The following is a 57,671-nucleotide window of genomic DNA, read 5'->3' on the forward strand; positions in this document are numbered from 1 at the left end:
GTGCTCGTATCACCGGCTCCACTCTGGTCGGGCATAATCCGGATCAGCTGCCGACCAAACCCATCAATATAGACTCCCTCATCAAGTTTTATCATCAGTGGTATACGCCAGATGTGATGACATTATTCGTTGTCGGTAACGTGGATGGCCGCGGGCTCAGCGAACAAATTAACCGGACCTTCTCACCGCTCAAAGGCAGCCGCCAGACGCCGCAAACGTTGCCGACGCTGTCTGAAGTGACCATGAAATCCATGACATTGATGGACGACAATCTGACGCAAGATCGTTTGTCATTAATGTGGGACAGCGCGTGGCAGCCGATTCAGGATTCTCAGGCGCTGGCGTCTTACTGGCGCAGTGATTTGGCGCGTGAAGCCTTGTTCTGGCATTTACAGGAAGCGCTGAAATCCTCTTTCGAGAATAAGAAAGACGCAGCCACACCGGGGCCGGGCTTAGGCTTTGACTGTAACGTGCAGTTCCAGCGTGCGCAGTGCGCCATTCGTATTGAAGCACCGCAGGCCAAACTTGCGGAGTTGTTTAAACGTCTTTCCGATGAGTTGCTGGTGGTGCGTGATAAAGGCATCTCACAATCTGAATTCGATGCGCTGATTGCCCAGAAAAAAGATCAGCTGAGCAAGCTGTTCGCCACCTATGCCCGCACGGACACCGACGTACTGATGAGTCAGCGCCTGCGTTCACAGCAAAACGGTGTTGTAGACATCGCGCCGGAGCAATATCAGCAATTGCGTCAGGAATTCCTCTCAACGCTGACCTTACCGGTAATGAATCAGGAGCTTAAACAGCAACTGTCGCGTGAGCCGGCATTAGTCTTGGCACAGCCGAAAGGTGAACCGGAGGTCAATGCCGGGGAACTGAGGGCGATTTATGACAAGATTATGGCGCCAGCAGAAGCCAGCCCGGCGGGTGAGGCTGCCGTCGCTGAGACACCGGTAGCAGCGGCGCAATAAGGGTTGTCCCTTATTGATCTTTTTACACATGATCGAGAATATTTCGGTTTCTCGCGTGCGGTGATGGTTTAACGCCCCGCGCCGAAACCCACCAAAGGAGGGAAGCGCTTTCCCTCCTTTGGATCCCTCCTCGCGTTATCGGTTTTGCCGCGACATGTTAAGTGAGCACAGCACTTAAATAACCGACGCTTTCACAGTCTTGCCGCCCGGTCCTCATTGCAGGTGAAAAACTGCCCTTATGCCCGCTCAGGCATAAACTCCATCGGAATGATCGCCCCGCGATGCTGAATCACGGTGCTTGCTGTTTCATGCCCGCGTACGGCGGCTTCCACTGCGCTTCCGCCGGTCAGGCGCACAGCCAGGTAGCCCGCGCTGAAGGAGTCACCGGCTGCCGTAGTATCCACCACTTTCTCTTTCGGTAATTTCACGGCGGGCACATCGTGCAACTCGCCTTCCGCGCTGGACACGATGCAGCTGTCTGCGCCGCGTTTCACCACCACTTCGCTGACGCCCAGTGCGTGCGTGCGGGCAATAACGTCTTCATAAGGTTTTTCACCCCACAACATGTCTTCATCATCGAGCGTCAGGAAGGCGATATCGGTGCAGGAAAGCATGGCGTTGTAGGCGGACTGCGTCTGTTCTTTGCTGGCCCACAGACGCGGACGGTAGTTGTTGTCGAAAATGACCTTACCGCCGCGTGCACGGCAGGCTTTCAGCAGGGTCATCAGGCGGTCGCGGCTTGGGTCATTGAGGATCGCCAGGCTGATGCCGCTCAGGTAGAGATAATCGAATTTCGCCAGTGCCTGACAAATCTCTTCAGACTGCGGGCTGTCCAGCCAGTAACGCGCTGCGGCGTCGTTGCGCCAGTAGTAGAAAGTGCGCTCGCCGGTGTCATCCGTCTCAATCACGTACAGGCCAGGCAGTTTGTTTTCCAGACGCTGGGTCAGATCGGTATGAACCCCTTCCTGTTGCCACGCCTGCAGCATCTCATTACTGAAACTGTCATTGCCCAGCGCCGTCACGTAATGCACGTTCAGCGCATCAGGAGACACCTGGCGGGCGATATACACAGACGTATTCAGCGTATCGCCACCAAAACCACGATGAAGGGCATCGCCTTTTTGTGACAATTCGATCATGCATTCGCCGATAACGGCAATGTTTTTACGAGTCATTTTACCTGGCCTATGTCTGAAGCATTAAAACGAAAGAGAAGAAAAGTCCGTCATTATTGCGCTCTAGTCTCTTCATAAGAATGCGGTCAGTCAATTAAATTAAAACGAGGTTTTATTTTTTACGAGGAAGATCGAAAAAAGGGATGCAAGCGATATGAAAGTGGAAGCCGCGGGGCTTCCATCTGATGTCAGGGTAAAGACGTGTTATTTAGCTTCGTTACGCAGTTCGGTCACCGGACGCCCTCCCAGCCCCCAGTTATCCGTATCGATTTCATCGATGATCACCGTCGTTGTCGCCGGATTTTTCCCCAGCGTATCGACCAGCAACTGCGTCACGCCTGCGATCAGCGCTTTTTTCTGTTCGGCGGTCGCGCCATCGCGGGTGATTTTGATGTTTACGTAAGGCATTTTTTCTCTCCGTCTCGGGAAGGTGGGATTAATGACGTGTTAAACGACCTCCAATGTAGAGCCTGTACAAAAGAACTTCCAGCGCGCATTGAGGTATTTACAGGCAAGAAGAGGAAGGGAAATACGGAGTGATTAAAGTTTCTGCGCGCTGCGCCGATAGATATCTCTACAAAAGAAAGCCAGGAAATCGAACTACCTTGTCGGCACGTCATACATCGTAGTCGCGGAAGACATGTTGCCGCATGTCCCTGATTATCTGACTCTTATTCATGACGGCAGAAAAATATGATAACTAAGATGATGTTAGGGCTGATTACGCCTTCTTTTACCGCGCTTGAGCGCGTAAAAGCACAGTCATACTGGCGTCAATGTCAGAGAGTGTACCGTTTTCAGCCCATTTACCGTACAACTGGAAAATTACTGGGTATTGAATTGCTGACCGGCATTTTCCACCCGGCCGAGCCGCAGAAATTTATTTCGCCTGAGCATTATTTCGTCGCGATCGCCGTAGGCAAACGCCTGCAAATCGTGCAGGAGCAGCTAGATCTTTTGCAGCGCTGGCAGCGCTTGTTCATTGATAACGGCCTGCTGGCGTCCATTAACGTCGATGGTCAGGTGCTGGAGATGCTGCAATCGGAGTCCTCTTTGCGCGCGCAAATCAGTGCGATGCCGTACGTCCGGTTTGAGCTGGTCGAAAGTGCTGAAAATGCGCTGAGTATTCCGCTGTCGCAAATCGAACAGTCCGATCGTCTGTGGCTGGATGATTTCGGTCAGGGTATCGCAAACTTCTCGTCTTTCACGACCTGGCATTACGAGTACATTAAAATCGCCCGTGACCTGTTTATTCTGCTGTGTCAGAGCGAAGAGGGCTCGCGACTCTTCTATACGCTGGTGACGCTGATGAACCGCTACAGCAAGGGCGTGATTATTGAAGGCGTGGAAACTGCCGCCGAATGGGCGATGGTGCGCCAGTCTGATGCGCTGGCGGCGCAGGGGTACTACCTGGCGCGTCCGGCCACTTTCGACGGGCTGGATAATCTGCCAATACATTTCGAAGAATAATGAATCACACCAAACTTTGTACAGGCAAGTCTCAAAATGCCGGACGGGTTGCAGTGGTGTGATACATTGTTATCGCCCTGATTTTATTTGATTTATGCCTTTCTCTTCCTTCCGCACCTCTCCGTTTCTTCTGCACCGTTTCAGGCAAGCTGAGGCGAATTCAACTATGTTTAAACTCTGGAATTCGTTAACTGTCTGAAAGGAACCCGTTTATGACGCGCACAGGTAAGGTGATCTCGTGGATTGCCGGTGTGATTATTATTCTGCTGATCGCCATCGTTATTTTCATCGCGATGTTTGACTGGAATCGCCTCAAACCTACGATCAATCAAAAAGTCAGCGCTGAGCTGAACCGTACGTTCGCGATCCGTGGCGATTTGGGTGTGGATTGGTCACGCCAGAAAGACGAGGCGGGCTGGCGTGCGTGGGTTCCGTGGCCGCACATCCATGCCGAAGACATTGTGCTGGGGAATCCGGCAGATGTGCAGGGCGGTGAGAAAGATGCGCAGATGGTGAAACTTGCCCGCGTAGATGCCAGCATCGCGCCGCTGGCGTTACTGCATAAAGAAGTGCTGATCCCGAGGATTTGGCTGAAACAGCCGGATGCCTCGCTGCTGCGTTTAGCCAACGGCAAAAATAACTGGACGTTCAATCTTGCCAACAGTGATCAGAAAGACCCGGCACAGCCACCGTCAGCCTGGTCGTTTACCCTCAACGACATCGTCTTTGATCGCGGGCAGATTGATTACAAAGATGCCGTGATGAAAGCCGATTTCCGCGCAGTGATTGATCCGCTGGGCAAACCATTGCCGTTCACCGAAGTTACCGGCGATAAAAAAGACGCACCGAAAAGCAAAACGCCGCCGTTCGTGTTTGGCTGGAAAGTGGACGGCAAATACAACGGTGAATCGCTCTCCGGCAGCGGGAAAATCGGCGGGATGCTGGCGCTGAAAGACGCAGATGCGTTGTTCCCGTTACAGGCAGACGTCCGCTCCGGGAATACCCGCGTGGCCGTCGCCGGGACATTGCAGGATCCGATGAACCTCGGCGGTCTGGATTTACGCCTGAAGTTCTCCGGCCAGACGCTGTCTGATTTGTATGGCCTGACCGGCGTGCTCTTACCGCAAACGCCGCCGTATTCCACTGATGGTCATTTATCGGCGACGTTGCACGATAAAAACGGCGCAATTTATCGTTATCAAAACTTTAACGGTGAAATTGGCGACAGCGATATCCACGGTTCCCTGACTTATCAGGCGAGTAAGCCGCGTCCGAAACTGACCGGCGAAGTGGTGTCTAAACAGCTGCGCTTTGCCGATCTGGCACCGCTCATCGGGGCCGATTCCAATAAAGAGAAAGCGAAACGCGGTGAGACGACGCGTCAGCCTTCTGACAAAGTGCTGCCGGTCGAGAAGTTCGATACCAAATCCTGGGGCGCGATGGATGCTGACGTGAAGTTCAGCGCAAAACGCATTGAACATGGCGAATCTCTGCCGCTCAGCGATTTGAGTACCCATCTGAAACTTAACAACAGCGTTATCCTGCTCGACCCTCTGCGCTTCGGTGTGGCGGGCGGTAATCTCAATTCCACCATCAGGCTGGAAGGAGATAAATCGCCGATGCGGGCGCGTGCGGATCTGCATGCCCGCCATCTGAAACTGAAACAGCTGCTGCCAAAAATGGAATCCATGGAACGCAGTCTGGGGGATCTGAACGGTGATGCGACGCTCACCGGTACCGGTAATTCCGTCGCCGCGCTGCTGGGCACCAGCAACGGTGATATGAAAATCCTGATAAATGACGGCGTAGTCAGCCGCAGCCTGATGGAACTGGCGGGGCTGAACGTGGGGAATTATCTGGTCGGGAAACTGTTCGGCGATGACGAAGTGGCTATTAACTGCGCTGCGGCCAACGTCAACATCAAAAACGGGCTGGTGACGCCACGTCTGTTCGTGTTCGACACTGAGAATGCGGTGATCACCATCACCGGCAGCACCAATATGGCAACCGAACGTCTGGATCTGACCATCGACCCGGAAAGTAAGGGCCTGCGCGTGCTGACCTTGCGTTCACCGCTGTATGTGCGCGGGACCTATAAAAATCCGGATGCGGGCGTCAAACCGGGGCCGCTGATTGCCCGTGGCGCCGCCGCCGTCGCTCTCGGGGCCGTCGTTGCCCCGGCCGCTGCCCTGCTGGCGCTGATTTCCCCAAGCGACAGCGCAGAAAACCAGTGCGGCCCGATATTGCAGCAAATGAAAGAGAAGTGATGTTAATAAAGGGGCGATATCAGCAACCCTGGCGCAGCCTGTTACGCTGCTGCCAGGTTGCCAGCGCAGGGGAATTATCGCGTTTCGGCATGTCTCCCGCGCTGTTTATCTGAATCACTGAGGCACGGGATCCAGTACCTTGCAGTCATGGTCCTGGATCTCCTCGGTGGAGGCGTTATTGAGTTTCAGTAAGTCACGTTCGCTTGCCAGCAGCAGGTAATCGCCGCCTTGCAGGCTGACCATCGCCATACCGAAATGCCCCATCTTTTTGTCGGCGCCCGGCACGCCAGCGGCCAGAATGCGGAAAGCCCCTCGCTGATTGAGCTCAGAGGGGGTGACTTTGCGTGCCAGATAGGTGTGGCCGAGCAGTTGATCAGGCAGTGTCTGCCAGTCGTATCCGAGCTGCGCGCTGTCTTTAATCAGCGTGGCTTTGACCTGTGGCAGCAGACAGGAAATATGGATGTGCAGCTGGTTCTGCGACCGTCCGTATTGTGAGTTGATCGCCAGTGAGACATTACTGTCGTCGATCGGTTTTCCGTATTTCTCCGCCATAAAATGCCGCGCACTCCAGGCCTGACTGAAGAAATTCGGCGTGGCCGGTTCCAGCAGTGCCGGGCTTTCCATGCCAGTGATCCGCGCACTGGGCATCAGTAAATACTGCAACGGGCCGTTCAAATCTTTCAGTACTACAAATCCCTGCTGTTCATCGACCTGCGCACAAGGCGCGGGTTTTCCGCTGCTGCGCTGATTAGGCACGCATTTCTGACTGATGATATTCCACAGGGCATTGGGATTTGAGGTGTGAGGCCAGAAGAACCAGAAAGCGGCGGCAATCACGATAAGCAGAAGCAGGGCCGGCAGGATCAATCGTCGTAAGCGCATAAGAAACCTTCGCAGAAGGCACCGTGCCGGGCGCATACCGGGCACGGTGTCCAGGTCAGTTACAGTGACTGATGGGCGGTTTCTTTGGACAGCAGCAGCGCAATTAACGTCAGCGTTGCCATAAAGGCCAGATAAACGCCCACATAGAACAACCCGTAATGGGTTGCCAGCCAGGTGGCGATGTACGGCGCAACGGACGCACCCAGTATCGAAGACACATTATAGGAGAAGGATGCGCCGGTATAGCGAACTTCCGTCGGGAACAGTTCCGGCAGCAAAGCCCCCATCGGGCCGAAAGTCAGGCCCATCACCATGAATCCGCACAGCAGGAACACCATCACCAGTGCCTGCGAGCCGGAACCCAGAATCGTCGGGAAGCTCAGCGCGAAAACGATCATCAGCAGCGTAATGCAAATCATGGTTTTGCGACGGCCAAATTTGTCAGCCAGTTGGCCGGCAATCGGCACCATCACGCCGAATCCGATCACGCCAAGCATCAGCATCAGCAGGAACTCATTACGCGGAATGCCCAATCCGACAGGTTTTGCGGCAGTGCCGTAACCGAGTGAATACACGGTCATGATGTAGAACAGCGTGTAAGTTGCCACCATGATGAAAGTGCCGAGGATCGTCGCTTTTTTGTATTGAGTGAACAGCGTGCCGATAGGCACTTTCACCTGTTTACCGGCTTTGGCAATTTTCGCGAACACCGGCGTTTCATGCAGCGAAACGCGAACGTACAGACCGACCAGTACCAGCACGGCGGAGAGCAGGAACGGCACGCGCCAGCCCCAGGAAATGAACTGTTCGTCAGTCAGCAGCCACGACAGCAGCAGGAACATGCCGTTAGCAAAGAAGAAGCCGATCGGCGCGCCGAGTTGCGGGAAAGAGCCGTAGAGCGCGCGTTTTTTCGGTGGCGCATTCTCGGTGGCGAGTAATGCCGCACCGCCCCATTCACCGCCCAGACCCAGACCCTGACCAAAGCGCGCCAGTGCCAGCAGCATCGGTGCGAACACGCCAATGGTGGCGTAAGTCGGCAACAGGCCGATGACCACCGTGGACACGCCCATGGTCAGCAATGAGGCCACCAGCGTGACCTTACGGCCAACGCGGTCGCCGAAGTGACCAAACAGCGCAGAGCCGATCGGACGTGCAATAAAGGCGATGGCAAAAGTAGCGAGTGACTGTAGCGTGGCGGCCGTCGGGTCGCCCTGCGGGAAGAAGATATGCGGGAACACAATGACGGCGGCGGTCGCGTAGATGTAAAAGTCGAAAAATTCGATGGCCGTACCGATTAGCGATGCCACGATGACTTTGCCGCGGGAGTTCTGACTCACCAGGTGCGCGTCAGCTTCTAATTCTGGAGTGATAGTGGCTTGCATAAGTGTTTCTTATTTGTAATGAGTGAGAGGGAACTAATGTAAATAAATGTATAGCTAAAAGGCATCTTAAGCAGAGCGCGACGGCATTTCAACGCGGCAGGGCGCAGGGAAAAGGGCATTTCAGGCGGGATCGGGCGATTGTTTTATTAACATCCTGTTTCACCCTTCATAAGTTCGGGGAACAGATGAAATGCAGAGTAACTGACTGGAAAACGGCAAAATAAAAGTGCACGCCTCAGTCAGTTATTCTGGTTTTCAGGGTAACGCAGAGACTATTTCAGTGCTAATCACTGCTTTTGTACTTTGGTGTCAGTATTAACGTCTGCGATATGTATTTCGTCTGGCACGATGACATGGTCAGGCGAGTATTCACTGTCGTTTACCGTTGTCCCTTTTGCTTTCTGCGCGGCCTTATCTTTGCGGTCTGGCATGCGCGGATCGTCTTTGTACTGCGCGGTGGCAATCCATGCGGCGACAAACAGCGTCAGACGGGCGAAGAAATAGAAGAACGCCATCAGGCCGATCACCGAACCAAAGGCGGCACCGGACGGCGAGGTCGCCAGGCGCGGCAGCGTCATGGTCATCACAAATTTGATCACCTCAAAACCGATCGCCGCCAGCAGCGTTCCGCGCAGCAGGGCTTTTTTTCGCGGTTTATGACGCGGCAGCATCCAGAATATCCACAGGAACAACAGATAGTTGGCCGCAATGGAAATCACCAGCGCGATGCTGGTCATCACCGGCCTGAGCCACTCGATCCCGCCCAGCCCCAGCGCATCCACAATGGATTTTTGCGCCGAACCGGCAATGGAGGTCAGCGACAGGGTAATGATCAACGCCAGCACCAGACCGGTCAGCGAGACGAAGTCACGGAAATAGCGGCGGTAGATTTTCTCCTGATCCTGCGGGTTACGCTCCCAGACATCGCGCGACTGTGCGCGGATCGCTTCACGCAAATTCCCCATCCAGCTGATGCCGGAATACAACGCAATCAGCAGCCCGGATAATCCCACCGCGGTACGTTGCTGGATCGCCGTGTTCACCGTACTTTTCAGCGTGGCCGCCAGATTAGGATCGCTGATGCTGTTGACGATCTTATTGATAAGCTCCGCCAGCAAATCCGGATTCGAGGCCAAAACAAAACCGACGGCGGCGAACGACACCATCAAAATCGGGATCAGTGACAGGAACGAGAAATAAGTGATCGCCGCACCAAACTGGCTGCCGAGGCGATCATTAAACCGCTCGGTGGTGCGCAGCAGATGCGCCACCCATCCCCAGGATTTGACGTGTTCCACCAGGTGCGAAAATCTGCCGATGTTTTTATCCACCGTGTGATTGCCGGTTTTGATGTTAATCAGCGGCGTCGCTTCTTCCTGCTCAGCCGCGGCGTTTTTTGAAAGGTCTTCTTTTGAAATGAGGGGCATTGATCCATGTTGTCCTTAAAAGTGCATCCAGCCCTAAGTATAGACACCTGAGCGGCTCAGGCGACGGGGCAGCGGTTTAACCGCTCAGGCAATGAACGTTTGGGATATTTCTGTCAGCCAGTCCATGAACACTTTCACCCGCCGCGACAGGTTAAGGCGGTGCGGATAGACCAGCGTGACCGGCATCGGCGGCGCGCAGTATTGCGGCAGGACACTGACCAGCTGGCCGTTTGCAAGCGGGTCGCGTACGCCCATCAGCGGCACCTGAATGATGCCCAGACCCGCAAGACAGGCGGCTACGTAGGTTTCCGTGCTGTTGACCGTCACCGCGCCACCGCTCCTGACGGTTTTCAGCTGTTTGCCGTCCAGATACTCAAAGACATCACTGTGGCTGCCGAGCGTTTGCTGGTAATGCACCATCGCGTGATGGGCCAGCTGTTCGGGGTGCTCAGGCGTGCCGTAGCGTTGCAGATAGCCGGGGCTGGCGCAGTTGATCATGCTGAGAGCGCCGAGCGGGCGGGCAATCAGCCCGGAATCTTTCAGCGTGCCGGAGCGGATCACACAGTCAAACCCCTCGCGCACCACATCCACGCGGTGATCGGTGCTGCTCAGTTCGATTTCCAGCGCCGGGTAGCGGTTGAGAAACTCCGCCAGCCGTGGCAACACCAGATGGGTAGCCATGCCGACCGACATATCCACCCGCAGCCGCCCGCTGACGCTGGCCGGATTCGACTGAAACATCGATTCCAGCTCTTCCATATTGGCCAGCAGCTCTTTGCAGCGCTGATAAAACACCTGGCCGTCTTGTGTCAGTTGTACGCGGCGCGTCGAGCGGTGCAGCAAGCGGGCAGACATCCGGGTTTCCAGTTGCTGCACCAGACGCGAGACACTGCCCTTCGGCAAGCCCAGACTTTCGGCAGCGCGGGTAAAATTGCTCAGTTCGGCGACACGCACGAAAACCTGCATCGATTGTATTTTATCCACATTTTGCCCAATTGTTGTTTGAAGTGAGACAGTGAAACTCATTATGGGGCATTTATCACGCGCGCGTAATCCAATAGGCTGGATTTCATCCAATGCAGCAGTGACATAAACATGATGAGGTCTGGAATGAACCGTAAAATCGCGATAGTGACCGGTGCAAGCCGTGGTTTAGGCAAGAATGCTGTTGAAAAGCTGGCAAGAAAGGGCGTGGACATCATTTTGACTTACCACAGCCAGCAGGACGCCGCGCAGGCGGTGGTGAAATCGGTCGAGGCGCTGGGCGGCAAGGCTGTGGCACTTAAACTCGATGCCGGAGACAGCAGCAGCTTTGATGCGTTTGTTACCAGCGTCAGCCACCAGCTTCAGCAGATCTGGCAGCGCGATACCTTTGATTTTCTGGTGAACAATGCGGGCGTCGGGCTGCACGAGTCTTTCGCGAAAACCACCGAAGCGCAGTTCGATTTGATGATGAACATCCACCTGAAAGGGCCGTTCTTCCTGACACAAAAACTGTTGCCTCTGATGGCTGACGGGGGCCGTATTCTGAACGTATCCAGCGGGCTGGCGCGTTTTGCGCTGCCGGGCTCTTCCGCTTACGCCATCATGAAAGGCGCGGTGGAAGTGCTGACCCGCTATCAGGCAAAAGAACTTGGCGCACGCGGTATTACCGTCAACGTGCTGGCACCCGGCGCTATTGAAACGGATTTCAGCGGCGGAATGGTTCGCGACAATCCTGAGGTCAATAAAATGGTGGCCGGTAACACTGCGCTGGGCCGCGCCGGATTGCCGGATGATATCGGGGATATGGTGGCGCTCATGCTCAGTGATGAGGCGGGCTGGATGACCGCCCAGCGGGTCGAAGCTTCAGGCGGTATGTTTATCTGATCCGACGTTTCTGGCCGGTATTTAATCGTGCTGGAAACGCTTCGCTTTTATATGCTGTTGTTTTTCCAGCTCGAAAATAGCCCGTTGCAGGTCGCGTTCCTGCGCGGGTGACAAACGCGGAAACTTAAAGCTCAGCCGCTGGGTGCTGACCGTCTCGCCTTTATTGCTCACCGATTTACGCGGCATCGAACCGATATACTGCAAATCCAGTTTAAAGGTGCCGAGTTCCGCCAGCTGGATCAGCGAATCTTTCAGCACTTCGCCCGAGGCAATTTCCGGCAGGGTGGTGCCATCAATCTCCAGCCCCAGACCGCCGAGGGAAATATCCCTGACCCGGTAAGCAAAGTCACTGGCATCGGCTAATTTACCGCTGCAACGGTAATCCGGCAGCCAGGGTACGCTCACGCGGAAATATTCACGGCGTTGAATGAAATAGAGAACCGGCGGAATATCACAGATAAACGTAGGCAGGCCGTCGTAGGTGACCTGACGCACTTTTCCGCAGGCGAATTCCACTTTGGCACCCGCAGGCTCAGCGACAAAACTCAGCGTGTCTGCGGCCATCGCCAGACCGTTTTCATAATCAGAACTGCCCAGATCGAATAAGAACTGATGACCGTCGGCATTCACGTCCAGAATTTTACTGATAAATTGCCCACGGGAATGGGTGACCATCACCAGCGTCTGGTTTTTTTTCAGATCCCGTAAAACGGACAATATTGCCAGCGTGTTACGCTTAGCAAACGACTCTTTGGGTACTTCGCTCACCTGCCACACCTCATAATTCATTAATCATAAATTGCTGGCGCAGCCTTTGACGTATAAAGCGCCCGTTACGGTTATCGGCTACCCGGAATAAATCTTTATTGTACTGACCCTGATATTTTGCGCGGTTCAATGTGAAATTTCGGCGTCAGGTCAGGGAAGATCTGCCGCCCTGAATCTATATATAGGCGATTTTTCACCCACGTGAGTATCATTTTTTCCCGCTTCGGAATTTTATTACGCTGACTGTGGGCGGTCACGCCGGTCGCTCAGTTTCCACTCATTTGAAAATTTTTCTCTTTTCATCGAATAAAAAACCGTGCTCAGGTGTTTACCTTCATATCGAACACTGACGGGTACCGTTCTTATGCAAAATTCTTCTTCTGTTCTTCGCAGCCGTTACGACGGGCTGACCATCCTTCTGCACTGGCTGACGGCGCTGGCCGTGGTCTTTCTGTTTGCCAGCGCGCACATCTGGGAAGTGCTGGAGCGCGGTACGCCACTGCGTAAAGGGCTGCAATCCGTGCATATCTCGGTGGGCATTCTGCTGGCGGCGATCATTGTCGGGCGTCTGCTGTGGCGGCTGTTCACCGTCAGCACGGGGCGTAGCAAACAGAAACCGATTGCCATGCCCACGCTGCTGAAAGCCGCTTCGCACCTGACCCATCTGGCGCTCTATTTACTGCTGGTGGCGCAGATCACCCTGGGCTTTTTATTCCGCTGGTCGCAGGCCGAGCCTTTCTATTTCTTTGGTTTATTTCCGATCCCGGATGTTTTCAATTTCGACAGCGTGATGACCAAAACTTTTGGCTCATTGCATAACAACGTGGCGTGGGCGCTGATTATTCTGGCTGGCGTGCATGCCCTGGCGGCACTTTTCCATCATTACGTTCTGCGCGACGGCATTCTGCGCCGCATGTTACCGGGCAGTGAAAGCCGCCCGTAAATCATCAATGTGTACCCTACAGGACATCATCATGAAGACGAAAAAAACGGTTAACGCGCTGTCAGTGGCTTGCCTGGCGGCTAATTTGCTGCTGTTCGCGGGCGTTGCCCACGCGATGGGCGACGATTCCGACGCGAAAAAAACGCCGGACTGCCCGAAGGGGCAAATCTACGACAGCAAAACCAAAAGCTGTATGGTGGATAAAGGCAGCATGATTTCCGATCAGGATAAAACGCAGTACGCCTATCATCTGGCGAAAACAGGCCGTTATCAGGAAGCGCTGACCGTGCTGAATACGCTCAAAGATCAGAACACCAAAGAGGCGTGGAACTATCGCGGCTATGCCACCCGTAAACTCGGGCGCACCGATGAAGGCATCAGCTATTATCAGAAGTCGATCGCCATTGACGCTAATTACGCCAAAGTCCGGGAATATCTCGGCGAGGCTTATATGATTAAAGGGCGTCCCGATCTTGCCAAAGCCCAGCTGGCCACCATCAAAGGCTTATGCGGCACCGGTTGCGAAGAGTATCGTGATCTCAGCGCCGCCATTGACGGGCATCCTGAATCCTGAAAACGGGGAAACGATAAATCTCACCCACAGACTTACGTCACGAACTGAGCCAGTGTCTGGCCCGCCTCTGGCGCTATGCGATGGTGTTATCGCATAAGCGCGATGTGGCCGACGATCTGGTGCAGTCCACCTGCGTGCGTGCGCTGGAACGCAGCGCGCACGTGGTGGACAGCGCCGGAGTCGATCGCTGGCTGTTTTCGATTCTGCATTCCATATGGGTCAATGAACTCAGGGCGCAGCACGTGCGTCAGGGGCAGGGATTTGTCGATGCCAGTGAGCTGGATACGCCGGCCGATGCGTTTTCATTCGAAGATAAGCACTGGCACACGCAGGTGATGCAGCGGGTGAAACGCCTGCCGGAAGCCCAGCGGAACGCGGTTTTTCTGGTGTATGTCGAAGGTTTTACCTATCAGGAGGCGGCGATGACGCTGTCCGTACCTGTCGGCACCATTATGAGCCGTCTGGCATCCGCCCGGCTGACGCTGGCACAACATGCCGGTAAGTCGTCACGACAGGGAGAGAAAAAATGAACGGTGAAACCTTATCTTCGCCATTTTCCGATGAAGTGTTAGTCGCGTATCTCGATAACCGTCTGAGTGAAAAACAGCGCGCGCAGTTTGATCAGCAACTGGCGCGTGATGACGTGCTCGGCGAGCGTCTGGCGCAGATGGCGCGCAGTAATTTGCCTTTCCACGATGCCTTTGGCCTGATGTTGCAGGATGCGCCGGTCGGCAGGCTTCAGGCCGCGCTGGATGCCATCCCCGATGCGCCGGTTTCCCGCCCGGGCGGCGTCAGCCGTCGTGCCCTGATCGCCGCGTCAGTGAGTTTTCTGGCGGTCGGCCTGCTTGCCGGGCGCTATTCCACCACCTTGCCCGCCGAAAGCACCTGGCGCGATCGCGTGGCCGATTACATGTCTTTGTATTCCGCGCAGACGCTGGCGGACGTCAGTGATTCCGTGGAGCAGCAGCAAATCCAGCTCTCGCGGGTGCAGAAAACGCTGGGCATTGCGTTAACCCCGGCGGGGCTGGTGGTGCAGGGCGCGGAGCTTAAAAATGCCCGCCTGTTGCATTACGACGAATATGATATCGCGCAAATCACCTATCTGGATGCGCGTTCCGGCCCGATGGCGTTGTGTATCACGCGCAGCGAACACCCTGGCAATACGGCGCCGCAGAGCGAAGTGCGGCAAAAAATGAACGTCATTTACTGGCGTGATTCGGGCTATAACTTCATGCTGATCGGCCACAGTCCGGCAGCCATTCTGGCGCAGCACGCCGCCACGTTGCAGGCACGCATCGCATGAGTTACGTGCTGATAGTTTCGTTACGGAACTAACTTATGTAATTATTTAAAGTATTAAACTATTTTTAATGCACGTAACGGCAATGTTAAAATGTTTACGAAATCTCGATAATATGAGTAATCGGTAACATTTGTGTGGTTGAATTGTCGTTCTGCACCGCAGTTTTCGTTACTCCCCATTATTGTCCTTTCATACTCTGTGGAAATAATCGCTTGTTTCCCACCGCATCGGGTTGTTGATTTCGTTTATCCAGGGGAAATCTGGATAGCTTTCACCTGCAAAACTAAAACTAAACATTCAGAGAAACAGACGTCATGAGAAAGTTACTTGCCATGATCCTCTGCCTTAACGTGGTTGCCTTCAGTCAGTCAGCGTTCGCAGAAGATGAAAAGCCCGTGGATGTGTTACTGATCGGCGGCGGCATTATGAGCGCGACGCTGGGGACATACCTTCAGGAATTAGAGCCAGACTGGTCCATCGACATGGTCGAGCGCCTGGACGGCGTGGCACTGGAAAGCTCCAACGGCTGGAACAACGCCGGTACCGGTCACTCTGCGCTGGCAGAAATGAACTACACGCCGGAAAAAACCGACGGCAGTATCGATATCTCCAAAGCGGTCGAAATCAACGAATCCTTCCAGATTTCCCGTCAGTTCTGGACCTATCAGGTTGAGAACGGCGTACTGCACAACCCGCGCTCTTTCATCAACAGCACGCCGCACATGAGTTTTGTGTGGGGTGATGACAACATCAATTTCCTGCGTAAACGTTTTGCGGCGCTGCAACAAAGCACGCTGTTCCGTGGCATGGAATATTCAGAAGACCCGGCGCAAATCAAACAGTGGATCCCGCTGGTGATGGAAGGGCGTGACCCGGCGCAAAAAGTCGCTGCGACCCGCATTCCGATCGGTACCGACGTGAACTTCGGCGAAATCACCCGCCAGCTGGTGGCCTCGTTGCAGAAGAAACCTAACTTCTCCCTGAGCCTCGGCCATGAAGTGCGTGACATCAAACGTAACCCGGATAACACCTGGGACGTCACCGTGGCTGACCTGAAAAACGACGGCAAAGAAAGCGTCATCAAAGCCAAATTCGTGTTTATCGGCGCAGGCGGCGCGTCCCTGACGTTACTGCAAAAATCCGGTATTCCTGAAGCGGATAACTACGGCGGCTTCCCGGTCGGCGGCGAATTCCTGGTGACTGAAAACCCGGACGTGGTGAAACGTCATCTGGCAAAAGTGTACGGTAAAGCGTCTGTCGGCTCGCCGCCGATGTCCGTTCCGCACCTCGACACCCGTATTCTGGATGGCAAACAGGTTCTGCTGTTCGGGCCGTTCGCTACCTTCTCCAGCAAATTCCTGAAAAACGGTTCCCTGTGGGATCTGTTCGGCAGCGTGAATTTCTCCAACATCATGCCGATGACCCACGTGGGCATCGACAACTTCGATCTGGTGAAATATCTGGTCAGCCAGGTGATGCTGTCCGACGACGACCGTTTCGATGCATTGCGTGAATACTTCCCGGATGCGAAGAAAGAAGACTGGCGTTTGTGGGAAGCCGGTCAGCGTGTGCAGATCATCAAAAAAGATGAGAAAGAAGGCGGCGTTCTGCGCCTTGGCACCGAAGTGGTCAGCTCGAAAGATGGCAGCATTACCGCGCTGCTGGGCGCTTCTCCTGGCGCATCCACCGCCGCACCGATCATGCTGCATCTGATGGAAAAAGTGTTCAAAGACAAAGTCGCGACGCCAGAATGGCAGGCCAAACTGAAGGAAATCATCCCTTCTTACGGCACCGAACTGAACGGCAACGTGGCGGCAACCGAGAAAGAACTGGGCGACACCAGCCGCGTTCTGATGCTCGACAACCCGCAGCCGAAAGCGGCAGAACCGGCTCCGGCGGCTGACAACTCTTCTGCTCCGAAAAAGGGTGAAGAGCAGAAGCAGGTGGCTGACGTCGCGCTCTGATCTGATTTGTTAACAAAACCATCGTAAAGGCGCGGGCAACCGCGCCTTTTTAACATTTGCTCTGCGCACGCTGTCCCTCCCCAACCCGATTTAGCACGAATTGCGCGTTCTTTGTACGCTAAAAATCCGCGCTGAACAGGGGCTGAAATCTCCGAAAAACCAGACAGGCTGCGGCCTGCATGATGATCTGCCTGGCGCATCTCCTCTTTTTTTGAAAGGTTAAATCCTTTTTTAAATTATGTAGTGATAATGTTATATTCGTTGCTGTCATTTGAAAAAATGAAGTTTCAGTAACGATCCCGCGTGTTTTTTTGCTAATTTCTTGTTCGAAGCCATAACAATATTCTTAAACGAATCGCCAAAAACAGAACTGAACATTTAGAGAAACAGACGTCATGAGAAAGATACTTGGTATGCTTCTCAACCGTGACTCACTGGGTGCCAGCGAGCCTGCGGCCGCAGAAGACGAAAAATCCGTTGATGTATTGCTGGTCGGCGGCGGAATTATGAGTGCCACCCTGGGGACCTACCTTCAGGAGCTGGAGCCAGACTGGTCGATCCATATGATCGAACGTATGGACGGCGTGGCGCAGGAAAGCTCAAACGGCTGGAATAATGCCGGTACCGGCCATTCCGCGCTGGCAGAAATGAATTACACCCCGGTGAAGCAGGACGGATCTGTCGATATCACCAAAGCGGTGGCGATCAACGAAGCGTTTCAGGTTTCCCGCCAGTTCATGGCGTATCAGGTGCAGAAAGGCGTGCTGAATAATCCGCGCTCCTTCATCAACAGCGTGCCGCACATGAGCTTTGTCTGGGGCGATGAAAACATCGATTTTCTGCGCAAACGTTTCACCGCGTTGCAGGAAAGTACGTTGTTCCGTGGGATGGAATATTCAGAAGACCCGGAACAAATCAAACAGTGGATCCCGGCAGTCATGGAAGGCCGTGATCCGGCGCAAAAAGTGGCAGCCACCCGCACCACCGCAGGCACCGACGTCAACTTCGGCGAGGTAACCCGCCAGCTGGTCGAGGCGTTGCAGAAAAAATCCAATTTCACGCTGGCGAACGGTCAGGAAGTGCGCGATATCCAGCGCAATCCGGACAGAAGCTGGCGCGTCACCATCACCGATCTCCGCCACAGCCACAAACACCACGTCGTGAACGCGAAATTTGTGTTCATCGGTGCGGGCGGGGCGTCGCTGACGTTGCTGCAAAAATCCGGTATTCCGGAAGCGCGTGACTACGGCGGTTTCCCGGTGGGCGGCGAGTTCCTGGTAACAGAAAATCAGGACGTGGTGAAACGTCATCTGGCGAAGGTTTACGGCAAAGCCGCCGTTGGCGCACCGCCGATGTCCGTGCCGCATCTGGATACCCGTATTATCGATGGCAAACAGGTTCTGTTGTTCGGGCCGTTCGCCACCTTCTCCAGTAAATTCCTGAAAAACGGTTCCCTGTGGGATCTGTTTGGCAGCGTGAACAGCTCCAACCTGCTGCCGATGACTCACGTCGGTATGGGTAACTTCGATCTGGTGAAATATCTGGTCGGGCAGGTGATGCTCAGCGATAACGATCGTCATGCGGCATTGAAGGAGTTCTTCCCGCAGGCCGAGCAGAAAGACTGGAAACGCTGGGTTGCCGGGCAGCGCGTGCAGGTCATCAAAAAAGATGGCAAGCATGGCGGGGTTCTGCGTCTGGGTACCGAAGTGGTCAGCGCACAAGATGGCAGCATCGCCGCGTTGCTGGGCGCATCGCCGGGAGCATCAACGGCGGCTCCGATCATGATGAAGTTGCTGGAAACGGTCTTCAAAGAGAAAGCGGCCAGCCCGGCGTGGCAGGCTAAATTCCGCGAAATCATTCCGTCTTATGGCACCAAACTGAACGGAAACGTAGAAGCCACCGAGAAAGAGCTGCTCGATACCAGCCGTATTTTGCAACTCGATATCCCGTCGATGAAAACGACGCCGGTCGCCGACGTGGTGCAACTGCGCCCGCTCGACGCCCATGCGCAGGAAGAAACCAATCTGCCCGCAGATATCGCGCTGTAAGGTCGGGTTCGGAAAAAAACAAAACCGCCTTCTCAGGCGGTTTTTTTATGTCTCTCTTTTTTCCCGTTACGCCCCTGACAGCGATTTGGCAACCGTCGCTTCTTTCAGACGTGCGGTTTCATTTTGCGATTCCAGCACAATTCTCGCCAGCGGCGTATCCTCGTGGTAACGGGTATTCTCATCCAGCCCTTTGGAATATTTATTGTATTTCCACCAGGCATAGCCGAGGAATAACACCAGTCCGCCGACGTTATAAAACACAATGGTAATAATGCTGGCACCGGTCGGGAAGGTCGAGGCGATAAAGCCGACGGTGAAAATCACAATCAGCGTACTGACGATGGCGATCCCCTGCATTCTCGATCCCATTTTAAAATCGCGTTCAACGCAGTCGTATTTCAGCCGCAGATTCAGATAGGCCAGCATAATAAACAGCGGTGGCAGCATCGATGCCGCGGCGGTCATGTTGATCAGTGTGTTCATTAATTCCTGTACGCTGTTGGAGCCGAGCGTCGGAATGAGCATCAGCGGAATGACGATAAGAAACTGGATCCACGCCGCACGCGTCGGGACACCGTGTTTATTCAGACGAATCGTTTTCTCGCCAAAAATCCCCTTAGGAATTTCAGTAAAGAATATTTTGACCGGCGCGGCCGTCCACATCAGCAATGAGCCAAACATCGCGGTGAAAGATACCACGCCGACGAAGCGGTTCATCATCACCGCCGGTAAACCAAAGTGCGCCGATAACCCTTCGAATACCTGCACGGTGCCGCCGGTGAAATGCAGCGCAGACTGTGCCACAAACACGTTAATTAACAAGGAGGCGATGGAATACAGCACGCCGATCACCAGCCCGGAAATAATGATGACTTTCACGAACGCGCGGCTGCCACCTTTGACGTCATTCACGTACACCGCGACCGATTCCGCGCCGCCGGCGGCCTGAAATATCCACGCAATAATGCCTAAAAATGCCCAGTTAACATGCGGCGTCATGGCCTCGACGTTAATCGGATTGGCCGGTTCAGCGCCGCCGATCAGTGCTGCGCCTGCCAGCACAATATAAGAGAACGTCAGCAGCAACATTAATGTCGAGGTCACCGACGTCATCGGCCCGAGTAATTTCGCGCCGCTGTTGGAAATCAGCGTGGAAAAGGCAAACAGGCAGATGCTGATAATAGCCGTGGTGACTGGCGTGAAAATATAGTCATGGCCTAAAAAGGCGTACGAGGCGTAGGCAATCACGCGCGGCAGCAGCGCGGTGAAGAAAAATAAATTCACGAACCAGTAGGTATAGGCGGTCATAAATGCCCAGCGTCCGCCGAGCGCGCTTTTTACCCAGGCGTAAACTCCGGCTTCCGAGTTTTTATTCAGCGAAACAAACTCGGCGATGATCAGACAAAACGGGATGAAATAGAGGATTGTCGCCACCAGAAAAACGGGCGCAGACGCGATGCCCAACTGAATATTGTTATTAATGACATTGTTGAAGCTAAAAACGGCGGCAAATGTCATGGATAACAATCCAAATTTGCCGATTGTGTTTCTGCTCGATCCGGCCATAGAAACTCTCCAACTGCGATGTTTATAGGGTAAGGGTTTTATTGTTTTTTATTATTTATTAACGAAATAACTCTCTTCGATAGTCACCTGTAAGATGATTTTTCTGACGTCTTTTTCCGGCCTGAACCGGCAGGCTTCATGATTTTCAAAAATGATCACGCTGCCTTTATTCACTTTGACTGTTTCACCCTGGCCGCTAAAAAATTCACGGTCAGTCTCATCGTCATAAGGCGCCACGCCGTGCAGGGCAGATTTCGCGGCAAACTCGATTTCTTCTGCCCCTTCGAGGTAATAATGCACATCGAAATAACGGCGGTGACCTTCGAATTCCGTCCGTTGTTTTTCGCTGCCGCTGGTTAGCCGGTAAACCAGCGAATCGCCGACAGAATGGAAAACGCCGGGACGAATATTTTCCAGGTTATTGATGGCTTCCCTGCAGCGCTGCCATTTCTTTCCGCTGCGATACAGCCGCTCAAATTCATGTAAAGAGTCGAGAATAATCATCAGTTTTCCTCCCCGGTATGAAAGGTGAATTCCGCAAGGTGCTGGCTGTCGGTGTCCTGCTGGCGGAACGGCACCAGCGTGAAGCCGTAGCGGAATGCAGAGAAATAGACGCGGTAAGAATCAAGCACTTCCGACCCCCAGGAGTTAGAACCCAGCCCCATGATTTTGTGATCGAGATTGAGCGTCAGGCAGCTGTCCGGCGTCAGTTCGTCGATGTGTTGCGCCTGTTGCAGTTGCTGCGAACTGTACGGCCACAGGCTGAAATTGATCGGCTGGCGCGGCTGAATGAAAATCCCGCGACCGGCGTTATCCCGCAGGCTGAGCCAGCGGACGTCCTGCCGGTTGCCGTTGTCCTGCGGCATCGGGTAGTTTTCAAATAAACGGCTCACCGGTTGCTGATAATGGCCGATCAGGTTGGCCTGACGGCTGTCCTGATAATTTTCGCCCGGCCCGCGGCCGTAATATTCCACCTGCGTGAAGCGGCGGCTGATGCCAACATCAAGGCCGATTTTCGGGATGACGTGGCTGAAATTGCCATAAGGCGTGCCGGATAAATCGAGGCTCACCGCGCCCTGAGGCGATATCCGCCAGCGATAAGTACAGCGCATACCGAAATCGAAAACAGGCGGCGCAATGATGCTTTGCACTTCGATCACCACGTCGTCCTGCATACGCTCCCAGCGCAGCGACCGTAAATGCTGCTGCATGATGTGCAGATGATGGGGTTGCCACAGGCCTTCGAATTCCGGTTTGTGGTTGTCGATGACCGGCTTGAAGAAGTTGATTTTCGGCGCACGGCCCAGGATTTCTTCGCCGTCCACCTGCCAGCTTTTCAGTTCACCGTCGAGGCGGGAGAATTCGAGCCGGAAGTTTTCGCCGCTGACGATCAGCTGATGTTTTTGCGCGTCGCAAAGCAGCGGGGTGACGCGTGTGGCAACCGGCGAAGCAGGCAAAGGCTGCGCCGCCTGCAACAGCATCTGATACTGGCCGAGCGGATGCTTTGCGTCACTGTAGGCGGTCGGGCTGTTTTTGCAGATGCTGACGTTGAGGAAAGTTTCCTGCCCGCTGGCGGTGAATGGCGGCAGGGAAATCTCTTCCGATTCGCCGGGTTGCAGATGCGGCAGGGTGATTTCGCGGGCTTCTTCACAGCGACCGGCCATCTGCACGGTCAGCGACAGCGTAATGTCTTCCAGTGAGCTGAACCAGTAACGGTTTTTAACACGCAGCGCGCCGCCGCTCAGGCTGACGCCGACCGGGCACAGCACCTGTTTATATTCACGCAGACCGGGGCCGGGGGTTTGGTCCGGATAAATCAGCCCGTCCATGCAGAAGTTGTAGTTGTTGGGATAATCGCCGTGATCGCCGCCGTAGGTGTAGCGCATCCGGCCATTTTCGCCGGTTTCCAGCAGGCCGTGATCGCACCATTCCCAGATGTAATGCCCCTGCAGGCTGGCGTGGCGGTTGAGCACTGCCTGATATTCGGCTAATCCGCCGGGGCCGTTGCCCATCGCATGGGCGTATTCGCAGATGATGCGCGGTTTGGCGTGCGGGTATTCACCAAACGCATTCATCATGGAAACACGGGAATACATGGTGCTGATGACGTCGGTCACTTCGGCGTCGCGGTCTTCTTCGTAGTGAACTAAACGCGTCGGATCGAGTGCTTTGCAGCGTGCGGCCATCGCGCGGATATTGCAGCCATAACCGGATTCGTTGCCGAGCGACCACATGATGATCGACGGATGATTTTTTTGCGCCCTCACATGACGCTCAATACGCTCCACATAGGCGTGTTCCCAGCGCGGATCGTCGGTGATGCGGCTCAGATCGCCGACGTTGGCGAAACCGTGGCTTTCCAGATCGGTTTCGGCCATGACGAATAACCCGTAGATGTCGCACAACTCGTAAAAGCGCGGGTCGTTCGGGTAATGGGCAGTGCGCACCGAGTTAATGTTGTGCTGTTTCATCAGGATGATATCGCGCTCCACCCGCGCCATATCGACCGCGCGCCCTTTGCGGTGATCATGGTCGTGGCGGTTAACGCCGTGCAGCTTGAGGTAGCGCCCGTTGACGTGAAACAGCCCGTCGCGCACGCAGATATCACGAAAACCGACGCGCTGCGGCACCACGGAAACCACCTTGCCCGCATCGTCATACAGTGTCAGCAGCAACTGATAGAGCTCAGGATGTTCGGCGTTCCACTGACGTGGCTGGCTGACCGGTATGTCCAGACGACAACGGGTTTCATCGCCGATATGCAGGTTATCTGCGGACAATTGCGCCACACAGACGCCATTGTCGGATAACTGCGCATGCAGGCGATAACCGCTGACCGGCTCGCGCAAATTACACAGAACGGCATCAATGCTCAGCACGGCGTCGCAGTAGTTTTCATCGAACGCGGTAACCACGGTGAAATCATTGAGATGGACAGGATTTTGGCCGGTGAGATACACATCGCGGAAAATCCCGGCCATCCACCACATGTCCTGATCTTCGATATACGTGGAGTCCGCCCACTGCAGGACGCGCACCGACAGCAGGTTTTCGCCCTGAACCGCAAACGCGCTGATATCAAATTCCGCGCACAGGCGGCTGCCTTTGCTGAACCCGGCATAATGGCCGTTCACGTAGATTTCGAAGTAGGTTTCGACGCCGTCGAATTTGATGATGATCTGTTTGCCTGCCCACGCGGCATCGAGGCTAAACGTCCGCTGATACGCGCCGGTCGGGTTACTGGCGGGCACGAAAGGAATGTCGATCGGGAACGGGAAACCTTCGTCGGTGTATTGCAGCTGGCCGTGGCCTTCCATCTGCCACATTCCGGGCACGGCGATATCGCCCCAGCCCGTCACCGGCTGGTTGTAAAATGCGTCCGGCACTAACGCCGGGTGATCAAAATAGGCAAACTGCCAGCGACCGCTGAGCAACTGAAAACAGTGGCTGGCAGCGCGGTCAAAGCGCAGCGCCTGTTGCGCATTCTCATAGCTGAAAAAACTGGCCCTCGGTGGTAAACGGTGTTCTGACTGCTTGTCGATGTTTTCCCAATTATTCACGTGATCTCTCCTGAGACGTGTATCTATGGGAAATAAGATAGTAAATATTTAGTAAAAATAACTAAAAACATTTACCGATTGTCTGAGGGATCACACTAATTAAAAAAAGCGGCGGGGGATCAGGCAGTTAATTTTTAACGATCGTCGGCGATCCCTTTGACGCCTGCCCGATCGGAAAAAGCAGGGCGTCAGAAGGTGTGAACCGGCAGGGCGGGATCAGCGGCGGGTGGTATCGCGCAACTGCAATGAGCTGGGGACAAATACGGAAAGCGGCACGTTGCGGTCATCACGCAGGCGCTCGGTCAGCAGGTTAACCGCCTGCGCGCCCATGGTTTCGGAATGAATGCGCACCGTTGATAAAGAAGGGAAAACAAAGCGTGCGGTCGGGATGTCGTTGACGCTGATCAGCGCGATCTGCTCCGGGATTTTCACGCCGTGCTCCAGCAGCGCACGCGTCACGCCCAGCGCAATGGTATCGGTGGCAATCAGCAGCGCCGGAGGGTACTGCCTGTTGTCCAGCAGCATTTTTTTGGCGCACTGGTAGCCGGACTGGCTGGTGAAATCGCCGTAATAAATATCCTCTGCCTGCACCACATTTTTCAGCCGGCCATATTCCACAAAAGCCTGCTCGCGCTGATCGGCAAATTCAGGTTCATCGCGCCCGCCGATAAACCCGATCCTCGAATAGCCTTGCCCTATGAAGAAATCGATCACCTTCTGGCTGATCTTAAACAGATCGACATTCACACAGTCGGACTGCGGATCGTCCATCACGCCATCAATAAACACGACCGGGAGGGATTGCTGACTGAGTTGCTGATGAAGCGCGGCCTGCGGCTGTCCGATAACCAGAAAGCCCTCGGCAGACGGCAGGGCTTTATCGCCGGTAAAGTCGTAGCCGGAAACCAGCGTAATGCCGAGTTTTTCGCATTGTGTTTCAATGCCATAGCGCATGGAAAGATAATAAGGGTCATCAATTTCCAGCCCCTGGCGGTAAGTGAACAGCGCGGCAAACGTCATGCGGTGGGTGGCGTTGCGCCTGGCCGACGACAGTTTGTATTCCAGGCGTTCTGCCGCTTCCAGAATTTTCTGCCGGGTCTGCGCTTTTACGCTCAGGCTCGGATCGTCATTCAGCACGCGTGAAACCGTCGCAACGGATACGTTCGCGGCCTCAGCGATTTCCTTTAATGTTGCCATCAGCGTCTCAGTCCAGGGTTATCAGTAAATCAGGCGGTTAGCTTAATGGCTACGCGGACGCATGTATACACGCCGCATGCGCGCAGGGCTGCAAAAATGCAGTGTGACCCGGTTAACGCTTTACCGATATTTAAGTATATTTTAGTAAAATATTTACTAGTATGCGTTTTAATTTCTGGCTCACTTTCAGCCCACTCACCCTGAGCGATGCGCATACCGATGAAGAAAATATCACTCAATAAAATACTCATATTTTTATTATTCACCTCACCAATGAATTTATGGGCGCAGGAATCTGTGGTTCCCGCCGAACATAATATGTTAACCCCACCGGAAATAACGCCAAAAAACGCAGAGGCAACCGCTTACCGGTTTTATGGCGAAATGGGCGGTGGAGGCAGCGTGTATTTAAAGGGTCAGGACCAGCATAAATACAGCGACGGTACCTATATCGAAGGCGGTCTGGAAATACAAAGCGGCCACTGGTTCGGGCTTATTTATGGCGAAGGCTGGACAGTGCAGGCCGACCATCAGGGAAATGCCTGGGTGCCCGATCACAGCTGGGGCGGATTTGAAGGCGGCCTGAACCGTTTTTATGGCGGCTACCGCACCGATAACGGCACCGAGATGATCCTCAGCATGCGCAATGACTCCTCGCTGGATGACCTGCAATGGTGGGGCGATTTCACGCCGGAATACGGTTACGTCATTCCCAATACCCGCGATTTAACGCAGGCGGCGAAAATCCAGAACCTCACCGGCAAGTTCCGCTACAGCGTGACCGCCGCGCCGGAAAGCCGCGTTGATGAAAGTAAGGCGCTGCTGCATTTTGGCAAATATGACCGTTATTCAGATAAATACACGTACCGGGCGATGGTTAACGGTTACACGCAATACGATCTGACCGACGGGCTGACGCTGCTCAACGGCCTCGAACTCACCGACGGCACCGGACAGCTGGTGCTTGCGGGTTTACAGGGCAAAAACCTCGCCGGACGTGTGTGGCATCACACCGGCAAAGGCGATGGCAATCAGCCCGGCAGCGAATCGGGCATGATGGTCAGCGCGATGGTCGAAGCGGTGTCCGGCCTGTATTTCTCAACCGCCTACAGCTACGCCGAACACCGTCTCGATAACGCGGCGGCTACCACCACTTCCTACGCACAGGCCGGTATCTGGTACGAATATTATGGTGGCCGGTTCGCGACCGCATTAGACAGTAAATTTTATATGAGCAACGACAATACCGGCGCCAGTAATTCGATATTTCTGATGCAATATTTCTATTGGGGTAAATCATAATGAAAAATATCAGCAGCGTTAAAATCCTTGCCTTATTTATTTCGTCTGTCTTATTTATTTCCGGCAATGCGGTCGCTGAAACGGCAAAGCCATTGCAGGCTGAGTCTTATAAAAACGTCATTAACCGCACCGGCGCGCCGCATTATATGCTCGATTATGATTTCGATGAGCATCAGCGTTTCAATCCTTTATTTGATGACGGCGCGTGGCACGGACATTTATTACCGGCCGGGCCGGAAGGCATGGGCGGATTTCCCGGCCCGGCGCTGCTGACCGAAGAATACATCAACTTTATGGCGGATAACTTTGACCGGCTGACGATCTTCAAAAACGGTCAGAAAGTGGCGCTCAGCATGGAGGCGTACAGCATTCCCGGCGCGCTGATCCAGACGCTGACCGCGCCCGGCATTCGCGTCGACATGACGCTGCGTTTTGTCACCGCCCGCACCTCGTTACTGGAAACCAAAATCACCACCGATTCCCCGCTGGAACTGGTCTGGGACGGCGCATTACTGGAAAACCTGCGCGCTCAGGAGGGGAAACCGCCGTCGGATAAAACCATCGAACAGGTATATCCGGGCTATACCCGCAAAATCCTGCCGACGGCTGACGGCCTGCGCGTGACCTTCGGGAAAGTGCGCGAGGCCTCCAGCCTGATGACGTCGGGCGAGTCGGAATACCAGATCCACAAATCCCTGCCGATGCAGACGACAGTGGCAGGGCATCAGTTTAACGCGAAAGCCAACATCGCCGGTTCCACCACGATTTACACCACCTATTCGCATCTGCTGACCGCCGGTGAGGTACAGAAAGAGCAGCCTGAGATCGCCGGTATTCTGGCGCATCCGCAACGTTTTCTGGCGGCCTCACAACAGCGCTGGGAAGAATATCTGACCCGCGGGCTGACCAACCCGCACGCCACACCGGCGCAGGAACGTGTGGCGGTTAAAGCCATCGAAACCCTTAACGGTAACTGGCGCGGCGCGGCGGGCGTAATGAGATTTGATTCCGTGACGCCGTCTGTCACCGGCCGCTGGTTCTCCGGCAATCAGACCTGGCCGTGGGACACCTGGAAACAGGCTTACGCGATGGCACATTTCAATCCTGACGTGGCGAAAAACAATATCCGCGCCGTGTTCGCGTTTCAGATCCCACCCGGCGATACGGTCCGCCCGTGGGATGCCGGTTTTGTACCCGATCTCATCGCCTATAACACAAGTCCTGAGCGCGGTGGCGACGGCACCAACTGGAATGAGCGCAACACCAAGCCGAGCCTGGCGGCGTGGTCGGTGATGGAAGTCTACAAAACGACGGGTGATAAACAGTGGCTGGAAGAGATGTACCCGAAACTGGTCGCCTATCATGACTGGTGGCTGCGCAACCGCGATCACAACCATAACGGCGTGCCGGAATACGGCGCAACGCGCGATAAAGCGCACAATACCGCCGACGGCAGCATGCTGTTTACCGTTCGGGAAGGGAAGAAAGAACAGACCGAATCCGGGTTGAAAAACTATGACCGCGTGGTGAAATCCGGTCAGTACGACAGCATAGAAATTCCGGCGCAGGTGGCGGCTTCATGGGAATCGGGGAGGGACGATGCGGCGGCCTTTGGTTTCATCGACGCCGATCAGCTGGCGAAATACATCAAAAATGGCGGTAAAAAACAAGACTGGCAGGTTAAATTCGCCGAAAACCGTTCTGATGACGGAACGCTGCTGGGATATTCACTGCTACAGGAATCGGTCGATGAAGCCAGCTATATGTACAGCGACAACAAGTACATGGCCGACATTGCCGGCATTTTGGGCAAGAAAACCGAAGCCGCAGATTTTAGTGCGAAAGCCGTCAAACTGGCCGGATACATCAATACCTGCATGTTCGACAGCCGCAGCGGCTTTTTCTATGACATCCGCATTGAAGAGAAACCGCTGGCTAACGGCTGCGCGGGCAAACCGATAGTCGAACGCGGCAAAGGCCCGGAAGGCTGGTCACCGTTGTTTAACGGCGCAGCGACGCAGGCGCATGCCGACGCCGTGGTCAAAGTGATGAAAGATGGGCGCGAATTCAACACCTATGTGCCGCTCGGCACCGCCGCACTGACCAATCCGGCGTTCGGTGCCGACATTTACTGGCGCGGGCGCGTGTGGGTCGATCAGCTCTATTTCGGCCTGAAAGGCATGGAGCAATACGGTTACCGCAACGATGCTATCGCCATGGCGCAGGCCTTCTTCGACCACGCCGACGGCCTGGTGACCGACGGTCCGATCCGCGAAAACTACAACCCGCTCACCGGCCAGCAGCAGGGCGCACCCAACTTCTCATGGAGCGCGGCGCACCTTTATATGCTGTACAACGATTTTTTCGGGCAGGGGAAATGAGACTGTAAGGGCTGAATTTCAGGCACAAAAAAACCGCTTCAAAGAGCGGTTTTTTTGTTGAGGAAGTTCAGTTAGCGCTAAGCTTTCTCAATTTTCATTTGCTTAAATAAGCGGGACAAGCAGCCCAGACCGGGTAAATATACCTAAGTGAAGAATTCCCCGCAAGCTTAAATTATGATCAATAACCTTACAAATATCATAGGCATGATGGTAGCATCTGCGCGGGGCTAGTTTGCCCGTTTAGCGGCGGGTCACCGGGCTTGAAATTAGCACTTGAGTACCGCGGGGACAATCAGTCCAGATGCTGTTTGTTCTTCTCCAGTCGGTCCCGGTGCTTATTGGTGAAACGCGGTTGTAAAAGGCCGCAACAATGAAAAAGTGTATTTATGCACTGATCGTTGTGCTGGGTTCTTTGATGACGACTGAGAATGGTGGATGGAACGTTAACGTTTCTGATATCAAGATTAACGTCAACATGGGATCTGGTTTGTAGTAATTAAGGAACCGCCCTGAGGGGCGGTTTTCTTAGTTCAGACTTTGCGCCCCAACCCCCAGCACATCAGCCCCGCCACCAGCAGCGACGGAATAGTTGCGCCGACATCAGGCAGCAGATTCGCCATCAGATGATAGACCGCGATCCCCGTAAACCAGGCCGCGACCGAGCGCAGATTCAGATTCTCGTTAGTCTGGCGACGCAGCACAAAATGATGCGTCAAGACCACGCCGAACAGCGGTGCAAAGACCGAACCAATCAGCAGCAGGAAGTTTTCGTATTGCGTCAGCGGCACCGACCAGGCGATCAGCGTACACAGCAGGCCGATGCCCAACGTCAGTTTCCCGACGCTGACCGGCACCGATGTGCCCGCCGATACCGCCGCCGAGTGAATATCCGCAAATGCGTTTTCGTGTTCATCCACCAGAATCAGCAGCAGCGGAATACCCAGCGCCACGCCTGACAGCGCCAGCAGCAGCGCATTGGCATCGGCTGAGGTGCTGACAAACGCCAGCGTATACGCGACGCCGAGAGACATCATCCATACGCTGCCGAGGAAATATCCGCAGGCGGTACCCCAGAAATTTTGCCGCGCAGACTTGCCAAAACGGGTGTAATCCGACACCAGCGGCAGCCATGAAAATGCCATCGACACCACGATGTCGCAGGCCAGCGCGAACGGCATCGAACCGTTCCCGGCGTTATGCCACAGCATCGATAAATCCGCGTGCAGGAACAGATAACCGGTCAGCCACGCGCAGCTCGCCAACAGTAACCAGATCCCCCAGCGGCGCAGCACCACGCGGATAAATGCCAGCGGACCGCTGGCCGCCAGCAAGGTAGCGACGATGCCGAAAATAAACGTCCACAGGGTTGGATTCGCCCAAAAGCTGCCGTCGCCCCAGGCCCGTTTTGCCAGCAGGCTGGCCGCATCGCGCATCACCACAATTTCAAACGCGCCCCAGCCGATCAGCTGGATCAGATTGAACAGCACCGGCAGCGCCACACCGCGTTTGCCGAGGCTCAGTTTTAGCGACGCCATCGAAGACATGCCGGTTTGCCCGCCGATCACCCCGACCAGCGCCAGCAGCGCAACACCGACGGCAGAACCCAGCACAATCGCCGCCAGCGATCCTGCAAGCCCGAGCCCCGGTGCCAGAATCGCCCCGGCCTGCAATACCATCAGGCCCATGCCGAGCGAGAACCACAGCGAGAATAAATCAGACCAGCCCAGCACCCGTGATTTTTCCGGCACAGACGCCTGAGGAGAGTAAATACTATTATCTTTCATGAGGTTAATTTCGTGGCTAAAGCGAATGCCAGTTATAGCATAGTGTGATGAGATTCTGATGAAGGGCGGGGGAGAAGCGCACTTTTCGGTTTCAACGGGCGTATTTCAGACACAAAAATGCGCTTCATGGCGCGCTCACTTCGAATGAATCACAATCATCCCCAGCTTCTCCAGCAGATGGCTTTGCTGCCAGTCGTCGATTTTCACGCCATCGAGATCCACTTTGCGGATGTTCAGTTCGCCCAGATCTGAATTCGTCAGGTCGCAATGGGTGATGTTGACGTTATTCCAGTCGAATTCAGTGAATTCGCCGCCGGAAAGGTCGGAGCCGCTGAAGTTTGCCCCCTGCACGTTCGCGCCGGTCCAGCGGTTTTCCCACAGCTCGCATTTTTCCAGAATGACTTTGCTGAAGTTGGCGTAGCTGAAGTTGTTTTTGGTCATGAATGCGCTGCAAAACCAGGTGCGGGAGGTGATCATATTCATAAAGCTGGCGCCGCTGAAATCTGCGCCGGTGGCTTTGCATTCGCGGATCTCCAGACCCAGCGCCTGCGCATTTTTGAAATCCGCCATCGTCAGGTCGCAATGTTTGAAGCTGGCATCTTTCAGCTGCGCATGCTGAAAAGAACAACCTGACTGTGTTTCATCGTCGTAGAAAATGCAGTTGACGAAAGCGATGTCAGACAGATTTGTGCTGTCAAAACGGCAGCGCAGGAACCTGCAATCGTGAAATTCTTCGCCCGACAGTTGCTGCTGGCTAAAGCGCTGGTCGCTGAAAGTCTGGTTTTTGATCATCTCTTTTCCGGTCATTTTACGTGCTGCGAAGAACGCTATCCTGACAGAATGCGGCGGCCAAAAATATGGAACCTGCCTCGTAATAACACGATTTACTTAGGATTCTCTTTTGCCGATCGGGCAGCAGGCGTCTATTCTCAAACACTTAACGGAGTCCATCTTTCCCTCAGCTAAGGAAGACTGAAAATGCGTCTGTCCATCCTCTTTATGGCAACCGGTCTGGCTCTCAGCCAGTTTGCAGGCGCTGCGCAAACTGCGCAGCCCGCCACGCAGGAGCACGTCATGAATCATGCTATCAAAGCCGATAATCCGTTTTTAACCCCCAGCCCGCTGGAATATCAGGCACCGCAATTCAATCTCTATAAAGACAGTGATTACGAACCGGCCATTCTTGAAGGCATCCGCCAGAAACTCGCTGAAGTCGATAAAATTGCCAGCGACAGCGCACCGCCTACTTTTGAAAATACCTATGTGGCGCTGGAAAAATCCGGCGTCATGCTCCAGCGCGTGCAAAACGTTTTTGGCGCGATGACCGGCGCGAACACCAACGATACGCTGCAAAAAATTGACGAAGACACATCGCCAAAACTGGCCGCGATGGATGACAGCATTCATCTCAACAGCAAACTGTTTGCGCGCCTGAAAGCGGTGTATGACCAGCGCAGCAGCCTGAAGGTGTCGCCGGAGTCGCAGCGTCTGATCGAGGTGACGTTTAAAGATTTTGAGCTGGCCGGCGCCAATCTTTCTGATGCGGATAAAGACAAACTTAAGGCGCTGAATCAGCAGGCGGCGACGCTCAGCACCCAGTTCACCAACAAGTTGCTGGCCGCGACCAAAGCGGGCGGGCTGACGGTGAAAGACAAAGCGCAGCTTTCCGGGCTAAGCGATGCCGAATTATCCGCTGCCGCGCAGGCCGCCAAAGACCGTAAGCTGGATAACGCCTGGCTGCTGGTGCTGCAAAATACGACGCAGCAGCCGTTGTTGCAGTCGCTCGATGACCGGGAAACCCGCAAGGCGCTGTATGAAGCATCCATCAATCGTGCTGAAAAAGGCGATGCCAACGACACCCGCGAGCTGATTGCTAAGCTTGCAAAAGTTCGTGCTGAGCAGGCTCAGGTGCTGGGCTTCCCAAGCTATGCGGCGTGGAAGCTGGAAGATCAGATGGCGAAAACGCCACAGGCTGCGCTGGATTTCATGCACAAAATTGTGCCGGCAGCCACCGCCCGCGCACAGCGTGAGGCGCAGGATATTCAGACGGAAATCGATAAACAGAAGGGCGGCTTCCAGGTGGCTGCCTGGGACTGGCAGCATTACGCGCAGCAGGTGCGCAAAGAGAAATATGATCTGGACGACGCGCAAATCAAACCCTATTTCGAGCTGAACAATGTGCTGGAAAACGGCGTGTTTTATGCCGCTAACCTGTTGTACGGCATCACGTTTAAAGAACGCAAAGACCTGCCGGTGTATAACCCGGACGTGCGGGTTTTTGAGGTGTTCGATAAAGACGGTAAATCGATGGCGCTGTTCTATGCCGATTATTATCAGCGCGATAATAAAGGCGGCGGCGCGTGGATGAGCAACTACGTCGATCAGTCGAAACTGCTGGGCACTAAGCCGGTGATTTACAACGTCGCCAACTTCCAGAAACCCGCCGCGGGGCAGCCGGCGCTGCTGTCGTGGGACGACGTGATCACTATGTTCCACGAGTTTGGTCATACGTTGCACGGTCTGTTTGCCAGTCAGGAATACCCGAGCCTTTCCGGTACCGCGACGCCGCGTGATTTTGTCGAGTTCCCTTCTCAGTTTAACGAGCACTGGGCGAGCGATCCGAAAGTGTTTACTCACTTCGCGAAACATTATCAGACTGGCGAAGTGATGCCGCAGGCGTTGCAGGACAAAATCGAGAAGGCCAGTAAGTTCAACAAAGGCTATGACATGACCGAGCTTCTGGCCGCCGCGCTGCTGGATATGCACTGGCACAGCCTGAGCGCCGACGCACCCCAGCAGGATGTCGATAAGTTCGAGGCGGATTCGCTGGCGAAGGACAAAGTGAACCTGGCGTATGTACCGCCGCGCTACCGTTCCAGCTATTTCCAGCACATCTGGGGTAACGGCTATGCGGCCGGATATTACGCCTACTTGTGGACAGAAATGCTGGCCGACGATGCCTTTGCGGGTATCACCGAACAGGGCGGGCTGACGCGGGAGAATGGTCAGAAATTCCGTGATCAGATCCTCTCACGCGGTAACAGCGAAGATCTCGAAAAGCTCTACGAAACCTGGCGCGGTAAGGCGCCGTCAATTGAGCCGATGCTGAAAAATCGCGGGCTGGAGGAGTAAAAATGGCCGTGCCCGGTATTGCGCCGGGCACGGATAACCTCGCCGGAAAGAGTTAAATCAACGCCCGAAAAACGTCGCTTCCCCCGTTCGAATTCCCCTATGCTTTTCCCATGTTCCCGGTCTGCGAGTGAAATCATGCTTTTCGATTTGCCTGACGATGATGTTCTTTATGCTGCGCTGATTGCCCGCGACCCGGCTTACGACGGCTTTGCCTTTGTCGGTGTGAAAAGTACCGGGATTTTTTGCCGGCTGACCTGCCCGGCGCGCAAGCCTAAACGTGAGAACTCGGTGTTTTATCCGTCGATGGTCAGTGCGATGGAAGCAGGATACCGCCCGTGTAAACGCTGCCGTCCGCTCATGCAGGGCGGAGAGAAAGACCCGCTGGTGCTGAAGTTACTGGCAGCGCTGGAAAATGAGCCAGACAAAAAGTGGAGTGAAGGCGATGTGCAGGCAATGAATGTTGACCCTTCCACTGTCCGCCGGGCTTTTAAACGGCAGTTCGGGATCACGTTTCTGGAAATGGCGCGCCTGCGCAGAGTCGGTAAAGGCGTCGATGCCCTGACCGGCGGAGAGCCGGTGATTGAAGCGCAACTGGATGCCAGTTTTGGATCCGGTAGCGGATTTCGCGCGGCAATCACCCGGCAAATCGGGCTGAACCCCAGTCAGGCCAGAAAGCATCAGTTTCTGAAAGCTGACTGGCTGGATACGCCGATCGGTTCCATGCTGGCGATTGCCAGCCGCGACGCGCTGTATCTGCTGGAGTTTATTGACCGTCCGGCGTTGCCCAACGAAATTGAGCGGCTGAAACAGCTGACGTCATCTGAAATTATTTTTGGCCGCAACCCGGTCATAGATCAGCTCGAACAGGAACTGACGGCGTATTTCGCGGGCGGGAAGCGTTTATTCCTCACGCCGCTGGCAGAATTCGGTTCGTTGTTCACCCGAAAAGTCTGGGATGCGCTCAGAGCTATTCCGGCGGGTGAAGTGCGCAGCTACTCTGCGCTGGCGGCCGATATCGGGCAGGCAACCGCTTCCCGCGCCGTCGCCAGGGCAAATGGCGCTAACCAGATTTCCATTCTGATCCCTTGCCATCGCGTCATCGGTGCCGACGGTTCGCTGACCGGTTACGGCGGCGGTTTGTGGCGCAAGCGCTGGCTGATTGAACACGAACGAAGAATGGCGCTGAGCCGCTAAACGAGGAGCAAGGTATGAGTCAGCAACGTCAGGCACTGGCATTTTCAGCGCTTCATCAGAAACACAATCCGGTCATTTTATACAACATCTGGGATGCGGGTAGCGCGCTGGCCGTGGAACAGGCGGGAGCAAAGGCCATCGCGACTGGCAGCTGGTCATGCGCGGCGGCGCAGGGTTATCAGGATGGCGAGGCCATGCCTTTTGCCAGCCTGTTGCAGACGGTGCAACGCATTGCTTCGGTGATAAGTTTGCCGCTGACGGTGGATTTTGAAACCGGTTATGGCGCTGACCGTTGCGATAATCTGAGCGCCCTTTTGCAGGCAGGCGTGGTGGGAATTAATGTTGAAGATCAGCAAATGGGATCATCCGCGCTGAACGGGGTCCGTGAGCAATGCGAGATTCTCACTTCGCTTCGTCAGGTGGCTGAAACGCAGGGAATCGCTTTATTTATCAATGCCCGTACCGATGTCTTTTTGCAGCAACCGGATGCCTCGCAGCACCCGGCGCTGATGGCGGAAGCTAAAAAACGGCTGGCCGCTTATCAGGACGCCGGTGCCAGTGGCTTTTTTGCCCCCGGTCTGAGCGATCCGGGCCTGATTGCTGAACTCTGTGAGGTTTCCGCACTGCCGGTGAATATTATGGCCAGCAGCCTGACGCCGCCGCTGGCCGATCTCATCGCGGCGGGGGTCAGCCGGTTAAGCTACGGCCCGCACCCTTATATCGGGCTGATGGAAACCCTTACGCAGCAAGCGCGCGCGCTGTATTAGCCGCCAGCCGGTGCCCCATCCAGAAGAATACCAGCCCGCCCGCAGAGGCGGCGATCAGCGCGATAAACATCACTGACGGGGCGGCGTAACTGAGCAGAAAACCGCACATCACCGGGTTTATCGCGCCACCCAGATTGCTCAGATTCTGCATGCCGTAATAGCTGCCTTTCATGTTTTCCGGTGCGATAAAGTCGATAAACATGTATTCCACCGGAATAACGATAAGTTCACCAAAGCTGAAGATGGCCATGGCGATGATCCACAGCAGTACCGATTCCCCCGCAACCATAAAACCGATCAACCCGACGATGAAAAATACCGTGCCGAGCAGCAGCCACCTCAGCAGGGTGTCCTGTTTCATGCGGCTGCTTAAGACATACTGGAAAGCGATGACAATCACGGCATTCGTGATCATTACCGCGCCGATAATTTTGTAGGCAAAGGCGGCATTCGACACAAGTATCAGATATTGCGACAGATAACCGGCAAACTGTCCGAAAACCACCGAGCCGAGCGTGCTGCCCAGGGTGAAATAAATCAGACGGCGGTCGCGCGCGAGAATGCCCAGCGTCTGGCGCAGATTCGGTTTCGGCAGGGGTTTGTGTTCCTCTTCTGCCTGAGGCGGCCTGTGCGGGATATGACGTAATCCCCAGCCGAGGGAAATCACCGTGCCGAGCGCCAGCACACCGGAAATCACGAACGGCAGCTTCGGGCTGAACCCGGCTAACCAGACGCCAAGTGATGATCCGACCGCCCAGCCGACGTTCACCAGCGTGTAGTTCATGGAGAAGGCTTTAACCCGTTTCGCCACCGGCAACCAGCTGGCGATACAGGCTTTGAGCGTAATACTCAGCAGCGCGTAGGAGGCATTGAGCAACGCCAGCACCACCAGAACACCGGTGACGCCGGGCAGTACCGGCAGCAGTAAAAAGCTCAGTCCAAAAGCGCTGATCGAGACAATAATCAGCGTCCGGTGATTGAATTTATCCACCAGATAACCGGCGTACAGACCACTGAGAATGCCGATCGCCAGACTGGCCCCGAGAATAATCCCGACACTTTTCGGCAGAAGATGATAGTGCTCGGTCAGATAAATCGTGATGAACGGCAGCGTCACACCTCGTCCGATAGTGAGCACTAACGAACTGGCGAGCAGCGCGAGGATCAGCGGCGGCATTCCCTTCATTCTCAAGGCATTCCTTTCAAAAACATGGTGGATGACCAATGATGATAGTCGAGTCTGCGCAGTATTTTTCGATACAAAAAGCGGGGAATAAAGTGAGTTGCGCGGCTATCCCCGCGCCTTCGCAAGATTGTGTTACGGCTTCTGCGGCGCAACGCCGTGGAAGAGCAATGAGCCCACTTGCGCAGGCTCAGTTATACACAGAAAAATCAGCAGTAGCTTTGTGCGGTAGTATTGAGATGCTCAGCGAATTGATAGATGTCATCAAGCGACTCTATCGGATGACGCGTTTCAGTCTTGTCCGCATCAAATAACCCAATATAGAGTTGAGAACGGTTAAAGTGCAGGCGGCAAACAGGCTTACGGTTATTGTCATCAATCAAAATACCGAAATAACTTTTAGTATCTCTATGAGTAATGCGTTTGATATCAATCACTGTTCTGATGATTGATTTAACAATATGAAACCCTTCAAGTTCTTCCTCTGTTGTAACGATTTGATCGGATTCAACAACATTGACTGTCGGTTGTGATATTTCCTGTTCCTCTTCAACAACTTTTGTCGCTGAATTTTGAACAGTGCCGCTGAGGGCTGATTTCAGTCGTTCGTTCACCTGATCATTCAACAACTGGACTGCGGCTTTACGGGTGAGAGTATTAAACTGTTCGCGTACTTTTTGCGTCAACATTCCATCGTAGACCCGCGAAGCGAAAAACTTCACAAAGTCTTCTTCGGGATTAGTGAATTGAGCAAGGAATATTTTTTTGATTTGGCTAACGTACTTCAATTCCCCTGCCGCATTGACTATGGATTCAACATCGAAAGCAGACTTGGTTAACTTCACGAGTTCTGAAACAAGATTTTCATCAATATCAAGGATGTCCAGCTCAAGAAAAGGCTTTTCATCCATTTTATTGGGTGCATCCAGATCGGTAAAGAACTTATAAACCTGTCCGTTTGTGAGGATGGATATTCTTGCATTGGTTACATGAAAATAACGAAATAGCTGAGATGCATGATTAACATTCAGAGATTCGCCTATTTTCTTGCACTCAACCAGAATCTGTATTTCCCCACCTTTCAATATCGCATAATCTATTTTTTCCCCTTTTTTGGTACCTACGTCACAGATAAATTCTGGAACGACTTCAGTTGGATCAAAAACGTCATAGCCAAGGATTTTATTGATGAAAGGCATGACAAATGCATTTTTCGTTGCTTCTTCAGTCTGAATTAAAAGTGACTGCTGTTTGATTTTTACAGCCAAACTGTTTAATTGTTCAAGAATTTCCATATAACCCTCTTTATTTTTTAATCACTGCTGCGTGATGATTACTTATAGGGAAAATATGGAAATAAAACCAGATGTAAAAGCGTGGGCCTGATCACTTATTTCATGAAAGACTCACTATTTTTAACGCTTCCGATAAATTATGGCTTCTGCGGCGCAACGCCGTGGAAGAGCAGGACGGCGACGTGTTTGCGCAGCGCTTCGGGGGAAATGGGGGAAGCGGTGCCCTGGCGCATTTTCATGGAGGCGAGGGGGAACAGGGTCAGGCCGAACAGGGAGATGAACAGCAGCGCCGGATCGAGATCGGGGTTCAGGCGTCCTTCGCTCTGCCAGCGGGTGATGCATTCCTGCACCACTTTGCGGTTTTTGTCGCCATTGCGTTCTTCCATGCGTTTTTTCAACATCCCGCTTTCACTGATCACTTCCCGTACCCACAGCGGCGCGACCCAGGGGTATTTCACCGCCGCGTCGATCATGCATTGTGCCATCGCGGTGATTGCCATCAGCGGATCGTCGGCGTGGACATCAAAAATATCGCTAAACCCCGCGCGTACTGGCTGAAAACGTTCGTCGATGAGTACATCCAGCAGTTGTTCGCGGGTATTGAAGTAGTAATGCAGCATGGCGGTGGTGACACCCGCTTCTTTGGCGATCATGCTGAGAGGCGTTTCGGCGATACCTGATTGGGCAAAGAGTTTCAGGGCGGCATCCAGCAGCAGTTCGCGCTTATCCACGCCTTTTTTGACCCCGCTCGGGCGACCCGGACGGCGTGCGGATGCGGTGCCTTCCTCCTGAACCTTTTGTGCTGTCGTCGCCTTTTCTGAGATTTTTCTGTCTGTCATGAGCGGGGTGATCCATTGACCGGATGAAGGTGATGCGTCAATATTAATTATACAGTTAATTAATTACAAGTCAGGATAGCATTCATGACAACTATAAATTCGGCGCAGAGCGAAGTGAAAGAGGCCAGGCCTTCGATCAAGCTTCTGTTCTCCGCGCTGTTACTGGTGATGCTGCTGGCCGCGCTTGACCAGACCATTGTCTCGACGGCGTTGCCGACTATCGTCGGTGAACTGGGCGGGCTGGATCAGCTTTCCTGGGTGGTCACCTCCTATCTGCTGGCGTCAACGATCGTGGTGCCGTTGTACGGCAAATTCGGTGATTTGCTGGGAAGAAAAATCGTGCTGCAAACGGCGATAGTGGTGTTCCTGCTCGGCTCGGTACTTTGCGGGCTGGCACAGAACATGACTCAGCTGATCCTGATGCGTGCCCTGCAGGGGCTAGGCGGCGGCGGGCTGATGGTGGTCACTATGGCCGCGGTCGGGGATGTTATTCCGCCGGCGGAACGCGGTAAATATCAGGGCTTGTTCGGCGGCGTGTTTGGGCTGGCGACCGTCATTGGTCCGCTGATCGGCGGTTTTCTCGTCGAGCACATGTCATGGCGCTGGATTTTCTACATCAACCTGCCGCTGGGTATTTTTGCGCTGCTGGTGATCGGCGTGGCGCTGAAATCGCAGACTGCGCGTATTCGCCATGAAATTGACTTTCTCGGCGCGGCGTACCTGGCGGCGGCGCTGACCAGCATCATCTTGTTTACCAGCGAAGGCGGCACGGTGTATCAGTGGTCTGATCCGCAGCTGTGGTGCATTCTGGCGTTCGGCGTGGTGACACTTGGCGGCTTCATTTATGAAGAGACGCTGGCGGCGGAGCCGATCATCCCGCTCGGGCTGTTCCGCGACCGCACCTTCCTGCTGAGCTGCGCCATCAGCTTTATTATCGGCATGTCGCTGATGGGCTCGGTGACCTTCCTGCCGCTCTATTTGCAGGTGGTCAAAGGCTCATCACCTTCCGCCGCCGGGATGCAACTGCTGCCACTGATGGGGGCGCTGCTGGTCAGTTCGATTGTCAGTGGCCGGATTATCAGCCGCATTGGCCGCTATCGGCTGTTCCCGATTTTCGGCACGTTACTCAGCTTTATCGGCATGCTGATGCTGGGCAATCTCACGCTCAGCACAACGTTACCCCAGCTTTATCTTTATATCGGCGTCCTCGGTTTCGGACTGGGTATGGTGATGCAGGTTCTGGTGCTGGCGGTGCAGAACTCGGTATCGATGAAACAGCTGGGCGTGGCGACATCCAGCGTGACGTTATTCCGCTCGATCGGCGGTTCCATCGGCGTGGCGGCCTTCGGCGCACTTTTCACACAAGGTCTGCGTTCGCAACTGGAAAAACTGATCCCCGAAGGCACCCCGATCCCGCGCTCACTCAGCGCGCAGGCGGTACAGCAATTACCGGCAACCATTCGCGATGATTATTTGCAGGCATTCGCCACCGCGCTGCACTCGGTGTACCAGATTTCCGCCGGGGTCATGGTGCTGGCGTTTGTCCTGTCGTTGTTGCAGAAAGATGTGGTGCTGAAGAAATAGTGATTCGTTTAAAATTCTTTCTGCGGCGATGAGTATTGGGCCGCAGAAAGAATGAGCAATAATGTCCGCAGATCTCTCAATTCTGATTTTTATGAAATACCTCTCCGTCTTTATCCTGTTATTATTTATTGTTAACGACCTATTTATTTAATGAATATTTTATCACAATGGATTTACTGTGAAATATAATTCACGGTGCGTGACTTCATAACAATAAGGATATTGGCATGCCCTCATCATTAAGCAGGAACGTCGGTTATTTCGGCGAGAACTTATTCCATGATGTAATCGAAGTTCAGTATCGTCTTAAGAATGCCGGATTTCCTAATCTGGTCGTTGATGGTAATTGCGGCCCAAAAACTGTCGCAGCCATAAGAAAGTTTCAGCAACAGTTTATGTCATTGCCTGATGGCCTGGTTGAGCCTAATGGTAAAACTCTTCGCTGGTTGCAGTTTGGGCATTTCTCTCAGGGAACCCCCAAGCTGGATACGGTAGCACCTCCTGCAAGTAATTCAACTGTGGTTAGCGGGGTGAGGAAAAATGTGAATGAGTTATCGGTTAGCCCGCAGGGACATGCGTTACTCAGAGATTATGAAAGTTTAAGATTGAAGCCTTATGCAGATAGTAATAGCCATGAAATTACTGCTTATACAAAAGGTGCAACGATAGGATATGGACACTTAATTACAAATGCCAATGAATTTGAAATATATAAAAATGGGATAACAGAAATGAAGGCTAATGAGATATATCAAGATGACATAAGAAGATTTGAAATGAGTGTTAAACGAACACTTTCCGCCAGCCTAACTCAAAATGAATATGATGCAGTGATTATTTTTTCATTTAATATTGGGTATGGTGACGTTAAGCTGCATAAAGGTTTTTTATCTTCAGAGGTTTTGAAAATATTAAACGGAGAGAGTAATACCGATTTAGATAGTGCTTGGTTGCGTTGGGTGAACACTGACCACCATTTTTCTAAGGGGTTGTTTAACAGACGCAAATCAGAGCTTAACATTTTTCACAATGGAGTATATGCACGATGAGATTGCTAATGATTTTTACCTTGATCACCTTAGCTTCTGCAAATTGTTCTGCAGAGGGATATAAACTGCATCCTGGTATTCGTTCATTTCAGGGTGAAAAATTTGAGATAGAACTGAAAGCGAGTTGTCCTGAAACCAGCCTGACATGTGATGACGTGAGCTACGACGCTATCAACAGGAAGACCGGAGAAAGGCTTCATCTGACAGGCAGACTCTTATCCAACCCGACGAAGGATCGCCAATGGTATGAGTTCGAAAATGGGAAATATTTGTATCAGTTAACGGCTGATTATTCACCTTCTACAAAATCTACAGAGTGGTGGGTATTGAATGTGATGTTTAAAGGTAAAACTATCGCAAGTGATGAAGGGAATATGTATTAACTTTGTTAAGTTAAAACGGAATTTAATTTTATGAAAAAAACACTGATATTAATTTTTGCAGTTTTGTTCAGCTTAAGTTGTTTTGCAAACAACTTCAGGCTTCATTCCGGTTTACCTGATTTCGAAGGCCAGCATTTTGATATCGATTTAAAAGTCAATTGTCCGGAAGGTGAAATGGCATGTGATGATGTAATTTACGATGCAATTAATAAAAAAACGGGAGCAAGACTGCACCTGAAAGGTCGCGTAATGTACAATCCTCATAACTATGATTTCCAGGGGTATGTATTTGATAATGGAGACTATAGTTACGTTTTGAATCCAGATTATTCTAAGGGAGCTGACTCAGAACAAATTTGGGTTTTAAATGTTTTTTATAAACATAAAGTCATCGCATTTGATCAAGGTATCATGCATTAATTTCCAAATTCATTTGAGAATGCCATTTGAAATTCCCCAAATGGCATTCGTCTCCTCTACATGACTCTGTCAATCCATAGACTATAGCCTGAAGTTCCGGCTATATGATGAGTCACATCAATGGTTTCATAACGTAATGAAAGCGTTTCATAAGGTTGTGTATCACCGCCGGTATGAGTACTTGGGTTAGTTGAAGAAATACATTCCAGAGTGGCATCTGTCAGCTTGATGGTGAGAAATTTCTCCTGAGTACCATATTGTGATGTTCGGTAGTAGTCTAAAACACACTGAATAAGTTCGTTATTAGAAATCGCGACCAGCAGTAATGGCGTCGATTTATCAAGAGGTTTGGTAATTCTCATGGGATGATGATTCACGTTCATTTCGCGGGTAATATCATGTTGAGAAGAATAAACCAGTATCTGGTCTGCATGGCCAGCCTGAAATCTGTTTCCGATTGAGGTGTAGGTGGAACAACCTGCGGATATCAGACCCTGCGTCTTTCCGGTGATCGTTAAATAGGTGCAGTTTGACATTTTTAATATCCTTTTAAGAAGTCATTCAGAAATTAAATGACGAATAATTAATTTTTCTCACTGAGTTATTATTATTAGCATTAAGTAAATATAAAAAATGAGATCGGGATACTTTTGGATTATCTATTTTTACCATCCGCAACAAACGAGTTTTACTCTTTACACCTTTTAATAATCCAAACGCATATCCTTTCTGGGAAGAACAGCAGGAATACTCTACGCTTAGAGGTTCTGTTACGTTATGACGTCATTACATCAGAGCAGGACAGCCCTGACGAAAACTCCTTAAGAGGTGCACCATGCTGTTTCGCCGTTTTGAGCGAATGATCGACATCTTCCGTGAGGCGCCGGGCGGGGAGCCGCCTGACAAAGTCTTTCCTTTCTATCTCTATTATCTGCGCCAGGTCTGGCCGAGTTTTGCGGTATTGCTGGTGGTCGGGCTGGTAGCGTCGTTGATTGAAGTGTCGCTGTTCAGCTACCTCAGCCAGATTATCGATCTCACCAAAGACACACCGCCGGGCAGTTTTTTCTCCGAGCATATGGGGGAACTCCTGTGGATGGCGGCGGTGGCGATGATCCTGCGGCCGGTGTTTTTCGGGCTGAATGATTTGCTGGTACATCAGACGCTGACGCCCGGTATGACCAGCATGATCCGCTGGCAAAACCATAAATATGTGCTCAGGCAGAGCCTGAACTTTTTTCAGAGTGATTTCGCCGGGCGCATCGCCCAGCGCATCATGCAGACCGGCAGCTCGCTGCGCGATTCCGCAGTCCAGATGGTGGATGCCATCTGGCACGTGGTGATCTACGCCGCCAGCGCACTGTTTTTGTTTGCCGAAGCTGACTGGCGGCTGATGATCCCGCTGATTATCTGGATATTCTGTTACGCGATTTGCCTGTGGTTCTTTGTGCCTCGGGTGAAGCAGCGCTCGGTCGAGTCTTCTGAAGCGCGCTCGAAGCTGATGGGCTGTATCGTTGACGGCTACACCAATATCTCGACGCTGAAGCTGTTCGCACACACCGATCTGGAGCAGCAATATGCGCGTGAGGCCATCACCGAACAGACGTATAAAACGCAGCTCGCCGGGCGGCTGTTAACCGGTATGGCGTTCGCCATTACCACGCTGAACGGTCTGCTGATTGTCAGCAGCACCGGGCTGGCCTTGTGGTTATGGACGCAGTCGCTGATAAGCGTCGGGGCGATTGCGCTGGCGACCGGTCTGGTTATCCGTATCGTGAATATGTCTGGCTGGATCATGTGGGTGGTGAACGGGATTTTCGAGAACATTGGTACGGTTCAGGACGGTCTGCACACCATCGCGCAGCCGCTGACCGTGACCGATAAACCACAGGCGAAAGGGCTGAAGGTGGATCAGGGGGCGATCCACTTTGATCACATCGATTTCAACTATGGCAAAGGCGCCCGGGTGATCCAGAATCTGGATCTGGCGATCCGCCCCGGTGAGAAGATCGGTCTTATCGGCCCTTCCGGCGCGGGGAAATCCACGCTGGTGAACCTGCTGTTGCGGCTCTACGACATCGACGGCGGGCGCATTCTGATTGATCAGCAGGACATTGCCGGGGTCACGCAGCAGAGCCTGCGCGCGCAAATCGGCATGATTACGCAGGACACCTCGCTGCTGCACCGTTCAATCCGCGATAACCTGCTTTACGGCAGGCCGGGCGCCACCGATGAGGAGTTGCAGCTGGCGATCCGTCAGGCGCGTGCCGATGAATTTATACCGCAACTGTATGATTCGCAGGGCAGAACCGGGCTGGATGCGCATGTCGGTGAACGCGGCGTGAAACTCTCCGGCGGCCAGCGTCAGCGTATTGCCATCGCCCGCGTGTTACTGAAAAACGCACCGATCCTGATCATGGATGAAGCGACATCGGCGCTGGATTCAGAAGTGGAAGCGGCAATTCAGGAAAGTCTCGAGACGCTGATGGGCGGTAAAACGGTGATTGCCATCGCCCACCGCTTATCGACCATCGCCAAAATGGACCGTCTGGTGGTGCTGGAAAAAGGGCAGATTGTCGAGGTGGGTAATCACGCCGAACTGCTGGCGCACGGCGGCCTTTACGCGCGCTTGTGGCAACATCAGACCGGCGGATTTGTCGGGATGGATTAAGGCTCTATGCGTGCCGGTACGGCAGCACCTCACGGGCTTCATCGGCCCAGCGCTGCACGCCGGCACGCTCTTCCACTAAAAAATCTTCCACGGCATCGCGTAAACCCGGATGCCGTAAATAGTGCCATGAGTCGGTGATCACCGGTTCAAAGCCGCGCAGCAGTTTGTGTTCGCCCTGTGCGCCCGCGTCAAAGCGCGCCAGCCCGCTGGCAATCGCGTATTCCATACCCTGATAAAAACAGGTTTCGAAGTGCAACCGGTCAAACTCTGCCACGCAGCCCCAGTAGCGGCCATAAAAGGTATCGCCGCTGATCAGGCTGAAGGCCATCGCCACGTCACGACCGTTTTGCTGCGCGACAACAAGACGGATCGCCTCCGGCATTCTTTCCGCCAGCAGGCGGAAGAAAGCGCGGGTCAGATACGGCGACTGGCCGCGCACGGCGTAAGTATTGCTGTAGCAGCTGTAGACAAAATCCCACTGCGCTTCGGTCACGTCGGTGCCTTTCAGCCAGATAAACTCGATGCCCTGCGCCGCCACCTGTTCGCGCTCCTTGCGGAACTGTTTACGTTTGCGCGAGGTGAGGGCGTCGAGGTAATCCTGAAAATCACGATAACCGCGGTTCTGCCAGTGATACTGCAAGCCCTGCCGGTGCTGCCAGACGGCTTCACTGCCGATCAGCCGGTTGGCGCGTTCATCGGTGAAATTGATGTGCGCGCCGGTCAGGCCGTTTTCCACCAGATACTCCGGCAACGCCTGCAATAAACGCAAGGCCGCAGAGTCATCACCCAGCAACCGGGCGCCCGTTACCGGGCTGAACGGCACCGCGCCCAGCCATTTCGGATAATAGGCGATGCCCGAACGCTGACAGGCATCCGCCCAGCCCTGATCGAACACGTATTCGCCGTAAGAATGACGTTTACGATAACCGGGAATTGCGGCGCGGATGTCGCCATTTTCCTGCCACAGCAGATGTTCAGGTCGCCAGCCGGAATGTGGCCCCAGGCTGCCGCTGTCTTCCAGCGCAGATAAAAATGCATGGCTGAGGAAAGGCTGTTGCGCAGGCACCAGCGCATCCCACTGTGCGGCAGGCAAATCAGCCAGACGGCTCAACGTGATAACAGGCATGAAATATTCTCGCTGTGGCATTGAAGGAGAAAGCGCTTAAGTGTCGTTCAGGCAGGGAAATAATGTCGGCTGAAAGGTGCGGAGGAAAAAATAAAAATGCTTAACCCGCTGATTTATAATACGGAACCTATTGGGATAGATTCCGTATTATTATCCGGCAAGCCGATATGCCGGATTTTTTAATTAACTGGCCCTGACTTCAGGATTATCTGAAAGTGAAATAAAGGTGCTGCTCTTCGCATCAAATGCATCAATACACCCGGATTCAATATCATAAACCCAGCCGTGCAGGGTAACCTGACCTTTCGCCAGCGCGACCGCAACACAAGGGTGCGTGCGCAGGTTACTCAGTTGAGCAACCACGTTCTGATGCACCATTCCGTTGACGCGTGCTTCAGGGGATTCGTGCTCAGAGGCTTCGTTGATGGCTTTCGCCGCATCGGAATAACGCAGCCAGTGGGCGACCGCGGGCATGTGATCCAGACAGGTGCAGTTGGCGATTGCGCTCATCGCGCCACAGTTGGAGTGCCCGCAGATAACGATATCTTTTACGCCGAGCGCCATCACCGCGTACTCCACCGTTGCCGATACGCCGCCCGGTTCCGGCCCGAAAGGTGGCACAATATTACCGGCATTACGGATAACAAACAGTTCGCCCGGTTCACGCTGGGTCACTAATTCCGGCACTAAACGGCTGTCAGAACAGGATATAAACAGGGTCTTAGGATTTTGGTTTAAAGCGAGTTGTTTGAATAACTTAGAGCGTTGCGGAAACGCTTCTTTCTGGAATCTGAGAAAACCTTCAATAACGTCTTTCATAGGGGGAATTCCATGTATTTCAATGCCAGTGAGTCTGCCATGAAAAAAAAGGCAGATCAATCAGACGGAATATCATCACTATTTGCAGGGAAATAAGAGAAAGCAAAATAATATAATTTACCGGCGATAAGCATTTCACATTCCCTTTTTTTAATGCCATACCTTTATGTCAGCCTTATCCGTCCCCATATTTCCTCTACCCCCTGAGTGAAGGAGTCTGTATGACAATCGAATACGCTATTTTTGGTGGCGGCTGTTTCTGGTGTACGGAAGCGGTGTTCAAAGACGTCATCGGCGTGGAGTCGGTGGAAAGTGTTTACACTGGCGGGCGTCGTCCGAACCCGAACTATGAGCAGGTGTGCACCGGCACCACCGGCCATGCGGAGGCCATCCGCGTGGGATTTGACCCGGAAAAACTGACCTACGGCGATCTGCTGGATATCCACTTTGTGACGCATGATCCGACCCAGCTTAACCGCCAGGGCAACGACGTCGGCACGCAGTACCGTTCGGCGATTTTCCCGGCCAACGAGCAGCAAAAAACCGAGGCGGAAGCCGCCATACTGCGCGCGCAGCACGATCACAGTGATCCGATTGTGACCAGCATCGAACCGCTGGGTGAGGTGTACGTGGCCGAAGGCTATCACCAGAATTACTGGGATGGCGCGGGGCAGCAGAACCGTTACTGCATGGCGGTGATCCCGCCGAAACTGCAAAAATTACGCAAGAGCTTTGCGCAGCGAACGAAATCGCTGAACCCGTAAAGTGCCCGGACGCGTGAATGTAAAAAGCCAGAACCTGAGTTCTGGCTTTTTTGTCTCAAAATCCGTATCGGATCGCATCCTTACTTTGTTGCATCAGCGCGTCGATTTTCTGCGAATACGTCTCCAGCCCTTTGCCGTCTCCGGCCTCTGAGCACTCACGCCGCCGCGCGTTATAGGCCTTCATCAGTTGCGCCTGCGCAAAGCCAGGCTTGCCGTAACAGGCCATGCTCTGCTCCCAGCAGGCAATCGCCGCCTCCAGTTCCTGCTGTTCCTGATACTGTTTTCCCAGCTCGTTGAGTGCCTTGGCCGACTCCTGCGGCGGCAGCTGTTGCGCTAAAATTTGCTCAATGCGTGTATCCATAAAGATGACCTCCGCGCGGTTAATGGAAGAAGTTGAGAATATGACCAAACACCAGCCCGACGCTGATGACATCCGAGTCGCTGAATGTCACGTTCGAGAAGCCGAATTTGCCCAGCAGAGGCAGCAGCAGTGCCGGAAGTAAGGTGATAAACAGGCCGTGGAAGATACCGCCGATAATCGCCCCGCGACGTCCGCCGACGGCGTTACCAAAGATGCCCGCCGTGCCGCCTGCGAAGAAGTTGGTCAGCATGCCCGGTAAAATCATCGCGAGTCCCAGGCTCGGGAACAGGAACATGCCGATGACCGACCCGATGGTGGTGGAGATAAACCCGATGATCACCGCGTTAGGGGCGTAAGGGAAAAGCACCGGGCAATCGAGCGCCGGAATGGCGTTCGGCACGATGCGCAGGGCTATCCCGCGAAAAGCCGGGACGATTTCAGCCAGCAACAGGCGCACCCCGGAGAGCAGAACATACACACCCACCACAAACTGAACCGATTGCAGGAAGGAATAGACCAGATAGTTGACGTTATTGGCGAAAGGCGCGACAACTTCCGGGCCTGCGGCGATGGCGGGGATCAGGTAAATCGGGATCATCACCACCATCATCGACAGATAAGTGTCCTGCAGGAATGAGAGGGACTGCGGCAGCTCAAAATCTTCGGTGCTCTTACTGACGTCGCCGGTGATTTTTGCCACACCCGCCTGCACGATATACCCGATGGTGCAGAAATGGCCGAGCGCAAAATCATCGGAACCGGTAATTTTGCGCACAATCGGTTGTGCCAGTACCGGCATACCGACCGCCATCACCCCGGCTATCACCCCACCGGTTACGATCAGCTCCACACCGCGCAGGCCGCCCATATAACCGATGACCGAACAGACGGTCGCCATCCACAAGGAGGCCTGGCCGGTCAGGAAGATATATTTAAAGCGGGTCAGGCGGGCAATCAGGATGTTGACGATAAACGCCAGCACCATAATTAATGCGGTTTCACGCCCGAGCGTCTGCTGGGCGATCCCGGCAATCGACCCGACGTCAGTCACGATGCCGCGCATATGGAAACCTTTCTGGAATATTTCGCCCAAAAAAGTCAGCGCATTAACAATAATGCTCGCCCCGGAAAGAAGGACTAAAAATCCCAGCAGCGTTTTCAGTGTGCCGGTAATAATTTGTCCGGGACTTTTTTTCAATGCGATCAAGCCAATCATCGCAATCAGCGATATTAATATTGATGCCTGGCCTAATACATCATTAACAATAAAGTGAAGGAAAGACATAAGCGTCCCCTGTAGTAGAGATGTAGAGTTGTTCTATTGGATGATATTATTTTTTATTATTAGATAGCCAGATGACCCATTTCCTGAAGAACGGGTGTCAGTTTGCTTTTTATTTCATTTTTATCCACCAGCCTTTTCAGGTAAATAATATTGGCTTTGATGGTGTAATGCTGGAATTGTGATCTGAAGTTTTCGCCGGTCATAATAATATCTGCCCGGGTAGAGGTGGCGCTGGAAATATCGCAATGTGATAAATCGGCTTCGACACCTAAATCTTTTAATGCGGCTTCGATACTCATTTCACAGGCAAAACTACTGCCCAGACCTGCGCCGCAGACTGCAAGGATAGATAACTTTTTCATAAGACTCCCTTACGCATTTTGTAGGTGATGATTGTTGTAGATGATGAATATCGGTTGATGGTCATCTCTCTTCACTTCACGTTTAAAACTGCCGGATAATCTCTAAGGCTTCCTGCGTGTTCTTACTCTCTTTCAGTTTTTTCGCGGCCTCGTCGTCGCAGAAAAGATGAGAGAGACTGGCAATCATTTCTATGTGCGAATGGCTGTCTACGGCGGCCAGCGCGAAAATAACGTACACCGGATCGTTATCTTCACTGCCGAACTCGACGCCTTGTGAAACAATCACCAGCGACAGCGCCGTGCGGTTGACGCCCTCTTCGGGCCGGGCGTGCGGCATAGCAATGCCTTCGCCCAACACATAATAAGGACCGATTTCCCGGTGCATATCATATATAGCCTGAAGATAACGACTTTCCGCCGCACCAGAATCAATTAACGGTTGCACCGCTAACGCAACGGCACTTTTCCAGTCTTCTGTTTTCGGAATTATCTTGGTGTTATTTTCATTAATCCAGTCGCTTAACATAATACCTCTTTACATGAATAGGGGCTTTTCTCAGTATGATATTTAATTTAAATAAAAACTGTGATCTGTCCAGTTCTATTGGTGACTAAATAAAGCTTTTCATTTATCCAAGATAAGAATGTAAAACGATGTGTCGGAATTAATGTCTGTGACAATAAAACACGTCATGTTTTTTGTTCAGTAACGTAATATTTCCCTTTCCGGTTTATTGTGTTTGGGTATGAAATGAATTTATTATCCATTCGTGAATAACAACAATATTTACAGGTCTATTCTCATCAACATTATTTTGATCCACAGAATATACCGGTCCTAATGCCATTGGCTGCGCATTTCCTGCAAGAATTTTTAATTCGGGAATATATTCTGCCCCGACATGTCCCGCTAAGCGTTCGCCCACTCGCGAGGCAAAACGTTCCGCGACCCGTTCTGCATCAATCTGGCACCAGATTTCCAGCACCTGTGTCACGCCAGCCTGCTGCAAATAGGTGTGCAACACGTCTTTCGGCTGGAAACCAAACCAGGCATCGACAATAAATGTGCTGCCGTCCGGCGCGCCTGCGACGATATCCCAGATCACCTGATAACTGGCCTGACCCAGTACGCGGTTAAACGGGCGATCGACATTTTGCAGCCGCTGTAAAAACGGGTTTTTAATGCCATCGAGCGACAACTGCAACCAGCCACTCTGTTCAGAAAGCTCAACGGCGAGCCGGCTTTTACCTGATGCGGGGATCCCGTTAACCAGGATAACGCGTTTACCGGTAAAGCCATTTCGTGCGGCGCTTCTGTTTTCAGACATGTTCCACCTGTTCAGTTTTATGAGGTACCGGAGCCTGGAAGTATTGCTGGATCACGGCCTGAAGTTCGTTCAGACGCGGTACCGCAAGGGATTCGAGGCGGGATTTGGTCGCGCTGCGGTCAAGAGAAATGCAGTCTTTCCACAATGAACGCCCTGCGATAACGCCCGATGCGCCTTCACTCATGGCATCCGCCACTTGTTTGAGGAAGGTGGAATGATCAACCCCGGCGGAAAGCACCGCCCATGGCACATCGCCGGCGAGTTCAGTGATGTCGGCACAAGCTTGTTTCGAGCCCGGATAAGGCAGTTTCAGCACCTTCGCACCGCACTCCAGGCAAATCTTAGTGCCGCCATAGATCAGTGAAGGGACTTTTTCTTTATATTCTTCCTCGGTTTCGTTGTCGAGTTTATAGGTCAGGAACTCCACCACCAGCAGCAGGTCTTCGCGGGCAAAATCTTCGATGCACTGATGCAGAATTTCAATGTTATGGCGGTTGGCTTCTTCCTGATCAGCGCGCAGGTAGACCATGATTTTGCCGCCTGTGGCGCCCAGTTCACGTACGCGGCGCGCATCGACATTGGCCACCAGTCGGGACAGACGGTAGCCTTCCGGTGAATTATCCCAGCCTGATGCGTCAAGGCCGATCAGCAGGGCCGTATCGCGGGCAATAATGCCGTCATCCACCAGTTGCGGCACGGCGCAGACCGGATCGACCAGCACGCAGGAGGCTTTGCTGGCGAGGTATTGGGTGATGTCGGCTTTAATCAGCCCGAGTTCGTGTTCTGAAATGGCGGATTGTTGCTGCGGGTCGCTGGCCAGCAGGCTGCGCATGGCACCGCGCTGGTCACAGGCGATCACCAGCATCGCGCCATTCTTGCCACAAATTTGCTGATAGCTGCGTAATTCTGAAGTAGACATTTTTGACATGGAACTCTCCTTTGCGTGAAATTTATTACAGATGAAAAAATCTCGATTACACTGGACGTTCTGTCTTTAGCCCCCTGATGAAAAGGGGCGGAAAGTCGCGTAACACGCCGGTTTGCAAGGGTTGAAGCCCGATCCGGTACATTGCATTTTTACAGGTGTTGCGCAATAATCCCTCAATCGACAATTTGAGTGTAATTCATTACTGAAAGGAATTTCAAGCTGAAAGAGCCAATTTTGCAAGATATTGCAGCAACGCGCGCCATGATGCATTTAGTGGCTAAGCTGCATTACGAGTCTGATATGTCTCAGGTGGAGATTGCTCGCAAGCTGGATGTGTCGACGGCCACCATCTCAAGATTGCTCAATAAGGCCCGTGCGGCGGGCATCGTGCGCATCGAAGTGGTGGGATTATCTTCGCCGGAAGACATGACATCAGACCTGGTTAAGCGCCTCGGATTGAAGCAGGCCTATGTGGTCGATGCGCCGCCGGGGAATGTGCTCGGTGCGCTGTCAACGCCGCTGGCCTCGCTGCTTCAGGACGCCGGATTAGGTGCCGGCTCGGTGCTGGGCATCGGCTGGGGAAGGGCGGTGCGCGAAGTGACGCTGGCCGGTATGCCGCGTCTGCCGGGGATCATGACCGTGGCGCTGAACGGCGGGATGCAACAGTCTGCACCGCATTTTCAGATCACCGAGTTCGTCCGCCGCGCGGCGGAACAGATGGAAGGCACACCGTACTTTTTACATGCGCCTTATCTTTCCTCGGCACCTTTGCGTGATGCCTTTCTCGCTGACCGCAGCGTGCAGGAAATCATTTCGCTGTGGGATAAGCTGGATGCAGCGATCGTCGGCATCGGGCTGACCCACACGCCGAAACCGAGCGAATCCACCACTGCCACGCCGGGCGAACAGGCGCTGAGTGATGCCGCGGGTGACGTGCTGCGCCACTACTTCACGGAATCCGGTGAATTATTACACTGGGAAGGTGAGGAGCGGATGATTGCGGCTTCGGTTGAACAGTTGCGCAAAACGCCACTGACCATCGGCGTCGCCGCCACGCCGGAAAAAGCCGCCGGAATTATCGGCGCGGTGCGTTCGGGCATGATCAATTCATTAGTGACAGACGTGAATACCGCGCAGGCGATCCTGGATAAACTGCCGGTGGCATGACGGCTTGTTTTTGATTATGACCAAAAGAAAAAGGCATTCCGTGGCGGGAATGCCTTTTCGTTTTCCCCACGCTTTAAAATAAATCCGAGCGCCATCCTGAGTATTGAATGTGCTCATTTTTATCTTTTCTCCGCAGTGATTTGGCAGGTTTTAAATGGGTCATGTGTCGTGTTGAAAATACTATGAGGTGCCAAGGGTAAAGAGTGATGACAAGTTATCTTTAACGTGTTGTTAAAAAATTTTGTTGTAACTATGAGTATGAAAATAAGAGGATTTTTTTGCTCTTTAAAGCAAGGAATGTCTGTCAAAAAAATCTGAACAAGTTGCCAAATTCTTTCCGCTATCCGCTTTTACACTCCTGCCCTATTGTTAATTCCAGCAGCACAACAACACAACATTAAATACAAACACACAACCCAACAATGCACTCTGAGAGGAAATGAAAATGTCTAAATTCGATCTGCTGGACCCACAGAACTCCACCCTGATTTTCATCGACCATCAGCCACAGATGTCATTCGGCGTTGCGAATATTGATCGCCAGCAGCTTAAAAATAATACGGTCGCTCTCGCCAAAGCGGGCAAAGTTTTTAACGTGCCGGTGATTTACACCTCGGTCGAAACGGAAAGCTTCAGCGGTTATATCTGGCCGGAATTACTGGCGGTGCACCCTGATGTGAAACCTGTCGAACGCACCTCAATGAATTCCTGGGAAGACGCGGCCTTCGTGAAGGCCGTTGAAGCGACAGGGCGCAAAAAACTGATTATCTCCGCCCTCTGGACCGAAGTGTGTCTGACTTTCCCGGCGCTGATGGCGCTGAAAGAAGGGTATGAAGTGTATGTGGTGACCGACACTTCCGGCGGCACCAGCGTGGATGCCCACGAACGCGCCATCGACCGTATGGTGCAGGCCGGTGCGGTGCCGGTGACCTGGCAGCAGGTTCTGCTCGAATACCAGCGCGACTGGTCACGCAAAGAAACCTACGACGCCGTTATGGATCTGGTGCGTGAGCACAGCGGTGCCTACGGCATGGGCGTCGATTATGCCTACACGATGGTGCACAAAGCGCCACAGCGTCAGGGGTAATTCTGGTACGACAGCCCGGTTATTCCGGGCTATAAACGGTGCTCAGCCCGTCGAAGTTCTGCAAATTCTCACGCCACCACATGGCGGCGTTGCCGGTGGCATTGTCGTTCCAGGCCATAAACGCCTGGTCGCGGCGGGGTTCTGTATCGAGACGACGCTCAACCAGCGCACCGCTTTCCAGATGCGGTGCGGCCAGATAACGCGGCAGATAGCCGCAACCCAGCCCGGCAATTTGTGCATGCACTTTGGCGTTAAAGTCATGCACGCTCAGCATTTTCTGCTCATCAAGCACGCGTAAATCAGCGCCTGCGCCGTGGCGGGAGGTATCGTGAACGACAACGGCGCGATACTGGCGGATGTGTTCACGCACCAGCGGTTCCGGCATTGCGGCGAGCGGGTGGTGGGGCGCAACGGCAAACACATATTCCAGCCAGCCGATGGCGCGATATTCGATACCGCTGCGGGTCAGGGGTTCCTGCACGGCGCCAAAGACAATGTCGGCTTCGCCATAACTGAGCGCTTCCCAGCAACCGGCGAGCACGTCGTGGCGGAACAGCAATTGGGTATGCTGATGTTCGGCGTAAAACCGGTCGATCAGGGGGGCAAGCAGCGCGAAGGGAACGGAGGCATCAACGCTGAGGGTCAGTTTGCTTTCCCAGCCGCTTTCGACGTACTGCGCCTGTTGTTCCAGCTCACTGACGGCGCGCAGCAGCACGCGGCCTTTTTCGAGCATCAGGCGGCCGGTGGGAGTGAATGTCGCGCGATGACCGGAGCGGTCCAGCAGTTTGATGTTCAGATCACTTTCCATCTTCTGCACGGTATAACTCAGTGCCGACGCGGTTTTAAACAATCTGGCCGCGGCGGCCGCAAAGGTGCCGTGTCTGTCCAGCGCATCCAGGATCAGCAGCGCTTCAAGGCTTAATCGCATTATTTTTCCCACCCCAAAAATTGTTTAACAACACCCCAAAATATTTTCGTTATCAATGAGGGTGCTGGTTTCGTATCGTTTATGAATATAACGCAACATTCAGTTAACCAGAACAACGGTGAATGAGAAGGAATATCCGATGACCTATCCGCATCAACCAGACCACATGACTCTGGTGATCACCCACGGCGTTCAGCGGGATAAGCTCGCGGACTATGAATGCTGGCTGGAGACGCTGAAGACGGATGCGGCAAGGTTTCCCGGTTATCAGAATGTGAACATCCTGCGGCCGGTTCACGGTGAAACCACCTACACCCTGCTCGTGCGCTTCGATAACATTGATAATTTGTATCAGTGGATACACTCCGATCAGCGCGAAATCCGTGAGGCCACCTTAGCCAACTTACTGAGAGGGCAGGAATATATTGAGATGCGCACACAGGCGTAATCTTTCGTCGCCCAAAATTTACACGTTGTTTGCCCTGCAAAGGTTGAAGACTGTATAAAACGCCAGTATGATTCGGCTGTTTTTTATACGCTGTCGTTATCAGAGAAAAGTCATCACAGAAAGCAGGTCAGCCATTTTGTGGAATCCCGAAAAAGAGCTTTTTACCGAGCTTTATCAATACCCTGAACATCTTCGTCATACGTTGGAAAATTTACCCAGCAGCAGCGGTGTCTATATTTTCTATGGTGACGACAACGCTTTTCCGCTGTATATCGGCAAGAGTGTGAATATCCGCAGCCGCGTGATGTCGCATTTTCGTAATCCTGCCGAAGCCAAGTTGCTCCACATGACCCGCGATATCGATTATGTGAAAACCATCGGCGAAGTCGGGGCGTTATTGCTGGAATCGGATCTGATCAAAACCCGGCGTCCGCTGTTTAATAAACGTCTGCGCACCGCCCGCAAGCTCTGTTCGATCCGGCTTGAGGCGCTAAGCGCGAGTATCGTGTTCAGCAACGAAGTGGATTTCTCGCACAGTGACGATTTGTTCGGCTTGTTTAAAACCAAGATGTCGGCGGTCGAAAAAATCCGTGATATCGCCGATCAGGAAAAGCTGTGTTACGGCGCGCTGGGGCTGGAGAAGCTGACAAAAAACCGCGCGTGCTTCCGCTATTCACTGGGAAAATGTGCCGGTGTCTGTTGTGGAAAAGAATCCCCGCAGGCGCATCAGGCGCGTCTCAGAGAGGCGCTCAGCGCCCTGAAAATCCGCAGCTGGCCCTATCCTGGCCGGATTGCTATTGCCGAAGAAGCCAATGGCGTAACCGATTATCACGTCATCAATCACTGGTTTTATCTGGGGACGGTGCAAACGCTGGAGGCGGCAAAAGCCTTCGACATGGCCGTTCCGCATTTCGACCGCGACAGTTATAAAATCCTGTGCAAGCCGCTGTTCGAGGCGGACAGTTCGAAGGTGATTTTGCTGGATTAACGGCAACAAAAAAGGCTTCCGATCCGCAGATCTGAAGCCTTTTTACTGCATCGCGTTAGCGTCGCAACGGCGCGAATTAACGCATAGTCACAAACTCTTCCGCACCGGTCGGGTGGATAGCGACGGTGTTGTCGAAGTCTTTCTTGGTTGCGCCCATTTTCAGTGCGACCGCGAAGCCCTGCAACATTTCGTCCATGCCGTAACCGATGCCATGGATGCCGACGATTTTCTCTTCCGCACCCACGCACACCAGTTTCATGCGGCACGGCTGGCGGTGCTGCGTAACGGCGGTGTACATGGCGGTGAACTGAGATTTATACACTTTCACGTTCTCTTCGCCGAACTGCTCTTTCGCTTGCGGTTCGGTCAGGCCGACCGTGCCGATTGGCGGGTGGCTGAACACGACGGTGGCAATGTTGCTGTAATCCAGATGCTCGTCAGGTTTGTTGTTAAACAGACGCTCAGACAGACGACGACCTGCGGCAACGGCAACCGGCGTCAGTTCAACCGCACCGGTGTTATCGCCCACGGCGTAAATCCCTTTTACGCTGGTGTTCTGGAATTTATCGACGACGATATACCCTTTTTCGTTGGTTTTCACACCCGTCGCTTTCAGGTTGAAGTTGTCGGTTTCCGGTTCGCGGCCAATCGCCCAGACCAGGCTGTCGACTTCAAATTCCTGACCGTTTTCCAGTTTCAGCGTCAGGCTGCCGTCGGCATTTTTCACCACTTCTTT

At 53.4% G+C, this 57,671-nt stretch carries 53 protein-coding genes (2 of these 53 running past the window's edge); 25 read left to right on the forward strand and 28 right to left on the reverse strand.

Annotation, left to right across the window (positions count from 1 at the left end):
- Positions 1-968, forward strand: the 3' portion of a protein-coding gene (locus J1779_RS16090) for a M16 family metallopeptidase (RefSeq protein WP_217204236.1). 538 nt of this gene lie to the left of the window's left edge; only the last 968 of its 1,506 coding nucleotides appear in the window; its start codon lies beyond the left edge, outside the window; the stop codon is at positions 966-968.
- Between the two features lie 236 nt (positions 969-1,204).
- Here J1779_RS16090 and kdgK read toward each other — a convergent pair whose 3' ends face one another.
- On the reverse strand, positions 1,205-2,143 hold the full coding sequence (gene kdgK, locus J1779_RS16095; RefSeq protein ID WP_136375766.1) for a 2-dehydro-3-deoxygluconokinase: 939 nt from the start codon (positions 2,141-2,143) through the stop codon (positions 1,205-1,207).
- A gap of 204 nt (positions 2,144-2,347) precedes the next feature.
- Positions 2,348-2,584: a 2-hydroxymuconate tautomerase family protein gene (locus J1779_RS16100; RefSeq protein WP_305775608.1), complete on the reverse strand. Its 237-nt coding sequence runs from the start codon at positions 2,582-2,584 to the stop codon at positions 2,348-2,350.
- A 252-nt stretch (positions 2,585-2,836) separates the two neighbouring features.
- On the opposite strand from J1779_RS16100, the gene pdeH reads away from it, so the two are divergent.
- Together pdeH and J1779_RS16110 are read left to right on the forward strand one after the other, a co-directional pair.
- The gene (gene pdeH, locus J1779_RS16105; RefSeq protein WP_056775700.1) at positions 2,837-3,613 is read left to right on the forward strand and encodes a cyclic-guanylate-specific phosphodiesterase; all 777 of its coding nucleotides are present in this window, start codon (positions 2,837-2,839) and stop codon (positions 3,611-3,613) included.
- A 212-nt stretch (positions 3,614-3,825) separates the two neighbouring features.
- The gene (locus tag J1779_RS16110; RefSeq protein WP_056775698.1) at positions 3,826-5,880 is read left to right on the forward strand and encodes an AsmA family protein; all 2,055 of its coding nucleotides are present in this window, start codon (positions 3,826-3,828) and stop codon (positions 5,878-5,880) included.
- Positions 5,881-5,994: 114 nt separating this feature from the next.
- Here the strand turns inward: J1779_RS16110 and J1779_RS16115 are convergent, their stop codons facing one another.
- The 4 genes from J1779_RS16115 to J1779_RS16130 form a co-directional block, all read right to left on the reverse strand.
- Positions 5,995-6,762 carry a CDP-diacylglycerol diphosphatase gene (locus J1779_RS16115; RefSeq protein ID WP_056775696.1) on the reverse strand — a complete coding sequence of 256 codons (768 nt, stop codon included), beginning with the start codon at positions 6,760-6,762 and terminating at the stop codon, positions 5,995-5,997.
- Positions 6,763-6,821: 59 nt separating this feature from the next.
- Entirely contained in the window at positions 6,822-8,144 is a 1,323-nt protein-coding gene (locus J1779_RS16120; protein WP_056775693.1) for an MFS transporter, read from the reverse strand.
- A gap of 287 nt (positions 8,145-8,431) precedes the next feature.
- Positions 8,432-9,571 (reverse strand): inner membrane protein YhjD, encoded by a 1,140-nt coding sequence (gene yhjD, locus J1779_RS16125; RefSeq protein WP_056775691.1) that lies wholly within the window; start codon positions 9,569-9,571, stop codon positions 8,432-8,434.
- A gap of 84 nt (positions 9,572-9,655) precedes the next feature.
- Entirely contained in the window at positions 9,656-10,555 is a 900-nt protein-coding gene (locus tag J1779_RS16130) for a LysR family transcriptional regulator (protein ID WP_217204237.1), read from the reverse strand.
- 126 nt (positions 10,556-10,681) lie between these two features.
- On the opposite strand from J1779_RS16130, the gene J1779_RS16135 reads away from it, so the two are divergent.
- Positions 10,682-11,440: an SDR family NAD(P)-dependent oxidoreductase gene (locus J1779_RS16135; RefSeq protein ID WP_217204238.1), complete on the forward strand. Its 759-nt coding sequence runs from the start codon at positions 10,682-10,684 to the stop codon at positions 11,438-11,440.
- A gap of 21 nt (positions 11,441-11,461) precedes the next feature.
- On the opposite strand, the gene J1779_RS16140 is transcribed toward J1779_RS16135, so the two are convergent.
- A complete protein-coding gene (locus J1779_RS16140) occupies positions 11,462-12,208 on the reverse strand; it encodes a flagellar brake protein (RefSeq protein ID WP_056777153.1) in 747 nt (248 codons plus the stop codon).
- A gap of 364 nt (positions 12,209-12,572) precedes the next feature.
- On the opposite strand from J1779_RS16140, the gene J1779_RS16145 reads away from it, so the two are divergent.
- The 6 genes from J1779_RS16145 (at position 12,573) to mqo (ending at position 19,040) form a co-directional block, all read left to right on the forward strand.
- On the forward strand, positions 12,573-13,151 hold the full coding sequence (locus J1779_RS16145; RefSeq protein WP_122097223.1) for a cytochrome b: 579 nt from the start codon (positions 12,573-12,575) through the stop codon (positions 13,149-13,151).
- A 31-nt stretch (positions 13,152-13,182) separates the two neighbouring features.
- A complete protein-coding gene (locus tag J1779_RS16150; RefSeq protein ID WP_056775682.1) occupies positions 13,183-13,725 on the forward strand; it encodes a tetratricopeptide repeat protein in 543 nt (180 codons plus the stop codon).
- 80 nt (positions 13,726-13,805) lie between these two features.
- Positions 13,806-14,255 carry a sigma-70 family RNA polymerase sigma factor gene (locus tag J1779_RS16155; RefSeq protein ID WP_238485181.1) on the forward strand — a complete coding sequence of 150 codons (450 nt, stop codon included), beginning with the start codon at positions 13,806-13,808 and terminating at the stop codon, positions 14,253-14,255.
- Positions 14,252-15,028, forward strand: a complete 777-nt coding sequence (locus J1779_RS16160; protein WP_217204239.1) for an anti-sigma factor family protein — start codon at positions 14,252-14,254, stop codon at positions 15,026-15,028. Before J1779_RS16155 ends, J1779_RS16160 begins: the two co-directional genes overlap by 4 nt.
- A 314-nt stretch (positions 15,029-15,342) precedes the next feature.
- Positions 15,343-16,992 (forward strand): malate:quinone oxidoreductase, encoded by a 1,650-nt coding sequence (locus tag J1779_RS16165; RefSeq protein ID WP_122097227.1) that lies wholly within the window; start codon positions 15,343-15,345, stop codon positions 16,990-16,992.
- Between the two features lie 395 nt (positions 16,993-17,387).
- Positions 17,388-19,040 carry a malate dehydrogenase (quinone) gene (gene mqo / locus J1779_RS16170; protein ID WP_136375761.1) on the forward strand — a complete coding sequence of 551 codons (1,653 nt, stop codon included), beginning with the start codon at positions 17,388-17,390 and terminating at the stop codon, positions 19,038-19,040.
- A 66-nt stretch (positions 19,041-19,106) separates the two neighbouring features.
- On the opposite strand, the gene J1779_RS16175 is transcribed toward mqo, so the two are convergent.
- The 5 genes from J1779_RS16175 to J1779_RS16195 form a co-directional block, all read right to left on the reverse strand.
- Positions 19,107-20,606: an amino acid permease gene (locus J1779_RS16175; protein WP_217204240.1), complete on the reverse strand. Its 1,500-nt coding sequence runs from the start codon at positions 20,604-20,606 to the stop codon at positions 19,107-19,109.
- Between the two features lie 51 nt (positions 20,607-20,657).
- Complete coding sequence (locus J1779_RS16180; RefSeq protein WP_217204241.1) at positions 20,658-21,110, reverse strand: beta-galactosidase subunit beta; 453 nt, start codon at positions 21,108-21,110, stop codon at positions 20,658-20,660.
- Entirely contained in the window at positions 21,110-24,166 is a 3,057-nt protein-coding gene (gene ebgA, locus J1779_RS16185; protein WP_217204242.1) for a beta-galactosidase subunit alpha, read from the reverse strand. Before ebgA ends, J1779_RS16180 begins: the two co-directional genes overlap by 1 nt.
- Before the next feature lie 216 nt (positions 24,167-24,382).
- A complete protein-coding gene (gene ebgR / locus J1779_RS16190) occupies positions 24,383-25,363 on the reverse strand; it encodes a transcriptional regulator EbgR (RefSeq protein ID WP_217204243.1) in 981 nt (326 codons plus the stop codon).
- 29 nt (positions 25,364-25,392) lie between these two features.
- Positions 25,393-25,614 carry a hypothetical protein gene (locus J1779_RS16195; RefSeq protein ID WP_217204287.1) on the reverse strand — a complete coding sequence of 74 codons (222 nt, stop codon included), beginning with the start codon at positions 25,612-25,614 and terminating at the stop codon, positions 25,393-25,395.
- A 22-nt stretch (positions 25,615-25,636) separates the two neighbouring features.
- Here J1779_RS16195 and ygjJ point away from each other — a divergent pair, with 22 nt between their 5' ends.
- Together ygjJ and ygjK are read left to right on the forward strand one after the other, a co-directional pair.
- Positions 25,637-26,665: a protein YgjJ gene (ygjJ, locus tag J1779_RS16200; RefSeq protein ID WP_238485182.1), complete on the forward strand. Its 1,029-nt coding sequence runs from the start codon at positions 25,637-25,639 to the stop codon at positions 26,663-26,665.
- The gene (gene ygjK, locus J1779_RS16205; RefSeq protein ID WP_217204245.1) at positions 26,665-29,046 is read left to right on the forward strand and encodes an alpha-glucosidase; all 2,382 of its coding nucleotides are present in this window, start codon (positions 26,665-26,667) and stop codon (positions 29,044-29,046) included. The genes ygjJ and ygjK overlap by 1 nt, the downstream gene beginning before the upstream one ends.
- A gap of 530 nt (positions 29,047-29,576) precedes the next feature.
- Here the strand turns inward: ygjK and cytX are convergent.
- Both cytX and J1779_RS16215 read right to left on the reverse strand, forming a co-directional pair.
- Positions 29,577-30,830, reverse strand: a complete 1,254-nt coding sequence (gene cytX, locus J1779_RS16210) for a putative hydroxymethylpyrimidine transporter CytX (RefSeq protein ID WP_056775660.1) — start codon at positions 30,828-30,830, stop codon at positions 29,577-29,579.
- A gap of 135 nt (positions 30,831-30,965) precedes the next feature.
- Positions 30,966-31,622 carry a Qnr family pentapeptide repeat protein gene (locus tag J1779_RS16215; RefSeq protein WP_056777150.1) on the reverse strand — a complete coding sequence of 219 codons (657 nt, stop codon included), beginning with the start codon at positions 31,620-31,622 and terminating at the stop codon, positions 30,966-30,968.
- A 186-nt stretch (positions 31,623-31,808) separates the two neighbouring features.
- Between J1779_RS16215 and dcp the strand changes: the two genes are divergently transcribed.
- The 3 genes from dcp to J1779_RS16230 all read left to right on the forward strand — a co-directional run bounded on the left by dcp (position 31,809) and on the right by J1779_RS16230 (position 35,923).
- Positions 31,809-33,962, forward strand: a complete 2,154-nt coding sequence (gene dcp, locus J1779_RS16220; protein ID WP_217204246.1) for a peptidyl-dipeptidase Dcp — start codon at positions 31,809-31,811, stop codon at positions 33,960-33,962.
- 135 nt (positions 33,963-34,097) lie between these two features.
- Positions 34,098-35,156: a bifunctional transcriptional activator/DNA repair enzyme AdaA gene (locus J1779_RS16225; RefSeq protein ID WP_217204247.1), complete on the forward strand. Its 1,059-nt coding sequence runs from the start codon at positions 34,098-34,100 to the stop codon at positions 35,154-35,156.
- Positions 35,157-35,170: 14 nt separating this feature from the next.
- Entirely contained in the window at positions 35,171-35,923 is a 753-nt protein-coding gene (locus J1779_RS16230; RefSeq protein ID WP_217204248.1) for an isocitrate lyase/PEP mutase family protein, read from the forward strand.
- Here the strand turns inward: J1779_RS16230 and J1779_RS16235 are convergent.
- The 3 genes from J1779_RS16235 to J1779_RS16245 all read right to left on the reverse strand — a co-directional run bounded on the left by J1779_RS16235 (position 35,895) and on the right by J1779_RS16245 (position 39,240).
- Positions 35,895-37,109 (reverse strand): MFS transporter, encoded by a 1,215-nt coding sequence (locus J1779_RS16235; protein WP_217204249.1) that lies wholly within the window; start codon positions 37,107-37,109, stop codon positions 35,895-35,897. The two genes, J1779_RS16230 and J1779_RS16235, sit on opposite strands and share 29 nt — an antisense overlap.
- Before the next feature lie 206 nt (positions 37,110-37,315).
- On the reverse strand, positions 37,316-38,401 hold the full coding sequence (locus J1779_RS16240) for a type I restriction endonuclease (protein ID WP_217204250.1): 1,086 nt from the start codon (positions 38,399-38,401) through the stop codon (positions 37,316-37,318).
- Positions 38,402-38,538: 137 nt separating this feature from the next.
- Entirely contained in the window at positions 38,539-39,240 is a 702-nt protein-coding gene (locus tag J1779_RS16245) for a TetR/AcrR family transcriptional regulator (protein WP_217204251.1), read from the reverse strand.
- Between the two features lie 84 nt (positions 39,241-39,324).
- On the opposite strand from J1779_RS16245, the gene J1779_RS16250 reads away from it, so the two are divergent.
- From J1779_RS16250 to J1779_RS16265, 4 genes are all read left to right on the forward strand, one after another.
- A complete protein-coding gene (locus J1779_RS16250; RefSeq protein WP_122097242.1) occupies positions 39,325-40,824 on the forward strand; it encodes an MDR family MFS transporter in 1,500 nt (499 codons plus the stop codon).
- A gap of 227 nt (positions 40,825-41,051) precedes the next feature.
- Positions 41,052-41,873 carry a glycoside hydrolase family protein gene (locus tag J1779_RS16255; RefSeq protein WP_217204252.1) on the forward strand — a complete coding sequence of 274 codons (822 nt, stop codon included), beginning with the start codon at positions 41,052-41,054 and terminating at the stop codon, positions 41,871-41,873.
- Positions 41,870-42,256 (forward strand): hypothetical protein, encoded by a 387-nt coding sequence (locus tag J1779_RS16260; RefSeq protein WP_217204253.1) that lies wholly within the window; start codon positions 41,870-41,872, stop codon positions 42,254-42,256. The genes J1779_RS16255 and J1779_RS16260 overlap by 4 nt, the downstream gene beginning before the upstream one ends.
- 30 nt (positions 42,257-42,286) lie before the next feature.
- Complete coding sequence (locus J1779_RS16265) at positions 42,287-42,676, forward strand: hypothetical protein (RefSeq protein ID WP_217204254.1); 390 nt, start codon at positions 42,287-42,289, stop codon at positions 42,674-42,676.
- A gap of 56 nt (positions 42,677-42,732) precedes the next feature.
- Here the strand turns inward: J1779_RS16265 and J1779_RS16270 are convergent, their stop codons facing one another.
- The gene (locus tag J1779_RS16270) at positions 42,733-43,212 is read right to left on the reverse strand and encodes an Hcp family type VI secretion system effector (RefSeq protein ID WP_217204255.1); all 480 of its coding nucleotides are present in this window, start codon (positions 43,210-43,212) and stop codon (positions 42,733-42,735) included.
- Between the two features lie 299 nt (positions 43,213-43,511).
- On the opposite strand from J1779_RS16270, the gene J1779_RS16275 reads away from it, so the two are divergent.
- A complete protein-coding gene (locus J1779_RS16275) occupies positions 43,512-45,344 on the forward strand; it encodes an ABC transporter ATP-binding protein (protein ID WP_217204256.1) in 1,833 nt (610 codons plus the stop codon).
- Positions 45,345-45,348: 4 nt separating this feature from the next.
- On the opposite strand, the gene J1779_RS16280 is transcribed toward J1779_RS16275, so the two are convergent.
- Together J1779_RS16280 and J1779_RS16285 are read right to left on the reverse strand one after the other, a co-directional pair.
- Entirely contained in the window at positions 45,349-46,470 is a 1,122-nt protein-coding gene (locus J1779_RS16280) for a GNAT family N-acetyltransferase (RefSeq protein ID WP_217204257.1), read from the reverse strand.
- 183 nt (positions 46,471-46,653) lie between these two features.
- Positions 46,654-47,289, reverse strand: coding sequence for a carbonic anhydrase (locus tag J1779_RS16285; RefSeq protein ID WP_056775618.1), 636 nt, complete (start codon positions 47,287-47,289; stop codon positions 46,654-46,656).
- 221 nt (positions 47,290-47,510) lie between these two features.
- Between J1779_RS16285 and msrA the strand changes: the two genes are divergently transcribed.
- Positions 47,511-48,053 carry a peptide-methionine (S)-S-oxide reductase MsrA gene (msrA, locus tag J1779_RS16290; protein WP_056775614.1) on the forward strand — a complete coding sequence of 181 codons (543 nt, stop codon included), beginning with the start codon at positions 47,511-47,513 and terminating at the stop codon, positions 48,051-48,053.
- A gap of 55 nt (positions 48,054-48,108) precedes the next feature.
- On the opposite strand, the gene J1779_RS16295 is transcribed toward msrA, so the two are convergent.
- The 6 genes from J1779_RS16295 to J1779_RS16320 all read right to left on the reverse strand — a co-directional run bounded on the left by J1779_RS16295 (position 48,109) and on the right by J1779_RS16320 (position 52,317).
- Positions 48,109-48,414 carry a hypothetical protein gene (locus J1779_RS16295; RefSeq protein ID WP_122097246.1) on the reverse strand — a complete coding sequence of 102 codons (306 nt, stop codon included), beginning with the start codon at positions 48,412-48,414 and terminating at the stop codon, positions 48,109-48,111.
- A 19-nt stretch (positions 48,415-48,433) separates the two neighbouring features.
- Positions 48,434-49,699: a PTS sugar transporter subunit IIC gene (locus J1779_RS16300; protein WP_217204258.1), complete on the reverse strand. Its 1,266-nt coding sequence runs from the start codon at positions 49,697-49,699 to the stop codon at positions 48,434-48,436.
- Positions 49,700-49,758: 59 nt separating this feature from the next.
- Positions 49,759-50,061 carry a PTS sugar transporter subunit IIB gene (locus J1779_RS16305; protein WP_056775602.1) on the reverse strand — a complete coding sequence of 101 codons (303 nt, stop codon included), beginning with the start codon at positions 50,059-50,061 and terminating at the stop codon, positions 49,759-49,761.
- A gap of 82 nt (positions 50,062-50,143) precedes the next feature.
- Positions 50,144-50,587, reverse strand: a complete 444-nt coding sequence (locus J1779_RS16310; RefSeq protein ID WP_056775596.1) for a PTS sugar transporter subunit IIA — start codon at positions 50,585-50,587, stop codon at positions 50,144-50,146.
- Between the two features lie 205 nt (positions 50,588-50,792).
- Positions 50,793-51,389, reverse strand: coding sequence for a P-loop nucleotide/nucleoside kinase family protein (locus J1779_RS16315; RefSeq protein ID WP_056775594.1), 597 nt, complete (start codon positions 51,387-51,389; stop codon positions 50,793-50,795).
- The gene (locus J1779_RS16320; RefSeq protein WP_056775591.1) at positions 51,382-52,317 is read right to left on the reverse strand and encodes a tagatose-bisphosphate aldolase; all 936 of its coding nucleotides are present in this window, start codon (positions 52,315-52,317) and stop codon (positions 51,382-51,384) included. Before J1779_RS16320 ends, J1779_RS16315 begins: the two co-directional genes overlap by 8 nt.
- A gap of 234 nt (positions 52,318-52,551) precedes the next feature.
- On the opposite strand from J1779_RS16320, the gene J1779_RS16325 reads away from it, so the two are divergent.
- Entirely contained in the window at positions 52,552-53,484 is a 933-nt protein-coding gene (locus J1779_RS16325; protein ID WP_056775589.1) for a sugar-binding transcriptional regulator, read from the forward strand.
- 445 nt (positions 53,485-53,929) lie between these two features.
- Complete coding sequence (locus J1779_RS16330; RefSeq protein WP_056775586.1) at positions 53,930-54,571, forward strand: hydrolase; 642 nt, start codon at positions 53,930-53,932, stop codon at positions 54,569-54,571.
- A gap of 19 nt (positions 54,572-54,590) precedes the next feature.
- Here J1779_RS16330 and J1779_RS16335 read toward each other — a convergent pair whose 3' ends face one another.
- Complete coding sequence (locus tag J1779_RS16335) at positions 54,591-55,499, reverse strand: LysR family transcriptional regulator (protein WP_122097249.1); 909 nt, start codon at positions 55,497-55,499, stop codon at positions 54,591-54,593.
- A gap of 139 nt (positions 55,500-55,638) precedes the next feature.
- On the opposite strand from J1779_RS16335, the gene J1779_RS16340 reads away from it, so the two are divergent.
- Both J1779_RS16340 and cho read left to right on the forward strand, forming a co-directional pair.
- Positions 55,639-55,947, forward strand: coding sequence for a putative antibiotic biosynthesis monooxygenase (locus tag J1779_RS16340; protein ID WP_217204259.1), 309 nt, complete (start codon positions 55,639-55,641; stop codon positions 55,945-55,947).
- Positions 55,948-56,083: 136 nt separating this feature from the next.
- Positions 56,084-56,935, forward strand: a complete 852-nt coding sequence (cho, locus tag J1779_RS16345; protein ID WP_056777147.1) for an excinuclease Cho — start codon at positions 56,084-56,086, stop codon at positions 56,933-56,935.
- Positions 56,936-57,011: 76 nt separating this feature from the next.
- Here cho and gorA read toward each other — a convergent pair whose 3' ends face one another.
- A protein-coding gene (gene gorA / locus J1779_RS16350; protein WP_056775578.1) for a glutathione-disulfide reductase crosses the window boundary here: on the reverse strand, positions 57,012-57,671 show its 3' end. The gene runs 693 nt beyond the window's last position; the window shows 660 of its 1,353 coding nt (coding positions 694-1,353); the start codon falls outside the window, past its right edge — the gene reads right to left on this strand; the stop codon is at positions 57,012-57,014.

The organism is Rahnella rivi, assembly GCF_019049655.1.
Classification (GTDB): Bacteria; Pseudomonadota; Gammaproteobacteria; order Enterobacterales; family Enterobacteriaceae; genus Rahnella; species Rahnella rivi.

Bases quoted from the DNA above. Each gene is read 5' to 3' on its own strand.
- J1779_RS16120 (WP_056775693.1), bottom strand. From the start codon at position 8,144: ATGCAAGCCACTATCACTCCAGAATTAGAAGCTGACGCGCACCTGGTG.
- J1779_RS16150 (WP_056775682.1), top strand. From the start codon at position 13,183: ATGAAGACGAAAAAAACGGTTAACGCGCTGTCAGTGGCTTGCCTGGCG.
- dcp (WP_217204246.1), top strand. From the start codon at position 31,809: ATGCGTCTGTCCATCCTCTTTATGGCAACCGGTCTGGCTCTCAGCCAG.
- J1779_RS16145 (WP_122097223.1), top strand. From the start codon at position 12,573: ATGCAAAATTCTTCTTCTGTTCTTCGCAGCCGTTACGACGGGCTGACC.
- ygjK (WP_217204245.1), top strand. From the start codon at position 26,665: ATGAAAAATATCAGCAGCGTTAAAATCCTTGCCTTATTTATTTCGTCT.
- J1779_RS16295 (WP_122097246.1), bottom strand. From the start codon at position 48,414: ATGGATACACGCATTGAGCAAATTTTAGCGCAACAGCTGCCGCCGCAG.
- J1779_RS16280 (WP_217204257.1), bottom strand. From the start codon at position 46,470: ATGCCTGTTATCACGTTGAGCCGTCTGGCTGATTTGCCTGCCGCACAG.
- J1779_RS16230 (WP_217204248.1), top strand. From the start codon at position 35,171: ATGAGTCAGCAACGTCAGGCACTGGCATTTTCAGCGCTTCATCAGAAA.
- J1779_RS16155 (WP_238485181.1), top strand. From the start codon at position 13,806: ATGGTGTTATCGCATAAGCGCGATGTGGCCGACGATCTGGTGCAGTCC.
- J1779_RS16225 (WP_217204247.1), top strand. From the start codon at position 34,098: ATGCTTTTCGATTTGCCTGACGATGATGTTCTTTATGCTGCGCTGATT.
- J1779_RS16165 (WP_122097227.1), top strand. From the start codon at position 15,343: ATGAGAAAGTTACTTGCCATGATCCTCTGCCTTAACGTGGTTGCCTTC.
- pdeH (WP_056775700.1), top strand. From the start codon at position 2,837: ATGATAACTAAGATGATGTTAGGGCTGATTACGCCTTCTTTTACCGCG.
- J1779_RS16285 (WP_056775618.1), bottom strand. From the start codon at position 47,289: ATGAAAGACGTTATTGAAGGTTTTCTCAGATTCCAGAAAGAAGCGTTT.
- J1779_RS16300 (WP_217204258.1), bottom strand. From the start codon at position 49,699: ATGTCTTTCCTTCACTTTATTGTTAATGATGTATTAGGCCAGGCATCA.
- J1779_RS16330 (WP_056775586.1), top strand. From the start codon at position 53,930: ATGTCTAAATTCGATCTGCTGGACCCACAGAACTCCACCCTGATTTTC.
- J1779_RS16275 (WP_217204256.1), top strand. From the start codon at position 43,512: ATGCTGTTTCGCCGTTTTGAGCGAATGATCGACATCTTCCGTGAGGCG.
- ebgR (WP_217204243.1), bottom strand. From the start codon at position 25,363: ATGGCAACATTAAAGGAAATCGCTGAGGCCGCGAACGTATCCGTTGCG.
- mqo (WP_136375761.1), top strand. From the start codon at position 17,388: ATGAGAAAGATACTTGGTATGCTTCTCAACCGTGACTCACTGGGTGCC.
- J1779_RS16135 (WP_217204238.1), top strand. From the start codon at position 10,682: ATGAACCGTAAAATCGCGATAGTGACCGGTGCAAGCCGTGGTTTAGGC.
- J1779_RS16305 (WP_056775602.1), bottom strand. From the start codon at position 50,061: ATGAAAAAGTTATCTATCCTTGCAGTCTGCGGCGCAGGTCTGGGCAGT.
- J1779_RS16250 (WP_122097242.1), top strand. From the start codon at position 39,325: ATGACAACTATAAATTCGGCGCAGAGCGAAGTGAAAGAGGCCAGGCCT.
- J1779_RS16320 (WP_056775591.1), bottom strand. From the start codon at position 52,317: ATGTCAAAAATGTCTACTTCAGAATTACGCAGCTATCAGCAAATTTGT.
- J1779_RS16215 (WP_056777150.1), bottom strand. From the start codon at position 31,622: ATGATCAAAAACCAGACTTTCAGCGACCAGCGCTTTAGCCAGCAGCAA.
- J1779_RS16310 (WP_056775596.1), bottom strand. From the start codon at position 50,587: ATGTTAAGCGACTGGATTAATGAAAATAACACCAAGATAATTCCGAAA.
- J1779_RS16115 (WP_056775696.1), bottom strand. From the start codon at position 6,762: ATGCGCTTACGACGATTGATCCTGCCGGCCCTGCTTCTGCTTATCGTG.
- J1779_RS16265 (WP_217204254.1), top strand. From the start codon at position 42,287: ATGAAAAAAACACTGATATTAATTTTTGCAGTTTTGTTCAGCTTAAGT.
- J1779_RS16340 (WP_217204259.1), top strand. From the start codon at position 55,639: ATGACCTATCCGCATCAACCAGACCACATGACTCTGGTGATCACCCAC.
- J1779_RS16260 (WP_217204253.1), top strand. From the start codon at position 41,870: ATGAGATTGCTAATGATTTTTACCTTGATCACCTTAGCTTCTGCAAAT.
- msrA (WP_056775614.1), top strand. From the start codon at position 47,511: ATGACAATCGAATACGCTATTTTTGGTGGCGGCTGTTTCTGGTGTACG.
- cytX (WP_056775660.1), bottom strand. From the start codon at position 30,830: ATGAAAGATAATAGTATTTACTCTCCTCAGGCGTCTGTGCCGGAAAAA.
- J1779_RS16160 (WP_217204239.1), top strand. From the start codon at position 14,252: ATGAACGGTGAAACCTTATCTTCGCCATTTTCCGATGAAGTGTTAGTC.
- J1779_RS16195 (WP_217204287.1), bottom strand. From the start codon at position 25,614: ATGAGTATTTTATTGAGTGATATTTTCTTCATCGGTATGCGCATCGCT.
- ygjJ (WP_238485182.1), top strand. From the start codon at position 25,637: ATGAATTTATGGGCGCAGGAATCTGTGGTTCCCGCCGAACATAATATG.
- J1779_RS16240 (WP_217204250.1), bottom strand. From the start codon at position 38,401: ATGGAAATTCTTGAACAATTAAACAGTTTGGCTGTAAAAATCAAACAG.
- J1779_RS16245 (WP_217204251.1), bottom strand. From the start codon at position 39,240: ATGACAGACAGAAAAATCTCAGAAAAGGCGACGACAGCACAAAAGGTT.
- J1779_RS16315 (WP_056775594.1), bottom strand. From the start codon at position 51,389: ATGTCTGAAAACAGAAGCGCCGCACGAAATGGCTTTACCGGTAAACGC.
- J1779_RS16270 (WP_217204255.1), bottom strand. From the start codon at position 43,212: ATGTCAAACTGCACCTATTTAACGATCACCGGAAAGACGCAGGGTCTG.
- yhjD (WP_056775691.1), bottom strand. From the start codon at position 9,571: ATGCCCCTCATTTCAAAAGAAGACCTTTCAAAAAACGCCGCGGCTGAG.
- kdgK (WP_136375766.1), bottom strand. From the start codon at position 2,143: ATGACTCGTAAAAACATTGCCGTTATCGGCGAATGCATGATCGAATTG.
- J1779_RS16335 (WP_122097249.1), bottom strand. From the start codon at position 55,499: ATGCGATTAAGCCTTGAAGCGCTGCTGATCCTGGATGCGCTGGACAGA.
- J1779_RS16180 (WP_217204241.1), bottom strand. From the start codon at position 21,110: ATGATTATTCTCGACTCTTTACATGAATTTGAGCGGCTGTATCGCAGC.
- J1779_RS16235 (WP_217204249.1), bottom strand. From the start codon at position 37,109: ATGAAGGGAATGCCGCCGCTGATCCTCGCGCTGCTCGCCAGTTCGTTA.
- J1779_RS16255 (WP_217204252.1), top strand. From the start codon at position 41,052: ATGCCCTCATCATTAAGCAGGAACGTCGGTTATTTCGGCGAGAACTTA.
- J1779_RS16175 (WP_217204240.1), bottom strand. From the start codon at position 20,606: ATGGCCGGATCGAGCAGAAACACAATCGGCAAATTTGGATTGTTATCC.
- J1779_RS16110 (WP_056775698.1), top strand. From the start codon at position 3,826: ATGACGCGCACAGGTAAGGTGATCTCGTGGATTGCCGGTGTGATTATT.